Here is a 57,671-nt window from a genome sequence, read left to right as displayed (position 1 = left end):
TTCGCCGGTTCTGGTGTTAAAAATATAAACACGGGTTAAACGCTGCTTCGAATCCATATCAAAAACGATACCCTGTATCGGTTTATCCTGGGCCAGCAAACCGCAAAGCGGGAATGAAAGTAAAAGAAATATGTATATGATCTTTTTCAACCTGATAAAACTAAGAGTTTAGGAAATAAGAAATGTCAATTTTAACATTTTTAACTTATTTGGAAACGAGCAGTAATTGTCCGGGTATTAAATTTGAATTTTCCAGGCCATTCAAAACCTTCAAATCAGCTACACTGAGTGTAAATTGTTTGGAAACAGATGTCAGGGTATCTCCTGAGCGCACTTCATAAATTTTCATGACCACTGGGCTTTTAATAGTCTCTTGTTTCTTCTCTGTGGGGATATTAATAGCGATCTCCTTCATCACCTTATCTTCTCTGATTGTTTTTTCTCTCTCGTTTTCCATCCGGTCAAAGCGGCTTAAGTCATACCGTTCAACCAGGCTGATCAATAGTTCGGCATATCGTGGATTAGTGGCATACCCCGCAGTTTTTAGTCCGTTTGCCCATCCGCGATAGTCATTTTTATCAAGTTCGAACAATGGGGCATATCGTTTTCTTTTTAGAAATTCAGTATGATCCCGGAATGATTCTTCAGGTGATCTGTAAACCCTGAAGCAATCATCTTTATTATCATCATCCTGAAATATTGTTTTTCCTTTCCATTCTGTAGTACATTTTATTCCGAAGTGATTATTGGCCTCCTTTGCAAGCCTGCTATTGCCGTTTGCTGATTCCAGAATTCCTTGAGCCAATGTGATACTTGCCGGAATGCCCGAACCATTCATTTCGCTGATGGCAATGTTCTTAAAGCGTTCGATATAACTTAAAGCAGGACTTTTAATTGCGGAAGAACTTGCGGTTATAACTTTTTCAGTGGTTTTAGGCGGATCTGCCGGCTTTCTAACCTGCGTTTGTGGTGCGGAATTTTCTTTTTTTAGCAGACTGCATGAACTCGTTAAAATGCTGAAAGTGATCAGTAGTAGTAAAGATTGTTTCATGTAAGGAATTTCATTTTTGAAAAAGGTGATCATTTGGGAATGAATGCATGATTTTATTATCCGGGATCAATATATTTAAAATTAAATTTATTTCTTTCTGATTAAAAACAGTCCATCCCTTACAGGCAGGATCAGTTTTTCAACTCTTTGGTCTGCACTAACCATCTCATTAAATTTATTGATGAAGGATGTCTTTTGGTCTGAAACTCCCTGGTCTAATACTTTTCCGCTCCAGAGCACATTATCTACCAGGATGAGTCCGCCTGAACGTACCTTATCAATGATCATGTTATAATAAGTTGCATTATTTTTTTTGTCGGCATCAATAAAAACAAGGTCAAAAGTTTCATTCAGAGATGGGATGATCTCTTTAGCATCACCAATCTGGTATATTATTTTTGAATCAAGGTCTGATCTCTTAAAGTTTGATCTGACCATATCCTCTAACTCCATATTGATGTCTATGGTATAGATGCGGCCATTTTCTCTAAGCCCTTCTGCCAGGCAAAGGGTAGCATAACCTGTGAAGGTGCCTATTTCAAGTATTCTTTCAGGGCTGATCATTTTACTGATCATGCTTAACAATCTCCCCTGATAATGCCCGGAAAGCATTCGGGGCATAGAAACCTTGAGGTATGTTTCGCGGTTTATATGCTTGAGCAGGTCATTTTCAGGCTCGCAGGAATTTTCCAGATAGTTTGTTAGTTCTTCACTTAATAGCTCCATGGCTTAAAGATAGGTATTTTGAGTTTTTGCCCCTTTTTAAAGTCCCATGCTTTTTTTCTCCAGATAGGTCTGCAGGATGATCGTCGCAGAAATGGTATCCAACCGCTCTTTATTTTGCCGGTCTGTTTTTTTGAAACCGCTTTGAGCAACAACTGCTGATGCCATTTTGGAAGTAAATCGTTCATCGATGCGCTCGACGGGTATCTCCGGAAAATTCTTGTTCAGAGTAGTGATAAAACCTTTAATATGCGGTGCTGATTGCGACGGACTGCCATTCATCTGTTTGGGTTCACCGACTACAAAAAGTTCAACCTGTTCTTTTACAAGGTATTTTTTGAGGTACTCAATAATATCTTTAGGATGAATGGTATCCAGGCCGGTGGCTATGATCTGCAGGGGATCAGTAACAGCAATTCCAATGCGTTTAGTACCATAATCGAAAGCAAGAACTCGCATAGGCTGGTTAATGTTGAGCAGAAGCAAATATAGGATTAAGCGATATTAAATGAGCATTTGTTTATTCCAACGCGAACATCTCGCATAGTGCCAGGGTGTTTTTTACATCTTCAATAGTTGTTCTTGGATTGATCAGGCACATTCTCAACACCACCTGACCCTGTAAAATAGTGGTCACGAGCAGAGCCTCTCCGGATGCCATCATTTTTGCAGATATTTTTTGATTGATTTCGTCAAGCTTCTTTTCAGATAACTTTTCTTCTACAGTATTATACCTGAAATTAATTATTGCAAGCGTTGCAGGTGAGATAACCTCCCATTTATTGCTTTGCCTTAATTCTGCTTCTACTTCCTCGGCGAGTTCAATGCTATAATCGATTGCTTTTCTGAACGCTTGCAGGCCGAAGGTTTTAATGGACATATAGAACTTCAACGCTCTGAAATGTCTTGTTAGCTCAATGCCGTGATCGTAAAAATTTATTTCCGATTGGTTACCCTCAATATCCCGCAGGTAGACCGGTTTTTCAGTGAAAGTACCGCTCAGCCATTTATGATTTTGTACCAAAAGGCATCCAATTTCATAGGGCTGGAAGAGCCATTTGTGTGGATCAACGGTTAGTGAATCTGCTTTTTCGATTCCCTTAAGCAATTTTTTACCATTTTTTGATAGAATCGCCGCTGCTCCATATGCACCATCCACATGCAGCCAGATGTTTTCTTTCTTACAGATCCTGGACAGCTCTTCCAAAGGATCAACAGTGCCTGTATTGGTTGTTCCTGATGAAGCGATCATACAAAAGGGCTGAAATCCTTCGATCTTATCTTTTGCTATCGCATTTTTAAGTTTATTGATCGAAAACTTGAATTCCATATCGGTTGGAATGATCCTGACCTGTTCCTTTTTAAAGCCAAGTATATTGATAGCTTTTATGTTGGATGAATGCGCCTGATCGGATAAATAAATGATCGCTTTTGAAAAGTCATCACCGCATTTCACTTTCCGTGCAGTAGCCAGGGCTGTTAGATTTGCCATGGATCCTCCGCTGGTAAAGATCCCTCCACCTTTTTTTACTTGGAAATTAAAAAGTTTCAGCATCCAGTTCAGCGTATTGATCTCAACACCCGCTGCTGCCGGAGAACCTACCCATCCGCCTGCGAAAATGTTAAAACCTGTAGCCAGTGTATCAGACATCACACTTATATAATTGCTGGGGCCTGGTACAAATGCATAAGATTTTGGATGGGTCATGATATTACTGTTGGTCATGACATTTTCCAGAACAAACTTCAAAACATCATCAGCAGCCATTGGGTTTTCGGGCGCCTCTTCACAAAAAAGGGCATCAATTTCCTTTCTGCTGGCAATAGCTACCGGAAGTTTTTGATCCTGTGTTTCAAAATGATCAACAATCGCATCAACAACCTTGTAGCCAAAGTCTTGCATTTCTTTCCTGGAAAGATCTAATCTTACAGTTTTATCAGTTTTCAATGGAATTTAATAATTGGTTGAGGCAAAACTAAGTTTTTTTTGAACCTGAATGGCAAAATTTGCCGGGACTTCAACGATTAACCACCAGTTTGGGTGTTAAGCATAACTTTTCCGCTAATCCATATCCTATAGAGTTAAACAAAATATTGGGGATTAGAAAGGATCCGGATCTTTTCATCATGAACCGGCTTCCTAAAGAACATCTGTTGAAAAACATTATTTTTCTTATTTTGCACCATGCTGTTTCGTGAAATTATTGGTCAGAAAGAAGTTAAGGAACAATTAATTCAATCGGTTAATGAAAACCGGGTAAGTCATGCGCAATTATTTCTGGGCCCGGATGGTTCCGGAAACTTTGCACTTGCATTGGCTTATGCACAATTTATTTCCTGTACCGACCGTCAGGAGGCAGACAGCTGCGGTAATTGTTCATCCTGCAGAAAGTATAATAAACTCATTCATCCCGATCTTCATTTTTCATATCCTTTTTTCAGAGGCGGAGATAAGGAGGATTCTCTGGCAGATCTGGAAGAATGGAGGGATCTTGTTTTGAGTAACCCTTATTTTGACCTTGATGAGTGGAGGCACCGGCTGGATGCTCAAAACAAGCAGCCGAATATCAATAAAGCAGAGTGTTTGAATATTCTGCATAGATTATCGCTTAAACCGTTCGAATCAGAGTATAAAACAATGATCGTTTGGCTACCTGAATACTTAAAGAATGAAGGAAACAGGTTGTTAAAAACACTGGAGGAACCCGCAGAAAAAACCCTGATCATTTTGGTTTCAAAAAGTCAGGATCAGATTTTAAACACGATCATTTCAAGAACACAGCTGGTTAAAATTCCGGCACTCAGCAAACAGGATATCGTAGAATATCTGGTCCAAAATAAGGATATTCCGGAGACGCAGGCCACCAGGATCGCCTATTTGAGTGAAGGAAATCTTCAAACCGCATTAAATTTTTTAAAAGAAGATGAAAGCGACGATTTTCGACTCTTTTCTTCATGGATGCGGATGACATTTGCGGATAAAGGAAGCCAGATCTTTTTATTTGTTGATGAAGCATCTAAACTTGGACGTGAAAATCAAAAGAACATGCTTCGATATGGAATACACCTGATAAGGGAGTGTATCATGATGATTTCAGGTGCAGAAGAATTAGTACATCTGCAGTCCTCAGAATTGGATTTTGTTAAAAATTTCAGCAAACACCTGGATCTTGCAAAAGCTGAGGCACTTGTAAATGAGTTGGAAAAGGCTCATTATCACATTGAACGTAATGCGAATCCTAAAATTTTATTTTTAGATGTATCTTTACAATTCGTTAAAATTTTAAAGTTTAATACGCTCCCTGCGGGGACTCAATATATATTGAATTAGATATGGGATGTGGAAGTTGTTCAACAGGTGGCTGTGCCCCTGCCGGATGCAAGAGTAATGGCTCTTGTCTTACCAATGGTTGCAGTAAATTAGATGTTTATGACTGGCTGTCACATATGGATATGCCCTCTAATTATAAACCATTTAATATCATCGAAATTAAATTTAAGGGCTCCAGAAAAGAGTTCTATCTCAATACAGAAAACCTTTATCTTGAGGCTGGTGAGCTTGTTGCTGTTGAAACTACAACAGGAGGCTATGATATTGGCCACGTTTCATTAACAGGCGAATTGGTTCGAATGCAGCTTAAGAAAAGACATGTTCGGACGGAAGATGTAGTTAAAAAGATCTATCGTAAAGCTACCCCAACTGATGTTGATAAATGGAAGGTTTCAAAAGATCTTGAATTTGAAACCATGCATAAATCCAGGGTTTTAGCTAAAGAGCTTGGCCTGGCAATGAAACTGAGCGATGTGGATTATCAGGGCGACAGGACAAAGGCTACATTTTATTATACTGCTGAGGGACGTGTTGATTTCAGAGAACTCATTAAAAAAATGGCTGAAACCTTCCGTATACGTATAGAAATGCGGCAGATCGGGATGCGGCAGGAAGCCAGTCGTTTAGGTGGTATTGGATCATGTGGCCGCGAACTTTGCTGTTCAACCTGGTTAACAGATTTTAAAACCGTTTCAACCTCTGCTGCCAGATACCAAAACCTTTCTTTGAATACCCTCAAGCTTGCAGGGCAATGCGGTAAATTAAAGTGCTGCCTCAACTATGAGCTCGATACCTATATGGATGCTCTGAAAGATATTCCGGATAATGTAGAGCGTCTGGAAACAATGACAGGCACAGTAAGACATCAGAAAACAGACATATTTAAAAAATTGATGTGGTTTAGTTATCCAAATGATGAAAATTGGATAGCACTGGATATATCAAGGGTTAAAGAAGTTCAGAAATTAAATAAGGAAGGGATTAAACCTGAATTCCTTAAAGAAGAAGTTCCTGAAGAGGATAAGCCGATTGTTGCTAAAGTATTTGACTATGAAAATGTTGTTGGTCAGGATAGTTTAACCCGCCTTGATAATAAGGGTGGAAGGAACAAGAAGAACAATCGCAAAAAAGGGAATAAACCTAAAGGACCAGCGAATCCACAGGCTGAGGCAGTTGCATCTCCCCAGCAGGTTAAACAAGTGGCCAGGCCAAATCCGTCACAGGTCAACAAGCCTGCTGAACCAGCAGCAGAACGTCCGGCCGGTACAAGCAAAAACAATAAGCGAAGAAAAAATAATAGAAATAATAATAACCGTGAGCGGCCTGCAGAATAGTAGAAAATGAAGCAGATTAAAATATTGTTTTTATATATGTCATTTCTGATGCTGGGACTTAGCTCCTGCCAGGACTCTGTAACTGTTGTAGATACCAATGTTGAACTTGACAAGCGTAACTGGAGTTATACTGAAAAGATAAGAATTCCTGTGAAGATCGAATCAACAGATATTCCTTATAATCTGTACCTGAATCTGCGGCATACAGCAGATTATAAGTATTCAAATATCTTTATTCTCATACATATCATTGGCCCGGATGGGAAGAAGTCTACAGAACGCAAAGAGTTCAAACTGGCATTGCCCGACGGAGAATGGCTTGGAAGCGGCTCAGGAAACACTTATAGTTATCAGATCAGCTTCAAAGAGAATTATAAATTTCCTGTAAAAGGCACCTATATATTTGAGCTTGAACAGAATATGAGAGATAATCCTCTGGATCATGTAAGCGATGCGGGAATTCGTGTTGTAAAAGCTTTGTAATTATGAATATTTTTAAGCGATTCCTTTTAAGCAGATATTTTATCTGGTTAACTATCTTCCTGATCGTTTTTTGTCTGTCTTCAGTGTTGTTGCTTGATTCGGGGCATCCTCTTTATGTGATTGCTTTTGTTTGCGCTCCGATTATATTTTTTCTTCAGCGTTACAGGAAAACCCTGAAAGAAAAGGCTGAATAGTTCAGGCATCTGCCAGGCCATGCTGGCGGGCAAACTTAAGCAAGCCGGCAACATTTTTTGAATTTAATTTTTTCATGATATTTCTCCTGTGAGTACTGACTGTAAACTCACTTATAAAAAGGCTATCACCAATTTCTTTACTTGTAAGTTCCTTAGCTATCATTTTTATGATTTCCACCTCACGCTTGGTAAGCTGGTATTTTTTCATAAAATCATCAATAAAATAAGGGCTGTTATCCTTTTCAGGGAGAACCCTATCCTCAAAATAAAATTCTCCCTGATTTACTTTGGCAATTGCATCTTTTAAAATAAATGAAGGACTGTTCTTAAGCAAATAACCATGAGCTCCAAGCTTTTTCACTTCTTCGATTAACTGAGGCTGATCATAATTTGTTAAAATAATGACCTTCAGATCCGGAAAATCTCTTCTTAAGATAGCAAGGGTTTTTATGCCATCAAGCTTTGGCATATTCAGGTCAAGTAATACTATGTCTGCCGGATTTAAGATCAAACTGTTGATTAACTGATTACCATTGTTAACCGGATTAAGGATCTCCAGATCTTTAACTTCAGACAGTATAGATATTAAACCCTCAATCAACAATTGATGATCATCGGCAATAATCAGCTTCGGCATTTTAGTTAGTTTTTATCGGTATTTCTATGTTGATCATAAGACCGCCCTCAGTCTTTTTTGAGATCTCAATTAAGCCTTGAAAATAATTAATTTTGGCTGTTATGTTTGCCAGTCCAATGCCATTTTTTATCCTGGTATTACCTTGCATTCCAATTCCATTATCTTCTACCATTATTGAAATTCTATCCTCGTCTTCAACTAACTGTAACAGGCAATGACTGGCTCCTGAATGTTTGATTATGTTGTTGAGTAATTCCTTTATTATTCTGTATATGTCATTTTGCATTGTCAAAAATGATTTTTCAGCGTTATCAAACCCTATCATGATATGTTCAACTCTTATTTTTTCAGCAGAATTAATGCCTTCTATCAGATCGGTTATTGCATTCTTAAACCCATATTTTTCTATAGCTAAAGGGGTAAGTGTGTGACTAATATTTCTAACTGTTTGAGATACAGAATCCAGAACTTTTCCAGCTTTTTTAAGTTTCAAAACAGATGTTTCACTATTGATATTGTCAAGGACTGATGACACCTGCAAGCTAGCCAGGGAAAGCAAAGAACTAATATCGTCATGCAGCTGATCAGCAATTTTCTTCCTCTCCAGCTCCTGAGTTTCAATTATACGGTCAGTTAGCTCTTTTTGTTTTTTATTTACTTCCAGTAATAGTATTTCCTTTTCATTTTTGTAGGCATTAAACCTGTTTGCGAGGCCGAAATTCAAAATGATCACTTCAATTACCAGTCCTGTTTGTATACCATAATTTGATAAATAATTAAGCTGAGGTCCGGAACCCCCACTATGAACTAATAATTCAGTGATGGAAAAGGTGATCAGTGCGGATATGGAAAATAAATAATACCATGCCTGGGGGTTTTTCTGACGAATTTTTTCTACCAGGCTCAGAGCAATTAATATCTGAGTACTGAGACCTGCCAGACTTAGAATTCCTAAAAATAGAAAACCATTGGTTTTTGCCTCAATGGGTAAGAAAATAAATAGAATTGCTATAAGGAGTAATCCAACTTTTGCAATCCAAATTGGTTTATAAAAACGACTTTCTTTACCCTGCCCAATAAAAACCTGCATGAACTGTAATAGCATTAAGGAGGAGAGTGAGGTGAAAATGGGCCTTGCCCGGCTTGCAAAATCGGGAAAATCAGGCCATAAGTATTGATAACCATAGCCTTTATCTGCAATGATCCATAAACTTCCGGTTATGATGTAAAGAACATAATAGAGATACAGCTTTTCTCTTACAGTGATATAAAGGAAACACCCAAAAACAATTACCAATACAATTATTCCCCACAATAATCCTGTAATCAGATTTTCATTCATGGTTTTCTGATAGAAGAGGACATTGGGAAGAATTTCAGCATGTAACTGAAGGGATTCACCATTTTTATCAACCCTCAGGAGGTATAAATCTCCCACTTTTCCTTCTAGGGGAAAATTGAACAGGTGGTGTATTATAGGTCTTTGTTTAAATGGAAAATAATCACCTGTGGTATATTTTAGTACAGAGCCCGAACTAGTTGAAATATAAAAATGGAGCCTGTTAATGTGGGCATTGCCAATAATAAGTTTTTGGTTGGAATCATTGGCATTTGCCCTGATTGCCAGCCAAAAAACAGACTTTGTAAATCCCGGGTTGAAATTCCTTTCAGGAAGCCTACTGAACTTTCCAGCCAAAAATAATTGCTGAACCTGTTTGGAATTTAAATTGCGGGCTTTGTCTTCAAGGATGTATATATCAGATGCAAGGGCGCTGTATGAAATAAAAAATATGAATATCAGAGATGCAAATTTTCTCATCCGTAAAATTTTATTAAATCCTTGTTGCTTAAATAATACTAAACATACTGAACCATTCTCTAATATCTGTTTTCTTTAACCGGGATAGTAAAAATTATTCCCAAAAACAGATTATAATAGATCGAGCAAACTTTCAAGCTTCATTCCCCGTGATCCTTTTAATAGAATGGTGGATTGTTTGATTGGTCGTTTATTAAGAGCTTCAGATGCTTCCGGGGTGTTCCTGTAAAATTCGGCATCTTCAATACCTTTCAGCCTGAAGAATTCCTCTCCAACAAATATTCTTCTTTCAGCTTTTGTATGTAATGCTTTTTCAAGGATTAAGCGATGTTCTTTTGCAGATTCCTCTCCAAGTTCAAACATATCCCCAAGAATCAGGACTTTAGATTTTGCCCCCGTATCTTCCAGATTTTCCAGTGCTACCATCATACTGCTAGGGTTAGCATTATAATAATCACAGATAATGGTGTTGTTTGGTGTTTCAAGTATCTGCGACCTGTTATTTACAGGTTTGTATGCATTGATTCCTTTATTGATCTTTTCAGGACTAAGATTAAAATAGCCGCCGATACAAATAGCCGCACTAATATTATCAAAATTATAGATGCCTGGTAAATTTGAAAAGGCCATTTGCTTAGGTTCTCCGGGAAGATTCCAATCGACGCTGAGGTATGGGGATGAGTTTTTTAGACGTACTGAAAGGAAGTTAGTACTTCCTTTTCCATACCCTACTGTATTTTTGAGGCCTCTTTCGTGAGCCATAGTGATAAGTGTCGGATTGTCATTATTGATAAATCCAATTCCGCCAGTTTTCGATAGAAATTCATAAAGTTCACCTTTACCAATCTTTACCCCTTCAACTCCGCCAAATCCCTCCAAATGTGCCTTTCCTACATTGGTGATCATTCCATGGCTTGGTTGAGCAATGCTGCATAAAAATGCAATTTCCCGCTGGTGATTGGCACCCATTTCAATAATTGCAATTTCGCAGTCAGAAGGTACAGATAGTATACTTAATGGTACTCCAATATGATTATTTAGGTTGCCCTCGGTTGCAAAGGTGTTGAATTGTTGTGAGAGAACAGATTTGACCAGTTCTTTGGTTGTGGTTTTTCCGTTTGTTCCCGTTATACCGATGACCGGGATCTTCAATTGTTTACGATGTAAGCGGGCCAGATTCTGTAGGGTTTCCAGAACATCATCTACAAGAATGAATCGATCATCTAATGCATATTCCGCATTATCAATAACAGAGAATGCTGCACCATTTTCAATAGCCTGTAGAGCAAATTTATTTCCATCAAAATTATCTCCTCTGAGTGCAAAAAACAGACTGGAATCTGTGATTTTCCTCGTGTCAGTACAGATTTGGGGATGTTTTAAGTAAATCTGGTATAATTGCTCCGTTGTCATGATATATAGCTTGATACAATATTAAGATTTTTGTTCATCAAGGCGAAGAATTTGGCAATTAGACTTTTTGATTCGTAGATTAGAAGCCGTATTGCTGTTTTTGAATTAGAATCCGGCAAATAGCCAATAAAACCTGTATAAATTTTCCTTGTAAAGCAGGTTTTCGGTTTTTCAATAATAAACTGAAAGCCTGATAAAAATTGAATTTATAGCCTGCGGGCAATATAATAAACCATTGTTTATATGAAAAAATACTGTTTTCTGCTCTTCTTATTGATCGCTGGAATTTTTAATGTTCATGCCCAAAAAGTACAATCGCCCTCAGAGTTTTTGGGATACAAACTCGGTGAGCAGTTTACCCCGCATCACCGGGTTGTTGACTATTATAAATATCTGGCCTCAGTTTCTAAGAACCTCCAGCTACAGGAATATGGGAAAACTAATGAAGGGCGTCCTCTGCTGCTCGCATTCATTGCGTCTGATAATAATATCAGCAGGCTTGACGAGATCAGAAAGAATAACCTGAGCCTTGCCGGGATAAATGAGCAAAATTCTGCGACTGCTCCAAAAGCTACTCAATCAGACCAACCTGTCGTTGTTTGGTTAAGTTACAATGTGCATGGAAATGAATCTGTTTCTACAGAAGCATCCCTCCAAACAGTTTATGAACTTTTAAACCCCTCAAATCAACAAACTAAAACGTGGTTGAAAAACACCCTCGTTGTTATTGATCCTTGTTTAAATCCTGATGGAAGGGAGCGCTATGTTAATTTTTATAATCCGACAAGAAATGCAGTTCCTGATGCTCTCCCTTTTTCACGTGAACATATGGAGCCCTGGCCGGGAGGAAGGTCAAACCATTATTATTTTGATCTAAACCGCGATTGGGCCTGGCAGTCTCAGATAGAGAGTCAGCAGCGCCTGGCAGTATTTAATAAATGGCTGCCGCAGGTTCATGTAGACTTTCATGAACAGGGAATTAATGAACCTTATTATTTCGCCCCTGCAGCCGAGCCATATCATCAGGATATCAGTAAATGGCAAAGGGAGTTCCAAACGATCATTGGTAAGAATAATGCACGTTATTTTGATGAAAAGGGTTGGATGTATTTTACGAAAGAGCGTTTTGATCTTCTATATCCATCCTATGGGGATACTTATCCAATTTACAATGGATCTGTAGGTATGACCTTTGAACAGGGTGGTTCAGGAAGAGCCGGATTGGCAATTATAAACGCAGAAGGTGATACGCTGACATTAAAGGATCGTATCGATCATCATTTTACGACCGGGCTCTCTACTGTTGAAGCATCTTCGAAAAATGCCGAAAGGGCATTGAATGAGTTCAGAAATTATTTTGCTATCAGTAAAACAAACCCTCCGGGGGAGTATAAATCTTATATTATCAGGGGAGATAATTCTGAAAAGCTCAAAAGCCTGGCTACTCTTTTGCGGCGTAATGGTATTGAATTTGGTTATGGTTCAGATAAAGGAGCACAGGGATTCAATTATTTCACAGGCAAGACCGAGAGTGTTAAGATTAGTAAAACTGATATGGTTATCAGTGCTCATCAACCAAAATCTGTCCTTCTTAAAGTATTGTTCGAACCTAAAACCTTTGTTTCTGATTCTGCGACCTATGATATCACTGCCTGGTCATTACCCTATGCTTATGGTCTTCAGGCATTTGCCAGTAAAGAGGCTTTAAGCCCTGTTTTGAATACTCTGAAAGAACAGAACTCAATTACTAATACCATATCAAATCCGGTAGCATACGTTGCCAACTGGAATTCTGTGGCGGATGTTAAGTTTCTTGCTGAATTATTAAGTAAAAATATTAAAGTTAGATATTCTGAAATTCCTTTCGAAAGCGGAGGAAATAGATTTAACGCCGGCTCTTTGATCATCGCACGTAATGGAAATACAACTCTCGATGGAGGATTTGAAAAGGCAGTCACAGATCTTGCCAACAGATCAGGAATTGCCTTACATCCAATGCCTTCAGCGTTTGTAGATAAAGGTGCAGATCTTGGTTCAGATAAGGTCAGGTATATCAGAAAGCCGAAGGTTGTTGTTGTTAGCGGGGAAGCCGCTTCCTCACTGGCATTCGGAGAGATCTGGCATTTTTTCGAGCAGCAAATAAACTATCCGGTTAGTGTGGTCCGTTCACAGGATCTTGGCCGCATCGACTGGACCAGCTTTGATGTACTTATTTTACCGAATGGTAATTATCCTGAAATAGGGAACGATAAAATGCTGCAATGGATACGAGGCGGCGGTAAGCTGATCGCTATGGATGGTGCGGTAGCTCAATTGGCAGGAATAAAAGGCTTTGATATTAAAAATAAGGAAGAAGCCAAGAAGGATGATAAAGAGATTGACCCATATAAAGTTCTTAAGACTTATGAGAACAGAGAAAGAGAAAGTGTTCAGACAAATATTCCTGGTGCGATTTACAAAGTGGATCTGGATAATACACACCCTCTTGGTTTTGGCTTTCCTGACTTTTATTATACCCTAAAGCTTGATGATAAAGTTTATCAATATCTGAGCGATGGCTGGAATGTTGGAGTAATAAAAAAGGATAATTATGTAACCGGCTTTGTAGGTGTGCAAGCCAAGAAAAAATTAACCGATAGCTTGATCTTTGGTGTTCAGGAATTAGGTAGTGGTTCGGTAGTATATTTAGCTGATGACCCGCTTTTTCGTAGTTTTTGGGAGAATGGTAAACTATTATTCAGTAATGCTGTATTTATGGTTGGACATTAATTTACAGAAGACCTGAAGCTCAGATCTTCTGTATGAATGATAGTGTTAATAGTTATCAGTAGGTTCAGCAATGTCTCTGTTTTTGTTATAAAGACTGTCATTTTTGCATTTTAATCCATTGGAGGTCATGATCCACTCTGAAAGGAAGTCTGGTTTTGCATTTTCTGGCTGGCATTCCCAAAGACTATAATCCTCCAGATATCGGTTCAAGGTTCCTTCAATGTAGACCTTTGTATTCTCAGGTATTTTCAGGGTAAGATGAACCCGTTGATCACGCCATAATTCTCCATTTTTTACATAGGTATTTCCATCTAACAGAATTAATGAGTCTGTTTGTATGAAACGATATTTTGCTTGTCTTGCATTTGCCAGTGCGGTTTCAAAGTCAGGTCCTTTAGCGCTGTACTCTTGTATCAATACCGGTATTAAAACGTCAGCTTTAACAATTTTCAGGCTTACATTCCTTGGCAAATTGAAATTACCTCGCCGGCTATTTATTATTATCCGTCCTTTAAAATCATTGGGATTGATATTGTAATCCAGGCTGTCCTCTTTAGTAAGGTATTGTGACGGGTTCATTTTCAGGAAGAAAACTCCTGATGGTTTTATGGAAGAAGTGATAGTGAATCTGGCTTCTTCATTGAATTCAGATCCTACTTTTGAGACATGATAAATACCTATTCCAAGTCCGCCAAGCCATAAAATGAGCATGCCAAAATATACTGTTTTTGATATTTCAACACGTGCAAAGATTACTTTTATGGCAAATACCACCAGCGCAGCCAATGGAATGAAGATCAGCACAAATGCACTTAAGGTGAGTATAGATTTATAGGCAGGATTGACAATGTTGAATGGGAAGGCATTTAATTCATTACTGTTCCAGTAGCCTAAAAATACGATAAGCCCTATTATCAGAGCAAAAAGTCCCATTACCCCGCTAAAGATTATCAGAGCGCCTATGATCTTAACGATGATCATTCCGGCATTTCCAATAAACTTACCTAATTGATCTATTGCCGGCTTAGCTTCGCGATGCGCATTTTTAAGTCCTGTTTTTAATCCATCAATTTCCTCATCAAAATTTTTCTTAAAATTCTGAATGTTAATAGGCTCGCCTTTCATGGCCATTTTATCTGTTCTTGTTACTGCTTTTGGTATTACCAGCCATAAAACAATATATATAGGTATACCGATGCCCATGAACAGTGTAATTATTGCAAGAAGCCTTATCCACTTTGGCTCAATTCCAAAATAATGGCCTATACCAGCGGATACTCCACTTATTACTCTGTCTTCAGTATCTCTGAATAATTTTTTTTCAGCTTTATAGGTGCTATCCATAAGCCTGACTGGTTGATCGTCATCAATATTGAAATCATTCACATTACCCATTCTATCGGTAACGAACATGACATCGGATAATATAATAACCTGCTTATGATCCTGTTCCAGTCTCTCACTGAACATTTCAGCCAATCGATTTTCTATGTCTGTAACGATCTCCTCGCTGTCAGGTGAATATGCGAAATGCCTTTTTACTGCGGTCATATAGGTTTTTAATACCTCATATGCATCTTCCTCAATATGGAAAACAATACCGTGGATATTTATGATAATAGTTTTATTCATAGCCTTCTTCTAAAAATTTTTATAATTTTTCATTAGTATGTTCGATATCTTTTCCTTCTATTGACACCTTAACTGCATAGGATAGTTCCTCCCATGTATTATCCAGACGTTTTAATACCTCAAGTCCTGCTGGTGAAAGAACATAATATTTTCTTGGAGGTCCGGAGGTCGACTCCTGCCAGTTATAGATTAATAGTCCATTGTTCTTCAATCTGGTTAGTAATGGGTATAAGGTGCCTTCTACAACAAGCATGCGGGCTTTTGTAAGTTCACTGATGATGTCTGAGGCATATATTTCCCCTCGGGAAATAATTGAAAGGATACAGTATTCCAGTATTCCTTTTCTCATTTGGGTTTGGGTGTTCTCAACTATCATATAACAAAGATATATGTTTCATTTAGTATTATGCAATACATAGTAGTATATAAAATATTAATGTATATATAATTGTTACAATTGGCTATTTTAATTATTGGGAGTAAAACGGGTCAATTTGTGCTTTTTAGATATCTGGGATCATTCAGCTAATTGTAAAGGTTTTATCCCAATCTGACCCTTTATGACACTAAATAGAATTTATATTATAGTAAATTATTAGTTTATTACTTATCATAAGTAGAAAATACAACGGAATCTAATCATTAATTAATTAATAATATTTTCTATTATTTACTTGATAATCAAGTAAATAATTTGGTATTTTTAATAAATAAACCCTTGTATTTTTATATAAAGTTTTGTTTACACCTCTTCAGGTGCCAATTTGCCTAAGCATTTGATTTAAACCGCAGAATTCAATTGATACTCATGAGAAATTTAACTATTAACCTTTCTGTATTTTTCTTTTTAATTTTTACAGCTAAGGTTATGGCACAGGAAACCTGCAAAGTTTTAATTCCTGAAATATCTGCAAGCTATGAAGGGCCATGTAAAAAGGGCAAAGCAGAAGGAAGTGGGAAAGCAATTGGTAAAGATCGCTATACAGGTTTCTTTAAAGATGGATTACCAAGTGGTAAGGGTATTTACAGCTGGGAGAATGGGGATACCTACGATGGTGATTGGTTGAAAGGAAAAATGGACGGTCAAGGCATTAAAATAGTTAAGCGCGCAGGAAAAACTGATAGTGTAGTAAACGGATTCTGGAAAAAGGATACTTATGTTGGTAAATATGAGAGGCCTTTTTTTATTCATAATCAAAGCAGCCAGATCAGTCGTATTGAGGTAAGAAAGTCGACAGAAGAAGACCTGAATTCTATTTCCGTTGATCTGGTAAATTCCAGCGGGAGCCTTCCTGCATTTGGTGCATCGTCATTAGGTCAGAAAACTATACTGACCGATGTTACTATTCTTTCAGGAACATTTGTTAAAAAAGTTAATTCCAACGACGGTACGAAGGTCGCTTCTTTGAAATTACTGGAGGTAGAATTTCCATTTAAAGCCAGATATAAGCTTGGTATTCACGAATTGACTGTTGAAATAATGGAGGCCGGAGATTGGGTTATTGAAGCTTTTCTAAATAATTAGGCCTTCTGCTGTTATATATTAGGTTAACTACCAGAGTCATTTATCCAATAACTTTTAATTTATGTGGTTTTTCCTGAATTAAATGAAGTGGCAACTGTTAAGATTTTTCATTTATTTTTTTTAATATTACCATATCAAATTCGTTACAATAAATAATTTCATTAACCAATTATTTCTCAATTAACCAATTTTAACCAATTTAAGTATGAAAAAACTTCTACAAAGTTTGCTATTACTGCTCTTTATTGCTTTTCAAGCTATAGGACAGGAACGCACTGTGACTGGGACGGTTACAGACAAATCGGACGGCTTACCATTGCCTGGGGTAAGTATTTTAGTAAAGGGCACTACAGTTGGAACACAAACCTCAGGTAATGGAACTTATTCTATTCGTGTACCGGAAGGCAAGAACCAACTTGAATTTGCATTTGTTGGCTATGTAAAGCAAACGGTCAACATCGGTGGGTCAAAGTCAATTAATATTTCAATGGTTTCTGATCAGCAACAGCTTGGTGAAGTAGTTGTTATGGGTTACGGAACACAATCTAAAAAAGATGTTACCGGGTCTGTTGTCAGTGTAAGTGGTGATAAGCTTAAAAACCAACCGATTCAGAGTTTTGAACAGGCATTGGCAGGTAAAGCAGCCGGTGTCAATATCGTTATGCCAAACGGAGTTTTGAATAATCCTCCGGTATTCCGTATACGTGGTTTTAACTCAATTTCTTTAAGTTCTTATCCTTTGATAGTTGTAGACGGAATTCCTGTGTATACAGGAGATCAATCTGGTAATAGTGCTGCTGGAAATGCTTTGGGAGATATCAACCCTTCCGACATTGAATCAATTGACATCCTGAAAGATGCTGCTGCTTCTGCTATCTATGGTTCAAGAGCTTCAAATGGGGTGGTTGTTATTACTACAAAAAAGGGTAAGCAGGGTTCAACTAAAGTTAACTATGAAGCCTGGGCCGGTTTTAATGAAGCCACTAATTTACCTGAATTGCTTGATGCTCAGGGTTACGTAACTATGAAAAATGAGGCTCTGGCTAATATTGGTACACCTGCCAGATTCTTTTTGCAAACCCTCGCAGATGGAAGTACAGTAAACACAGATTGGTATAAAGTAGCTTACCGTACTGGAGTGTCTCAAAATCACGCCTTGAATTTCTCCGGAGCAACAGATAAAACCTCTTATTATGTTTCTGTGGGTTTTAGTGATCAGGAAGGATTTATTAGAAACAATGATTTTCAACGTAAAATTGGAAGAGTTAATCTGGATCATAAACTGACCAACAGAATTAAAGTTGGTTCTAATTTTTCATTTACGAACACATATAATAAAGCACCAAACACTGGTTCATTACCAGGGCAGGCCTTTTCTACTGTAGGTTTAGGCCGTCTGGCAATTGTATTGCCTCCAAACGTGCCGGCATATAATCCAGATGGTACATATCATACGAATGGTGGAGCAATTGGTTTTGGTGCGAACAATTCGGCAGTAGCTTCGAATTATCCGAATGCACAAGTATTACTTAATGAGGATAAATTTACCTCTGAAAATAACCGGCTTATCGGTAATGTGTATGCATCACTTGATCTTTTAAAGGGAATGGTTCTGAAAACCAGCTATGGTATGGATAATTTGCTTACAGAGAATATTAGTTTTGCAAACAAGTATCAGGGCGATGGTTTCTCGCCAAATGGTAGTGCAACAAATACCTATTCAAGAAATAACAGATGGAACTGGGTTAATACGCTTAGTTACAGTACCACAATAGCATCTTCGCATAACATATCGGCTCTTGGTGGTTATGAAGAGCAAAGCTCAATTGGCTCAGCCTGGGGTGCTACAAGACAGAATGTTTCAGATCCCTTCATTGAAGTATACCAGGGAGGATTTGGTACAATACTTCCTGCCGGTAATGGACTTGGGATAAATGCATTCAGATCCGTTTTTGGAAGTGCGAACTATGATTTTAAAAAGAAGTACTTCCTCGCCGGTAGTTTCAGACGGGATGGTTATTCCGGTTTAGCTGCAGGACAGAAGTGGGGTAATTTTGGCGGTGCATCAGTTGGATGGGATATTTCTCAGGAGAATTTCTTCCAGACTTCAAAACTGGCGGATATTATGTCTCAGTTTAAATTAAGAGGTAGTTATGGTGTTGTTGGTAACATCAATATTGGTGATTTTCCGGCATTATCTCTATATGGAACCGGCCTTTATGGTGGTGTTCCAAGTCTTGGATATAGCCAGGCAGGTAACTCAGAGCTGAAATGGGAAACAAGTACTAAAACAGATATAGGTATTAATATGGCTTTCCTGAATGGACGTATCGAGATTGATGCGGATTATTTCTATAACGACATTGATAAGTTAGTTCAGGCTGCTCCTCAATCACCTTCAAAAGGTATTCCGGGAAATTCGATCACTACAAATATTGGAAGAATGTATAACAAGGGATGGGAATTCACAATCAACTCAACTAACATTGAAAAAGGTAATTTCCGTTGGTCATCGAACTTTAATATTTCATTCATTAAAAATGAAGTGACTTCCCTTGCCAACAACAATTCCGATCTTCCGGGTGTAACATCTCTTGAAACTGCAAACAGAACCAGAGTCGGTTATTCTTTAGGCCAGATCTTTGTGGTTGAAACAAAAGGTGTAGACCCTGCAACCGGAGAGCGTGTTTTTGTAAACAGAAACGGACAGAATGTTCGCTTTAGTTTCCAGAGGCCTGCGGCAAGTCGCTATTTATTTCTTGATGGAGCAAATGCCGGACAAGTTGCTCCTGCTATTGATGCAGTAGCAGATGCAAGGATCTGGGGTAACTCAATTCCTACTTTTTATGGTGGATTTGATAACAACTTTAAATACAAGGAATTTGACCTTAATTTGGGAATTACATACTCTGGTGGAAACTATATCTATTATGGTACTCAGGCAGGTCTGAGAGATCAGCGTTTCTGGAATAATGAAGCCGGAATGTTGAGAAGATGGACTGCTGCAGGTCAGGTAACTGATATACCTCGTGTAGTTTATGGAGATAATACCTCTAATGGATCTGCTGTTCCTATGTCGGCAAATGTTTACAAAGGCGACTTCCTGAAACTTAGAAACGTTTCTTTGGGATATACTTTACCTGCAAAATATCTTGGCAGAACCGGTATGTCTAACGTAAGGGTTTATGCTCAGGCTACTAACCTTTTAGTATTCACAAATTATGCCGGTGCTGATCCTGAAGTGTCTGTAAATGGAAACTCTAACCTGGCGCCAGGTGTAGACAGAAACTCTGTGCCATTGGGCAGAACAATTACATTCGGTTTAAATGTTGGATTTTAATTATTAATGAATTCGAAATGGAAAATATGAAAATAAATAAAGTTAAGGCACTTAGGTTTTTCTTTGTTGTCTTACTGTTAAGCACGGTCTCCGTATCGTGTAAGAAAGATTTTTTGGAAACCTTTCCTGAAACCAGTCTTTCTGATGCAACTGCATTTGCCACCCCTGATCGTATACTCGGACAGGTGAATGGGCTTTATGGTGGTTTAAAAAGTGGACAACATTTAGGCGGAAGGTTTTTAATTTATCAGGATATCAGAGGTGAAGACTTTATTGTCAATAAACCAAACGGAGTAACTGGTTTGGATACCTGGAGACATAACCTGAATTCTGCTACCAATGAGGTTGTAAACCTTTGGAATACAGCTTATTCTACGATCAATCAAGCCAATGTGTTTCTTAAAGGTATTGATGGAAGCGGAACTGTGGTAACTACTACCCTAGCAGATCAGTATCGTTCTGAAGCAAAATTTGTTAGGGCATTCTGTTATTTTAATCTTTTGCAATTATATGCCAAGCCATATACTATGGGTAATGGTTCCAATCCGGGATTACCATTGCGTATACAGGCTGAAACTACTTCGGCAAACAACGATCTAGCCAGAAGCACAGTTGCACAGGTTTATACACAAATTTTGAAAGATCTTGATGAAGCTGAAGCCGGCTTACCCGCTACTTATGCAAGTGCAGCTTTAAATAGCTCAAGGGCTCATAAAAATACAGCTATAGCTTTAAAGACCAGGGTTTACCTGGCAATGGGCAATTACCCTAAAGTGATTGAAGAGTCAAATAAGATAATTAGTGCAACAGCACCGTTTAAATCAGCCTCTGGTGTAACTTTGCAGTTAGAATCAAATATTGCAACCGTCTATGGGGGTACATATATCGGTTCTGAAGCTGTATTTTTCTTACCAATGACTGACCTGAGTAATCCGGGAACCCAGAATCAATTAGCACACTATTATACTGCACAGTCAGTTGGTGGATTTGAAGAGTTTTATCTGAATCCTGCTGGTATTTTTGCAAACCCGGTTTATGCCACTGGTTCAACAGATGCCCGTAAATCCTTTATTATTGCTAATGGAACTAAGAACTTTGTTTCTAAATTCAAAAAACCATCTCCGTATACTGATTATGTACCGGTAATTCGTTACGCAGAAGTATTGCTTAATGCGGCTGAGGCACATACAAGAGGAGGTAATCTGGTTCGCGGACTTGCTTTGTTATCGGAAGTAAGAAAAAGATCTGATGCGAACTATGTTTTCCCACTAGCTAATGTTGGTACACAACCTGATTTAATAAATACTATTTTAACGGAACGAAGAATAGAATTAATTTGTGAAGGATTCCGTTCATTCGATTTATTAAGATTAGGTGCAACAATTCCAGCAAAATCAGATGCTACAAACGTAGCTCAGGCGGTAGCACCTACATCTCCTGCTTATATTTGGCCAATCTCTGCACAAGAGCTTGCAAATAATAAACTGATGACTCCTAACTAAGGATTAACCTGAAATATTTATTAGTAAAGAACCGTCGGGATAGCCCGGCGGTTTTTTTATTGAAGCAATGCTATTTTAACTAATTCTATAGAATTAGTATTTACCATGATTTGCCTGTAAATGAGCCTGATATAGTATAAAATCACTAAATTTTATAGTGTTTTTATAAAAATATAAAAAATAAAACACTGATTTATAGGCTCTTATGTGCTTCACGCAAAAAAAACGTTAAATTAACTTTGTGGTAACAATTATGTTGCCCAACTTTGACATTAAAGTAACCAAAATTTATTCAATCCTCAATTTAAACAATTCAAAACTAATTAAGTATGAAAAAACTTCTACAAAGTTTGTTCCTGCTGTTATTTATAGCTTTTCAAGCTATAGCACAGGAACGTACTGTGACAGGAACAGTGACCGACAAAACAGACGGTTTACCATTACCTGGAGTCAGCGTTAAAGTAAAAGGTACGAACGTCGGAACCTCAACAGGTGGTGATGGTAGGTACAGTCTTCGTGTACCAGGTGGTAGCACCACATTGGTGTTAACCTATATCGGCTATTCCACTCAGGAAGCTGCAATAGGTTCAGGTAACACAGTTAACGTACAATTAACAACTGATGCAAAACAGTTATCAGAAGTAATTGTTACTGGTGTAGCCGGTGCAACAACAAAAGAAAAACTAACAGTATCAGTAACAAAGGTTAGCGAAGAAAGGCTAAACGCTGTAACAGGAACTTCATTAGCAGGTGCACTGTCAGGAAAAGTTGCTGGTATTAAGGCAAGTTCATCAAGTGGTACACCGGGTGCTTCAGTTGATATTCAGCTAAGAGCTGATAACAACCTGAATAACGTAGGGTCAGGACCACTGGTTTTGATTGATGGAGTTATCTTCACAGGATCTCTTGCAGATGTGAATGCGGATGACGTTTCATCAATGGAAGTAGTAAAAGGTGCGGCAGCATCAGCACTTTATGGATCAAGAGCTGGTAATGGTGTAATCGCTATCACTACAAAAAGAGGTAACAGTATTGGACTGAACACAGTGAAAGTAAATGTTCGTAATGAAGTAGGTATGCAGGAAATTGCAAATACTTTAGATCTATCAACTCACCATCCATTTGCTCTTGCTGCAGATTATCAGCAGTATGTTGGTACTTTCACTAAGTACCAGGGTGTTACCTATCCAGCAGGATATCGTGATGCAGGACATAGCCCATTAATTTCTGGTAATAGGGTTCCAAAAGCAGATCACTATATGGACAATCCTTATGGTATTACACGTAATCAGCAGAATGATTTCTTCAATAAAGGTATCAACTATGCCAATTTCGTGTCTATGACTTCAAGGACTGAGAAAACTGGTGTATATGCATCTTTTGAGAATAACTCACAGGAAGGTATCATTGAAATGACAGACGGTTACAAGAGACAAAACTTCCGTTTTAACGTAGATCAGCAAATTGCTCCATGGTTAAAGTTCAGTACTTCCAATTTATTGGTTAATACAAAAACTGAATATCCTGGATCAGGTGGTGGTATCTTCTTTAATATTGCATTAGCAGAGCCGGATATTAACCTTCACCAATTAAACCCTGATGGTCAGCCATACTACTTACGTATGAACCATTGGAGTGGTGAAACTACTAACCCTCTTTATACGCTTTACAAAACTGAAAGAAACAATAAGAGATTCAATTGGGTAGGTAACTTTGCATTAAATGCAAGAGTAACTTCATGGGCAAACTTTGATGTGAGTCATTCAATTGAAAGAAATAATTATCGCTATCGTAACTATAATCCAAAAGATTACTGGACTCCAACAGGTGGTACAGCAGCAACCAATGGTATGTCTTATACCAATGGAAACTTACAGGATTATTCTGAAGATGGAAACAGCCAAAACACTCAGGCCACTTTAAACATGGTTAAGGATTTTGGTGATCTTACCTTAAGAGGTAAACTTTCATACCTGTATGAAAACCGCAGATACGAAAACTATCAGGTTTTATCTTCTCAGTTTGGAGTTGCAGGTATTCCTACCTATGATAACTTCGCAACTATCAATGATGCAGGTTCATACAATGAAACAGAAAGAGCTCAAAACTATTTTGCAATCTTAGGTGTAGATTATAAAGACAAGTTTTTAGTAGATGCAATGTATCGTTATGATGGTTCATCACTTTTCGGTTCAAATGAAAGATGGAATCCTTATTACAGGGTTTCAGGTGCTTATCGTATTTCTGAGGATGTTAAGATTCCGGGAATTGATGAGTTAAAAGTTAGAGCTGCATACGGAACTGCTGGTATTCGTCCGGGATTTGCATGGCAATATGAAACCTTCACTTTAAATAATGGTTCAGCAGCTGCTGTTCAAAGAGGTAACAAGAACTTAAAACCATCCAAAACAGCTGAAACAGAAATTGGTTTGAACGTTGATTTCTTAAAGAAATTCTCTTTTGAAGCAGTTTACGCGCAGTCTGTAACAGATGATCAGTTCTTAAATGTTCCGCTTTTAGGTTTCCTTAATAATGGATTCACAAGCCAATTCCAAAATGCAGGTTCAGTAGAAAGTAAGACTTTAGAATTCAGTCTTTCTGCTAACTGGATGAAGAAAAAAGATTTTTCATGGAGCTCAAACCTGGTTTATTCCAGAATCAGACAAAAAATCACTGATCTTCCTGTTCCACCATACGTATTTGGTGACACTGATGGTGGTGGTCAGCAAATGTTCTTTATCAAATCAAATGAAACTTACGGAGCAATGTATGGTCATTCTTGGGTAAAGAGTCTTGATCAGATGAGCAAGCAACTTCCGGCAGGTAAAACCATCGCTGATTATGTTGTAAACTCACAAGGTTATGTAATTGCTGCTGGTACTCAGGGTATGATCACTGAAAAAGCGATCAAGCGTTTAGATGATAAAGGTGCAATCTTGTTTGATAAAATAGGTGATGGTAATGCTGATTTCAATATGGGCTTAGCCAATACCTTCAACTACAAGCGTGCAACTCTTTATTTCTTACTTGACCTTAAGAAAGGTGGAGATATTTACAATGCTAAAGGACAATGGTTAACCAGAGATCTAAGAAATCCTGAGATGGACATGAGCGGAGTAGCACAGGCTGATAAGAAGGCATACGATTACTTCCTTAATTTCTATGATGTAAATACTCCTAACGCATATTGGGTTGAAGATGGTACCTATCTTAAACTTAGAGAGGTAGCTTTAGGTTATACTTTCCCACTAAAAAGCTTAGACGTATTTGGCGGTGTTGTTAAAAGTATCACTGCAAAAGTTGTAGGTCGTAACCTGCTTAACTTTGATAACTACAGTGGATATGATGCTGAAGTTGGAAGTATCAGACAGCCGTATGATGGAACTTCAAAATATCCTAACTTTAGGAATTATGCGTTCTCACTTTCAATGGATTTTTAACTCTTAAGATTAATAAAGATAATTATGAAAAAAATAAAATTTATTTACGCAATCGCTCTGGCACTGTTTCTTGTGCAAGGGTGTAAGAAAGATCTCCTTACGGTAGAAAACGAAAATCAACCAGATTTTGATAAAGTTTTCTCTAATGGAGCAGCTCTTGAAAATCTTGCCAGTGGTCTGTACGTTACCATTTATAATGGTGAACATGCTGGTGGTAGTGCACAGCCTATGCTTGCTACTGCTTCTGACAATGTATCCTGTTCATGGGGTAACTTTGGAATGAGAGATATGTCATGGGAGCCTCGTAACAATGCATGGAACAATGCACCGACTTACGCTTATCAGGCAAGTACTCTTAATCTTTGGAATAACATGTATTCTTCTATTAACACAGCTTCCGATGTTATAAAAGCAATGGGAACAGGTGTTAATGTGGGTGCAAATGGTGCAGATAATGCAAGAACTAAAGCTTTCTGCAGGTTTGCTCAGGGTGTAGGTTATGCTAACCTTGCCCTTGTATTTGACAAAGCATTCATCGTTGATGAGAAAACTACTGTTGCAGAAGCTACCTTAGCTTCAGCATCAGCTTATTCTAAAGTAGTGGAATCTGCTTTGGCTTATCTTGATGAAGCGTCAGCTTTAGCTACAGCAAATACATTCACTATTCCTAAGTCATGGTTAGGTACTGACAAAGATTTATCAAGTGCTGACTTTAAGAAACTAGTAAATACTTATGCAGCTAGAACTTTGGCTTATTCTCCACGTAACAAAACCCAATTGGCTGCTGTTAACTGGGCAAAAGTGAAAACTTACGCTGATGCTGGTATTACTTCTGATTTTGTTGTAATGCAGGATGGTTATGCTAAGTGGTATGATGAAGCAGGTGATTACCTTGTTTATCAGGGATGGGGTGTTACTGACAATTATGTTGTTAACATGATGGATCCTTCAAAACCAAAGCACTGGACTGACATTTCTTCTTTCCCTTATCCAACAGCTTCAACCGATCCTGTTGATAAGCGTATATTCTCTGATTTTGAATACGTTTCATCTCAGTGGTTCCAGGCAGCAAGAGGTTACTATCATTATTCTCCATACAGAAACAAGAGATATGATGAAATGTATGTTGCAGCTGTTGGTCCAAAGCCACAGATCATGAAGGCAGAAAATGATATGCTTAAAGCTGAAGCAAGAGCTTATACTTCTGACTTAAGTGGAGCAGCAACAATTATCAATGCAAGTACACGTAAAACCCGTGGTCAGATGGCTGATGTAGCTGCAGTTTCTGCTGATGTTATAAAGGCTATACACCATGAGCGTCATGTTGAACTTTATACTACTGGTGTTGGACTTCAGTTTTTCGAAATGAGAAAGTTAGATCTTTTACAAAAAGGTACTCCTTTGCATTTCCCAATTCCAGGAAAAACCCAGCAAACTATGGGCTTAGTTGTTCCTTTCTATACTTTTGGAACTGTAGCTTTAGCTGATGGAATTAATACTTCTAACGCAGGTTGGAGATAATCTATCTCATTAATCTTATAAACAGAAAAAGCGGACATTGTCCGCTTTTTCTGTTTTAATAATCTTTAAGATCGGTTTGCTATTATTTTTTATCTACGCTAATAGTGCCCGGTCCTACAAAGGCAAGACCTAAGAATACAAACCCCATTTCTATCGCCTGGGATGCGGCCATAATATCTTCATTATTATTCAGGTGCATTGTTGCTGCAATAGCCATGGTGAATGTCAATAATAAACATACGGGTCTGAATGCTAGTCCAAGTAGAATCAGGAACCCTCCGAAAGTCTCGGTTGCTGCAGCAAGTAAGCCCCAAACAACCGGCAAAAAATCTATCCCGGCATATTTCATTGCTCCCCCTATGGCTTCCCATTTTTCTGGTCCTCCCAATAGTTTTGGATAACCATGGAGCATAAACATAATTCCTAAGCCAATTCGGGTAATTAATAATCCGGTATTCCGGTATTTTCCAAGTGATGCTAATAAAGCCATAATTAATTGTTTGTTTGATTCATTTTTATAATTTCAGGATTGAGATTCTGAATAGGTTAATCTGACATTTTCTTCCCCAACATCCATTTTAACTCTTCTTCCAAAGATCAGGGCGCGGTTATCAGTGATATGCCCGGCAGGAAAATTGAAACAAACAGGAAAATCAAATTCTTTCACATGCTCCATAATGATCTGCTCGGCGGTCTGTCCGAAAGGAATATCATTGTCTTTCATTTCTGTGAAAGAACCTACGATGAGTCCTTTGAGATCAGCCAACTTACCCGATCTTTTTAAATTCCACATCATCCGGTCCAAAGAATACAGATATTCTCCAACATCCTCAAGAAAGAGGATCTTACCCGTATAATCCTGTTCAGAAACAGAGCCAGCCATCATCATCATGAGAGTTAAGTTACCACCAATTAAGAGGCCATTGGCTTCTCCGGTTCTATTTTTGATCCCGCTTTTGTATTCGTATTCAAATGGTTCGTTAAACAGAGCTTTTCTTAAAGTTTCCAATGATACCTCTGAACCTTCAGGTATGGTCAGGGGCATTTGGCCATGGATACTTTCTGTTTTGTACAATGCCTGGATATGGCTGTGCAGCACTGTGATATCGCTAAAGCCAATGATCCATTTCGGGTGATTTCTGAAGCTTGAAAAATCCAGCCGATCAATTATCCGTATGGTTCCGTATCCTCCGCGTGCTGCGAAAACAGCTTTGATTTCAGTATCGTCCAGAAATCGCTGCATATCTGAAGCCCTGAGTTCATCGGTACCTGCAAACTGGTGCCAGGAGGCATTTACGGTTTCACCCAAAACAACATTGAGCCCCCAGGACTCCAGCAGCTTGACGGCATCTGAAATATCACGGGGTAGTTTCTTAGCCGGACATGTTATCGCTACTGTATCACCAGTTGTTAAATATGGCGGAGTTTTATAAGAATCAATTTGCTTATTTGTCAACTTATTGAATTTAATTAAAGAGCCAATCCTCAGTTTTTATTGAGATAATACCTGATTAAGCCCGGTTCATATAAAATATAAAATTACAATTTGCTTTAATATAAATTGGGCAGCTAAGCTATTAGCAAATTAGCACATTAGCCGTTATCTTTGCAAAAGAAAAAAATTAAGCTAATATTAAGATTTTGGGAAACGATAAATTTAAAAGATACACAGTTACTGCAGCACTTCCCTACACAAATGGTCCGGTACATATTGGGCATCTTGCAGGTGTTTATATTCCTGCCGATATCTATGTCAGATTTCTCAGATCAACTGGTAAGGACGTGATTTTCGTTTGTGGTTCTGATGAACATGGTGTTCCCATTACGCTTAAGGCCAGGAATGAAGGAATTAGCCCTCAGGAGGTAGTAGATAAGTACCATAAGATCATAGGTGACTCTTTTAAGGATTTTGGGATAGCCTTTAACATTTATCACAGGACTTCCTCACAAACCCACCATGATACAGCTTCTGATTTTTTTAGGACTCTTTATGATAAGGGTGTTTTCAGTGAAGAAGAAACTGAGCAATATTTTGATGAAAAAGCAGGGCAGTTTTTAGCTGACCGCTATATTATTGGGACCTGTCCTAAATGCGGGAATGAAGAAGCGTATGGAGATCAGTGTGAAAAATGCGGGTCTTCTTTAAGTCCTACAGAACTTATCAATCCGCGTTCCACTCTGTCAGGTGCAAAACCTGTGATGAAGAAAACTAAGAACTGGTTTCTTCCTTTAGATAAAATGCAGCCTCAAATAGAGGCGTATATTGATTTACATAAAGATTGGAAGCCAAATGTGTACGGTCAGTGTAAATCCTGGCTTAGCGGCGGTTTAAATCCGCGTGCAATGACACGTGATCTCGACTGGGGTGTTAAGGTTCCGGTTGAAGGTGCAGAAGGTAAAGTGCTTTACGTTTGGTTTGATGCTCCCATTGGTTATATATCCGGTACCAAGGATCTTTGTGATCCTGACTTAAGTGTTGAGAAAAAAGCTGATTATTATCTTAATGAAACCCTGAAACCGAAGGATAGCTGGGAAAAATACTGGTATTCAGAAGATACAAAACTTGTTCATTTCATAGGTAAGGATAATATTGTATTTCATTGTATCATATTCCCCGCCATGCTGATGGCCCATGGGCAGTACCAGCTTGCAGATAATGTACCGGCAAATGAATTTTTGAATCTTGAAGGTGATAAGATCTCAACTTCAAGAAATTGGGCAGTATGGCTGCATGAATATCTTGAGGATTTTCCGGATAAACAGGATGTTTTGCGTTACGTTCTTACTGCAACTGCACCTGAAACAAAAGATAATGATTTTACCTGGAAGGATTTTCAGGCAAGAAACAATAATGAGCTGGTTGCAATTTTTGGCAATTTCGTCAATAGGGTTCTGGTATTGTCGCATAAGTATTTTGGCGGACAAGTGGTGATGGGTTCCGGATTTTCGGATACTGATCTTAAGGTGATGGAAGAATTGAAGGACTATCCTTCAAAAATAGCTGCCTCTATTGAGCAATACCGTTTCAGAGAGGCTTTATCTGAATTTATGAATCTTGCTCGCCTTGGTAATAAATATCTTGCCGATGCTGAGCCATGGAAGCTGATCAAAACAGATGAAGAGCGGGTTAAAACTATATTGAACATTGGATTGCAGATAGCCTCCAACCTTGCAATTCTTGCACAGCCCTTCCTGCCTTTCAGTTCTCAGAAATTATTCAATATGCTGAACATGGAAGTTCAGGATTGGGATAAGGCCGGAACTTTGAACTTGCTACCTATTGGACACCAGCTTAACGAAGCGGCATTACTGTTTGAAAAGATCGAGGATTCTGCAATTGATGCGCAAATACAGAAATTAATGGATAGTAAGGTTGCAAACGAACAGGCTGCAATGAAATCTGAAGAGGCAAAACCCAATGTTAGCTTTGAGCAGTTTTCTTCAATGGATATTCGAATTGGGACTATCCTTGAGGCAGAAAAAGTTGCAAAAACCAAGAAACTACTAAAGTTAAAGATCGATACCGGATTGGATCAGCGCATTATAGTTTCAGGAATTGCAGAGTACTATGAACCTGAGCAGATCATTGGTAAGCAGGTCTCTGTGTTAATAAATCTGGAGCCAAGAGAGATTAAAGGAATTTTATCACAGGGAATGATACTTATGGCTGAAAGTTCGGATGGAAATCTTAGTTTTGTGGCGCCTGCAAATGTATTTCCTAATGGAAGTACTGTGAGGTAAAAGAATCTAATTGGTCCCGTAGTTCAACGGATAGAATAGAAGTTTCCTAAACTTTAGATGTGGGTTCGATTCCCGCCGGGACCACTACCTTAAATATGAATACTTGCTTAAGCGTATCAGTGCTTATTTCCATAGCCAGTATCTGACCAATTACCTACTCCAACCTTAATAAGGATAATTCAGTTTCTAAAATATTTTTTGATTGACACATAAGCTATCATAATTGTATTTATTCAATTTTAATTTGTAAGATTAAATCGGGCATTAAATGTTTTAATATTAGATTTGAGATATTGACTCTTTGTTTTTCATTTTATAGAAGAAACATTCATTTACAATGTTAAAATCAATATTTACTGTCGCTTTATGTTGTTTTTTAGCTTTTTCATCACTTGCAAATGATATTCAGAGCATTGGTATCTCCTATGTTCGCAATTATACTAAGTCTTCTTATCTGGCCGGAAACCAAAATTGGTCTGTAACTGCTGATGCAAACAGGGTTATTTATTTTGGGAATTCAGAAGGGTTATTGAGTTTCAATGGAAATGCCTGGCAATTATATAAGATACCTCATAGTCTTATCGTCCGGTCTGTTGCTGCAGATGGAAAAGGGAAAGTTTATACTGGAGGTTTCGGAGAACTGGGATATTGGCATTTTGACTCTAAGGCCATTCTTAAATATCAATCGCTTAACCATCTTATCCCCAAAAATTATCAATTTAATGATGAGATATGGAAAATATATATTGATGGAGAACGGGTAATTTTTCAATCATTTGGAGCGATTCTGATCTACCATAAAGGTAAAATTGAAGTCATTGATACGGGCCCGTTTTTATTCCTGATGAAAGTTAAGAATCGATTTTTTATTCAGGTTTTAAAGAAGGGGTTATTTGAACTTAAAGGTAGCAGACTTGAATTTGTAGCAGGCAGTGAGATACTTGGCAATATGGCTGTTTTATGCATGCTTCCTTTCAATACCAATAGTTTTGTAATTGGAACTTCAAATGATGGTTTATTTGTATTTGATGGTGCCGGGTTTAAGGCCTGGGATATTCCGGCCAGTCAATTCCTTAAAACCAATCAATTAAATAATGGTGTTGATCTGTATGGCAAATATTTTGCGTTTGGGACCATATTAAATGGGATCGTAATTATAGATAAAGATGGTAATGTAATTCAACAGATAAACAAGTCTGGCGGTCTTCAAAACAATACTGTATTAAGTTTATTTGTTGATCAGTCTAATAATTTATGGGCTGGTTTAGATAATGGTATAGACCGTATAGAGTTAAATTCTCCGCTTTCATTTTTTCTGGATAAGACCGTTGGGTTTGGAACCGTTTATTCAAGCATTATTTATAAGGATAAGATCTATCTCGGTACCAATCAGGGTTTATATTATAGCGCCTGGGATCCTATGAATAAAGTCCAATCATTTGATTTCAAATTAATTCCAAATTCGCAGGGTCAGGTATGGGATCTTTCATTAATTGATGGTGAACTTTTTTGCGGACACAATAACGGTACGTTTAAAATAAAAGGCGCAGCCCTGGAAAAGGTTTCTTCCATAAATGGTGGGTGGACTATAAAAAAAATGAGCTCAGTGCCTGATAAATTAATTCAGGGTACTTATAATGGTTTGGTCATTTATAATAAAGATGGTAGAGGAAAGTATAAATTCTCACATAAAGTAAATGGATTTTCTGCTCCCTCGCGCTATGTAGAGCAGGATGAAAAGGGGAATATTTGGTCATCTCATGCATACAAGGGTTTATTTAAGATGAATCTCAACGAGGAGCTGACAGATATAGAAGGGCCTATAAAGAATTATGATCAAACTCTGGGATTACCCTCAAGTTATGGGATCAATATTTTTAATCTGTTTGGCAAAATTGTATTCACATCAGATTCTGGATTTTATGTCTATGATCATATTATTGACAGGTTTAAGAAATATGATGAATTAAACAAAGGACTTGGATCATTTTCAACATCTAATAAAGTTATAAAGGCTGATGAGAAAAGCTATTGGTTTATAGAACGGGGAAAAGTTGCGCTGGTCGATTTTTCTGAATCGGGAAAGATTAAGGTCAACTCCAATTTGTTTAGTGTTCTAAATGGCCGGATGGTACAGAATTATGAAAATATTTCAAAAATAGACCATAATCTTTATTTGATCAGTGTTGATGATGGTTTTGTGCTTTACAATCAAAACTTAAAGGAGATAAAGCAAAGCATTCCGGATGTTATTATAGGCAAAGTTGAAAACATAACTGCTACAAATTTTACACTAACCGAGAGAGCATCATTAAGTAGCCCTATTAAAATAGACCATCAGGAAAATAGTATACGGATCTATTATAGTTTGCCTCTGTATCGTCAAAGTAAGATCATGTATCAGTATTATTTGGAAGGGTATTCAACCGGATGGTCTTCCTGGTCGGGGGTATCTCAAAAAGATTTCACCAACCTTCCCTTTGGTACCTATGAGTTTAAGGTGAGGGCTAAGGTAAATGATACGGAGATGTCTGAAATTGCTTCTTTTAAGTTCGAGATACTGCCTCCATTTTATGCGTCGGTTTGGGCAATGTTCTTTTATTCCATTTTAATTGTAATTTCTATCTACTTAATTAGAATATGGTATTTCCGAAAACTTAAAAAACATCAGGAAAAAATTCAAAATCGTGTTCAACAGGAACGTGATGAGCATTTAAAACAGGAAGCAATTATTAATGAGCAAAAGCTTATTAAACTCAAGAATGAAAAACTACAGACTGAGGTTGATAGTAAAAGCCGGGAGGTAACAAATTCAGCTATGAATATTGTTTATAAGAATGATTTGTTACAGAAAATAAAAGGTGAAATAGTTAATCTTAAAGATCCACAGGGAAAGGTACTGGCTGATGATCAATTAAAACGCCTGCAAAAAATTATTGATGAAGGAATGAATGACGATAGAGACTGGAATTTATTTGAAAGCAGTTTTAATGAAACTCACGAGAATTTTTTCAAAAAATTAAAGTCAGATCATCCGGATCTTGTCCCAAATGATTTGAAGCTTTGCGCCTATTTACGAATGAATATGAGTAGTAAGGAAATGGCATCCATGTTAAACATTAGTGTTCGTGGGGCTGAGATAAGACGATATCGCTTAAGGAAAAAACTAAGCCTTAGCCATGATAAGAATTTGGTGGAGTTTTTAATGGAGCTCTAGCACTACATCATCACCACACATTACCTGTTTTTGTAATACCTCATTTAATTTATTTTTAAATCTTACTGATGTACCCATAATTAGGCCGCTGAAATCTTTAAAGTGGTTTTTGAGTGTTTTATTAAACTTTTTTACAGGGTTTGAAGCGACTAAATTTCTTCAATGTGTAGTGATGTAGAGTTGTTTTATTTGGTAGAACGTAAAAACACCTCAATTTTGTTCTTCCTTAATCAATTAACTAAATACAAATTATGAAACGAAAATCTCTACTAGTATTTTTATTTCTTCTATCCTGTTTTAATGCTTTTGCTCAGAATATCAAGGTTTCCGGAAGGGTTACTGATGGTATAAGCAATGAAGCATTAATAGGTGTAACTGTAAAACATAAAGGTTCTACTATTGGAGCTCAAACAGATTTAAATGGTGATTTTTCTATCAGCGTTCCGTCCAATGCTACCTTAGTATTCACCTACCTGGGATTTACAGCTCAGGAAATCCTGGTAAACGGAAGAACTACTATTAATGTAAAACTTAGCCCTTCAACTAATGAATTAGATCAGGTTGTTGTTATAGGTTATGGATCTCAAAAGAAACGAGATTTAACAGGCTCAATTAGTTCTGTAAGAGGTGAAGACATTGAAAAGTCACCTAATACAAACCCGGTTTCCTCATTGCAGGGTAAGGTTGCTGGTTTAACAATCGTGAATAGCGGTACACCCGGTGCATCACCAACAGTTCGAATCAGAGGTATCAACAGTACTAACGCAGCAAGTCCTATTTATGTTGTTGATGGTGTTATCCAAACTAACATTGATTATGTGAATGCAGCGGATATTGAAAGTATGGAAGTATTAAAGGATCCATCTTCTACTGCTATCTTTGGAACACAAGGTGGTAATGGAGTAATCGTTGTTACAACCAAAAGAGCCGCAAAGGGCGAAACTCGTATAGCATTTCAAAGTTCTGTAGGTTTGCAAACTGTACCCAACCAAATTGATGTGGTAGATGCATCTGGTTTCAAAAACCTGTACGCGGCACAGTTAGCAAATATAAATGCAGCGCCATTTGATTTCACAAACTATACTGCAAATACCAACTGGCAGGATTTGATCTTCAAAACAGCCATGCAGAATAATAATAACCTGAGTGTTTCTAGTAGTGGTGAAAAGTCTACCACCATAGTTAATGTGGGATATAACAATCAGGAAGGTGTTTTAAGAAACAGCAGATTCCAGAGATATAATTTCAGATTGAATCAGGAATTAAAATTTAATGACAACCTGAAAGTTGGTGGTGATGTAAATGCCTACCACTATAATTCTGATCCCGCTGATGTTTCCTTAAACAATGCATTATGGTCAGCGCCAATTGTAGGTGTACAGGAAGATGCAAAGACCTATTATAGCATGCCATCATTTCAAAGGGCACAGGTGGGTAATCCAATTGCAAGTTTAAACAGGAATGATCAAACCTCCATCAACAAGGGTTACAGAGCAGTAGGTAATATATTTGCCGAACTTACCTTTTTGAAGAATTTCAAATTCAGATCTTCATTTTATACTGATATGAGCTGGAATGGTTCAAGAGGGTATAATCCACTGCCTTATACATTTATTAATTTAGGTGAAGGCTCTATCCCAACAACACGTACTTTTGATAATTCAATAAGGACTTCAGTTGATCAGAACCAATCAGAATTCCGTAAGTTTCAGCAGGATCAAACGCTGACCTATGAAAACACATTTAATACGGATCATAAGTTAACTGCACTAGCAGGTTTAACCTCTCTATATACTGCAAGCAATTCTTTATCTGGAAACAGAAGAGACACCACTTTAAACATCCCTAACGATCCTGATTTTTGGTATTTAAATATTACCAACATCGCTAATCCCGGAAATTATAACGGTAGTGGCAGTGAATCAGCTCAGCAATCTTATTTTGGAAGGGTAAACTATTCCTTTAAGAGTAAATATCTGGTTAATGCGTCTATCAGAAGAGATGGAATTTCAAAATTCGCACCGGAAAACAGGTGGGGAACATTTGGAAGTGTTGGATTAGGCTGGGTACTAAGTGAAGAGAGTTTCTTTAAAGACAATATTAAAGGAATTGACTTCGTGAAACTTAGAGGTTCATGGGGTACATTGGGTAATGCACAGGGATTTGGTGAAAATTTATATCGTCCGGGATTGACAATAACTGACGTTGGTGTATTTGGTAATAATGTTTACCCATCAGTTACTCCTTCATATGTACCGGATCCTAATTTACATTGGGAGGTTATACGTGGTTTAGATATTGGTATGGAGGTTCAGGGTTTCAATTCACGCTTGAGCGCTGACCTGACCTATTATAATCGTACTACAAAAGATATCTTAACAAGAGTACCATTGCCTGCAATCAGCAGTTATTTATTAACCAATTTAGGAACAATATCTAATAAGGGCCTTGAACTTAGCTTAGCCTGGAGAGATAAAATTGGAAATTTCTCCTATAGTATTGCACCTAACATCAGTCATAATAAAAATAATGTGGAGTCAATTGGAGATAATTTTAATTTCCAGATCACAGGTAACGGTGGTGTAAACAGAACCAGTTCTGGTGAGTCAATTGGTTATTTCTATGGATACAAGCAGGTAGGTGTTTATCAGTCAACAGCTGATCTGGATAAAATGCCGGCATTCGCAAACTCATTACCCGGTGATATAGCCTATGCTGATATCAATGGTGATGGTTTTATTACTGATGCTGATAGAACGAATTTAGGTTCTCCTTTTCCGGATTATAATTATGGACTTAATTTATCATTAGCCTATAAAAGTTTTGACATGATTGTCGAAGGTCAGGGTGTTGCAGGAAATCATGTGTACACTCAAAGACGTACATCGAACTTTGCAGTTCTTAATTATGAAAGTAATCGTTTAAATGCATTTACCAGGGCTGGAACAAGTAATATTGAACCAATTCTTGATAATACCCGTGGAAATAATTACTTAATGAGCAACTACTTTTTGGAACCAGGCGATTATTTCCGCTTACGTACCGTTCAGTTAGGTTATACATTTAATCAAGCCATATTGAAAAAAGCGGGTATGAAGTCGTTAAGAATGTATTTAAGTGGTCAAAACCTGAATACCTGGAGCAAAACAACTGGTTATACTCCTGAAGCTCCAATTAGCAATATTATCGGTGCTGGTGCAGATAATGGAATTTATCCAATTCCAAGTGTTTACACTTTTGGCTTGAACCTGACTTTTTAATTGTATCAATTTTAAAATTATAGCAATGAAAATATTAAAATACAAAACAAGCTATGCAATAGTCTTTTTGTTTGCATTGATAACGGTATTTGCCGGATGTAAAAAAGATTTCCTGGATAGACAATCACAAGGCGAGTATGATCAGGATAATTACCCTTATCCTGAAGGTTCAGGCCCTTATGATCAGTTCATTAATGGTGCCTATGCAGTTTTAAGGAGTTATAATGTGACGGTTATGCCATTTGTTACGGTTGCAAGTATCAGAAGTGATGATGCAGATAAGGGAAGTACGCCTGCAGATGGTGGTGATCAAATTCAAATGGACAACTTTAGTATTACAGCCAGTAATGGTGTAGCCAATGCATTTTGGATAGGTCATTATGATATGATCAACAAATGTAATTTTGTACTTGAAAGAGTAGCAAAAGATCCTAATCTTAACACACCTGAAGGATTAAAACTTGGTGCAAGAGCAGAGGCCAGGTTCTTAAGAGCCTATGCCTATTTTATGTTGGTTAGAAGTTATGGCGCTGTGCCATTAGTAGATACTGTTATCACTAAAACAGCTGCAGAAGCAAATATCCCTCAAAGTGCCGCACCACTTGTTTATCAGTTTATTGAAAGTGATCTGATTTTTGCCGCAGCAAATTTACCAGCAACTTACGATTCAAAATTTGTGGGTAGAGCAACCAGAGGTGCTGCACTTGGTCTGTTAGCAAAAGTATATTTATATCAAAGTAAATGGGCCAGTGCAATGAGTGCTGCAAATTTGGTTATGACATCCGGTCAATATGACCTTTCAACCGCCTATTCTAAAATATTTAACGAAGAAGGTGAAAACTCAAAGGAGTCTATCTTTGAAGTTCAGGCAACTGCAACAGCATCCAATCCTACCATTTATGGATCACAATATACTAGTGTTCAGGGTATTAGAGGAACTGGTCAATGGGATTTAGGCTGGGGCTTTAATGTTCCAAGCACCAGTTTAGAATCGGCTTTTGAAGCTAATGACCCAAGAAAAGCCCGTTCTATTTTATATGCGGGTGGTACATCTTTGTATGGCGAAGCAATTCCTGCCGGTTTACCAAATCCTCGTTATAATAATAAAGTGTATACCAATCCGGCCAGAAGATCACAGATCGGAAACCGATTTGGATGGTGGAACAATGTTCGTTTATTGAGATATGCAGACGTTGTTTTAATGTATGCTGAAGCTGCTAACGAATTGGGTGGAGCAGATAACACAACAAAAGCCTTAGCAGCCTTAAACAGTGTAAGAGTAAGAGCAAGAGAAGGCAATAACACCATTCTTCCTGCAATTACCACTACAGTTCAGGCAGATTTAAAAGAAGCGATCCGTCGTGAAAGAAGAGTAGAATTAGCTATGGAACATGAGCGGTTCTTTGATATTGTAAGATGGGGTATTGCAGCTGATGTTTTACAGGCTCAGGGAAAGAATTTCGTAAAGGGTAAACATGAATTATTGCCTATCCCACAAATTCAAATCGATTTAAGTAAGGGTGTATTAAAACAAAATAATTATTATTAATCCTTAAACACATGAAAAAGAATTTATTTAATATTCCCAGTCTGATCGTTTGTCTATTGACTGTTTCAGTTTTATCATCCTGCGAAAAAGACGGTAATCCAAATAATTTACCGGAAGTTTCTACAGCACAATATGAGGGCAAAATTGATGGATATTCCAGTACAGATGATGTATACCCTAAAAATTTGGTAGCCTACTGGTCATTTGAGGATAGCAAAAATGAAACTATCAGTAAAACTGCACCAACTTCTTCTTTAAACGATTCATATATAACTGGTGGTGTAAAAGGCAAGGCTCTGAAATTAACTGCAGGATTTGTTTATTATGCAACACAAATGGATGCGTTCAAATCTGAAGCATTAAAGAGTTTTACAATCAGTCAATGGATTCAGATCACCAATAATGGATCCAAGAAAACAATGACCTTTCAAATTGCCCGTCCGGGTTTATTTAACGGCAGCTTTGATCTTAGATTAAATACACAGTCTTATCCATCCACTACAACAGACATTTTAAAAGTAAATCCAAGATTCACCACAATTGGCGGGGGTAGTCAGGATAACCTGAATGCTACGCTTTCACCCAAAATTGGTGCTGCGGTATGGACTCATTTGGTTTTAACCTATGACGGAACTACCGGTGTGTTTAAAATGTGGGCAGATGGTGTAAATATTGGATCATATAACAATCGTGGTACTGGTAATAACCTGTTTAAATCTTATGAACCCGGTGAAATTATTATTGGTGGCTGTTATAATACCATTCCAGGTAAAACTGTGAGTACAGATGTTTCATTTGCAAATATGACAGGCTCAATTGACGAGATCAGAGTTTACAATACTGTGCTTCCTGATGCACATATTAAAGCTTTAAATAATCTGGGCAAAGCAGGTAAATAAATTTAGGAAGTGCTGGCATATTTATTAGCCAGCACTTCTTTTTCATTAAATTTCTGATGTATTTGGATTATCTTAAAAAAAGCTATTTATTTATTCTAGTACTACTTTTGCCTTGCTTAATAAGTTGCAATAAAGATAATACAACTATTATTTCTCCTAAAGACGCCGGAATTTCTTTCAGTGTAAACGGTAGTTATAATGGGTCCCTGAGCTATAAGGCATTGAATCCAACTCCTAAAGTTAAGATCATGTTTTCTGAAGCAATTGCAGGTGGAGAGGCAAATAAAATTACCTGGAAAACTGATGACGGAAATCTGGTGAATGTCACTTATTCTGTTTCGGATCAAAATAAGTCTGTTGAAATAGTTCCGGTAAATGATCTTTCATCTTTTTCAAACTTTAAGATCACTATTCCCGAGAACATTAAAACAGAATCCGGAGGTAGAATAATTAATCCATTAACGATCAATTTGCAAACAGGTTTGGATGGAAAAGATAAGTTTCCTGTTATTTCTGATAATGACCTTCTGACTCTTATCCAAAAGCAAACGTTTAAATATTTTTGGGATTTCGGCCACCCAAATAGTGGAATGGCGAGGGAAAGAAATACTTCAGGAGATATTGTCACTACAGGTGGTACCGGGTTTGGGGTTATGAGCATTGTAACTGCGGTAAGCAGGAATTTCATAACAAAGGAAGAAGGCTTAGCCCGGATTCAAAAGATCCTTACGTTTTTAAAAACTGCAGATAAGTTCCATGGTATTTTTCCACACTGGATCAATGGAAATACCGGAAAGGTTCAACCATTTAGTACGAAAGATAATGGTGGAGATCTTGTTGAAACTGCTTTCCTGATGGAGGGCTTACTTGTTGCAAGACAATATTTTAATGCAAATGATCCGGCTGAAATAAACCTTCGGTCAGACATCAACACTTTATTTAATGCTGTAGAATGGGATTGGTTTAGAAAAAATGGCGAGGAAAAATTATACTGGCATTGGAGTTCAAATTACACCTGGGATATTAATTTGCCAGTCAAAGGTTGGAATGAAGCCTTAATGGTATATGTTTTAGCAGCATCTTCTACTACCCACACTATACCTAAATCTGTTTATGATACCGGTTGGGCAGGAAACGGAAGTATAAAAAATGGCAATAGCTATTATGGTGTTCAATTACCTTTAGGATCTGCCAATGGCGGGCCTTTGTTCTTCGAGCATTACAGCTTTATGGCATTAAACCCGACTTTCTTAAGCGACTCTTATGCAAATTATGAAACCCAGGTTAAAGCGCACACAAAGATCAATTATAATTACTGTGTTGCTGATCCTTTGAAGTTTGGGTACTCTAAAGATTGCTGGGGTTTAACAGCAAGCGATAGTAATGGAGGCTATGGGGCTAGTTCTCCCAATAACGATAAAGGCTATATTGCACCTACAGCCGCTGTTGCTTCTTTGCCTTATGCACCTGAAGAATCTATGCAGGCCATTCGTTTCTTCTACTATAAATTAGGCGATAAAATATGGGGTGAATATGGTTTTAAAGACGCTTTTTCACTTCATGATCCTTGGTTCGCTCAATCTTATTTAGCGATTGACCAGGGCCCCCAAGTTGTCATGATAGAAAACTATCGAACCGGTTTAATCTGGAACTTATTTATGTCCTGCCCTGAAATAAAATCCGGATTAGTAAAACTGGGCTTTCAAAGTCCTAAAATTTAAACATGAAAAATAATTATAAACTATATATTCTTCTTTCTTTTTTCCTTTTATCCTGTGGGGTTAAAAATAATTTAGAAGTTACCGGAACCTTAACTGATGATCAACTTTTAGACACAGTTCAATACCATAGTTTTCAATATTTCTGGGATGGTGCCGAGCCAGTTTCAGGTGCCGCCAGAGAACGTTTCCATGAAGATAATATTTACCCTTCCAGTGACAGCAATATTGTAGCTACCGGAGCTGCAGGTTTTGGTTTAATGGGTATTATAAGTGGCATTGATAGAAAGTTTGTAAGCAGAAAGAAAGGTGTAGAAAGGTTAACAAAGATCCTGGTTTATTTGAAAAATGCAGAGCGCTTTCATGGTGCCTGGCCCCATTGGATGGTAGGTGAAACAGGTAAAGTGAAACCATTTTCTAAGTTTGACGACGGTGGTGATTTGGTGGAAACTTCTTTTGTTGCTCAGGGACTAATCTGTGTTAAACAATATTTCAAGAATGGAAACCCTGAGGAAAGAGAGCTTTCGGCATTAGCCGATGAATTATGGAAAGGAATTGATTTTGATTGGTATAGAAACGGAAAGAATGTCCTTTACTGGCATTGGAGTCCTCAAAACCAATGGAAAATGAATTTCCCTGTCAAAGGATTTAACGAATGTCTGATCATGTACGTGATGGGCGCTGCTTCTCCGACACATGGTATCGACAAGATCGTTTATGATGAAGGATGGGCAATGAGTGGTGAAATTAAATCTCCCCGTTCCTATAAAGATATTACCCTTCAATTTTTTCATCAGGGAAATGCGCCAAATGGAGGTCCTTTATTTTGGTCACATTATTCCTTCCTGGGTTTGAATCCAAATGGCTTAAAGGATGCCTATGGGGATTACGGACTTGAAGCTAAAAATCAAGCCCTGATCAATTATCAATGGTGTGTAGATAATCCCTTAAATCATAAGGGATACGGTGCAAATAGCTGGGGATTAACATCCAGTTATTCCATTCTTGGATATGCAGGTCATGCTCCGCAGAAAGGAAAAGATCTTGGTGTTATTGCGCCAACCGCTGCTATTTCGTCCATTGTTTATACCCCGGAACAGTCTTTGGCAGCTATGCGCCATTGGTATGAAAAAAAGAAAGATAAAGTTTGGGGTAAATACGGCTTTTATGATGCCTTTAGTGAAACGGCAAACTGGTATGTTCCCAGATATTTGGGTATTGACAAAGGTCCGGAGGTAGTGATGATAGAAAATTACAGATCCGGTTTATTATGGAAATTATTTATGCAGGATGAAGATGTGCAGGCAGGCCTAAAGAAATTAGGCTTCCAAAGTCCTTATCTGAAAAAGTGATGAAGCAGAAATTTTATTATCCGGATCAGTTTCTTCATATGAGGTCTTCATCAATCCGTGGTGAAGATTTTTAGAGCTTAAATAGCACATAAATCTTTTAGTTCAGTGTTAGATCAATTAATTAGCACTGAATTTCAAAATCTGCATTTTCAAAATTTGAGTAATTTTTTTTAGCCCATGCGAATACTTATATATCTTATTGTTTTCAGTACATTTTCTTCAGCTATAGCTATAGCACAACAAAAGGCTCCACTAAAAAAGCTTCATCCTGCTGTTAGTAGTGCAGATCCAAAAATGAATCAGTTCATTTCTAACCTAATGTCTAAAATGACAGTTGATGAAAAGATCGGACAGTTAAATTTATTGACAGGTGGTGAGATCATTACAGGTACTGCAGGCAATTCTGATTTAGAGAACAAAGTTAAACGGGGTGATGTTGGAGGCTTTTTTAGCTTAACTTCCCCGGCAAGGGTAAGAAAAGCTCAGGAAATGGCTGTTAATCATACCCGTTTAAAGATTCCATTAATTTTCGGTTTAGATGTTATTCATGGTTATAAAACCACATTCCCTATACCATTGGGTATGTCGGCAACATGGGACATGCCCTTAATTCAAAAAACAGCCCGGATCGCCGCAGAAGAAGCCTCGGCTGATGGAATTAACTGGACATTCTCACCTATGGTAGATATTTCCAGAGATCCCAGATGGGGTCGTTTTTCTGAAGGAAGCGGAGAAGATCCATTTTTAGGTTCAGAAATAGCTAAAGCAATGGTTATTGGATATCAGGGTGATGATCTGGCAAAAATAAACACCCTCATGGCCTGTGTGAAACATTTTGCACTTTATGGTGCCGGAGAAGCCGGCCGGGATTACAATACCGTAGACATGAGTAAAGTACGGATGTATAATGAATATTTGCCTCCTTATAAGGCAGCTATTGATGCGGGGGCAGGTAGTGTTATGACTTCTTTTAATGAAATTGATGGCATTCCTGCAACGGCAAATAAATGGCTTGTAACCGATCTTTTAAGAAATGACTGGAATTTTAAGGGTTTGGTTGTTACAGATTATACCGGGATCAATGAAATGGTGGATCATGGTTTTGGGGATCTTAACCAGGTTTCGGCCTTATCCTTAAAAGCGGGTGTAGATATGGATATGGTTGGCGAAGGATTTTTAATGACCCTTAAGAATTCATTGAATAAAGGTCTTGTTTCGATTGAGGATATTAATCGTGCCTGCCGCTTCATTTTAGAAGCTAAGTACAAACTTGGTTTATTTGAAGACCCATTCAAATATTGTAATGAAGAGCGCTCTAAAACTAAAATCTTCACTGCAGAAAACAGAAAGGTTGCACGTGAAGCTGCAACAAAAAGTTTTGTGCTTTTAAAGAACTCGAACAATCTCCTGCCATTGAAAAAGTCTGATAAAATAGCTTTAATTGGTCCCCTTGCCGATTCTAAAGTCAATATGCCGGGCACCTGGTCTGTTTCTACAGATCTGAGCCAGGCAATTTCTATCAGAAAAGGCTTAGAAGATGCTTTGGTTGATAAATCTAAACTGATTTACGCCCTGGGTTCGAATTTGTTAGAAGACCCTGAATATCAGGACCGTGCTACCATGTTTGGAAGGGTGATCCCAAGAGATAATCGGCCGGAAGCTATAATTATTAAAGAAGCAGTTGATGCGGCCATGAAGGCAGATGTTGTTGTTGCAGCCTTAGGCGAGAGCTCTGAAATGAGTGGCGAGAGCTCAAGTCGTACAGATATAAAGATCCCGGAAATTCAGCGCAGGCTTTTAGAAGCATTGCTTGCCACAGGTAAGCCTGTTGTTTTACTTGTTTTTAACGGTCGTCCGCTTGACCTTACCTGGGAAAGTAAGAATGTTCCTTCTATTTTGAATGTATGGTTTGGTGGATCAGAAACCGGACATGCCATTGCAGATGTATTATTTGGAGATGTAAATCCTTCCGGGAAATTATCAGCAACATTTCCTCAAAACATAGGCCAGATCCCGATTTTCTATAATCATAAAAATACCGGCAGACCGCTTGCTGATGGAGAATGGTTTAAAAAGTTTCGCTCAAATTACCTGGATGTAAGCAATGAACCATTATATCCCTTTGGATATGGATTAAGTTATACAAGTTTTGATATTTCTGCTCCGGTTTTGAGTTCTAAAATCATGAAAACTTCTGGTAATATTCAAATTTCGGTATCTGTAAAAAATACAGGATCAATGAATGGTGAAGAGGTGGTTCAGCTTTATATCCGTGATATGGTTGGTTCTATTACCCGTCCGGTTAGGGAATTGAAGGCCTTTCAAAAGATCAGTTTAAAGGCTGGTGAATCTAAACAGGTGATCTTTAATTTAACTGAAAACGATCTTAAATTTTATAATTCCAATCTGGATTTTGTTGCCGAGCCCGGCGACTTTAAAATTTTCGTAGGAAATAGTTCAGCACATGTTAAAGAAGCAGACTTCAAACTACTTTAATATTCTTCAGAATCTGATGACTCAAACTATTTTCAAACAGTAATTCATCGTTTTTTAATTAACCTGAGATCCGATCCCTGTCCTGTATGTGATTTTCCCACCTATCGCGCAGATAAGATCAGTGCTGCTCTTTTATTTAAGACGTACGCCTACTTTTATGCTTATTCAGCTGGTTTTACAATTTCTCAAAGGCTTTTTTTAATTACAAACTCCAATAATTAATTAAGTGGGGGAACGCATATTAGGGGCCTAATTACGACTGGTTGCCTTTTCAGGATGCCCTGCAAAAAATACGGTTGTAATAAGAGAATAATCAGCTTTTGTTATTTTCGATATGGCCAAAAAAACAGAATGTCGAAATTAAAATGCCCTTTCAGGTACATAAGATTATTGAACGCATTTATGAAAAGAGATAAGTAATAACACTTAAAAAAGGATCCGATATGCCAATAAAATATTACTTTGCCTAATGATTAGCCAATTGATAATCAATAAACTAAACCTTTATTATATTATAAATTAAAATCAATAAGATGGGAATATTGAAAAAGTCTTACACAGATGGGTTCTTTAATGTGAGCCCCGCACATGGTTTTCTTCCTTCAAGGATGCCTTTAGCCAAGTTACCTGATCATTACGCGGCACTGCAATATTTGTTGGATCAGATGCCTGTTCAGTTAGGAGAAGGAGAACATGGATACCTTCATAATTCGGGTGCAATTGTACAGGCTGTAGATAAGCTGCCTAATTTTCTGGATAGCGTTAAAAATGAAACGGATATATCTGTAATCCAGGCACTCTTTAGAGGATATTCCTTTCTTGCTTCAGCATACACTCTGGAGCCGTCATTTCATCATTTCCTTGAAACAGGACATTATGGTAAGGCAAGAAATATATTGCCTGCGCAGATTGCTCAGCCCTTTGTAGCAATTTCGGAAAAACTGGATGTATATCCCTGGCTGGATTATCACTATGCCTATTCTCTGGGAAATTTCAAGAAAAAGGATAGTAGTTTAGGTTTGGAATGGACTAATCTGGAAATGTGTGTGCGATTCTCAGGGCAGCCTGATGAAGCGGGGTTCATTATGCTGCATGTCGATATCAATCAGCATTCTCCGGATTTGGTAAGCTCCGTCATGAATACCCTTGAAGCTATTGAGAATAATGATCGGGAGCTGACAGTCAAATGGCTGAAACAAAACCATATGACAATGGTAGAGATGAATGAGCGGAGAAGGGAAATGTGGAAAGCATCCAGATGGCAGCATTATAATGATTTCAGAGTGTTTATCATGGGTGTAAAAGGCAATGAAGAGCTCTTTGGTGATGGGGTAATCTATCAGGGGGTATGGGACGAACCTAAGCAGTTCAGAGGACAGACCGGGGCACAGGATGACATTATTCCTATGGAGGATATTTTTGCAGGAGTTATCCGGTATTACCCTAAAAATGAGTTAACAAAATATTTGTTAGATCTAAGAACCTATAGACCAAAGTGTATTCAGGAGTTTTTTATAGATCTGGAAGAGGCGGTTAACCAGATCGGTGATCGGGGTATTGCAGGTTATCTGCTGGAGAAATTAAATGGGGACGGGCTGGTCTACCTCTTAGGGATCCTGGAAGAAATTTATCATTTCAGAAATGGTCATTGGCAATTTGTTCAAAAGTATATTATGGCTAATACTCCCTATGCAAAAGCTACCGGCGGTACTCCTATTACCAGTTGGCTTCCCAACCAATTAAAATCTGTTATGCGGCAAATGGAAGATGTTATTTCAATGATTGATACCATTGGCATCCAAACCTTATCCGATACAGCAAATATTGTACATGACATTCGTGAAAAACTTCCTCAAATGCATAAACTTTTGGATGAACAATTAGAACTGGTTTCAGGGAATCAATTTTCAGCAGATAAGGTGTTTGACCTTAATGAGAAATTTGGCTTGAAGGACACCGATAAAAAGATTTAAGCGGTTTGGTTTTTCATCAGGGGTTTGTCGTATGAAAAATAAATTAAACAACATGTTTTCATTAAGTAAAAAAGTAATTATAGTAAGTGGCGGCACCGGTATTTTGGGTGGAGCGTTTATAAAAGCCATTGCCAGTCAGGGCGGCAAAGTGGTTATTCTGGGCCGAAATGAGCTAACCGGAAACCGGAGAGCGGCGGAGATAAATAAGGAAGGTGCTGAAGCCATATTTATAGCTGCTGATGTTCTTGAAAAGGATCAGCTTGAAATGGCAAGAGATAAAGTTTTAAGCACCTTTGGCCGGATCGATGGCTTGGTGAATGGTGCGGGGGGCAATATCCCTGAAGCTGTTTTAGCTCCTGATAAAGATGTATTTGATCTTAATATTGAAGGTGTTAAAACAGCAATGAACCTGAATCTTTGGGGAACGGTACTTCCTGTTCAGGTATTCGGACCTGAGCTAGTTAAATCAGGTAGTGGAAGTATCGTTAATATCTCTTCAGTAAGTTCGGTGAGGGCTATCACCAGGGTTTTAGGCTATAGTATGGGAAAGGCAGCTATTGATTGTTATACCAAGTGGTTTGCTGTTGAAATGGCGAACCGTTACGGCGATAAGATCCGAATGAACTCCATCATGCCTGGTTTCTTTTTAACGGAACAAAACCGCACATTATTAACTCAGCCTGATGGAACATTAACAAGTCGCGGGCACTCCATCATCAGTCATACTCCTTTTAAAAGATTTGGAGATCCTGAAGAATTATGCGGTGCCCTGATTTGGCTGTTGAGTGATGACTCAAAATTTGTAACCGGAACAACTGTCGGGGTAGATGGCGGTTTTACCATCAATGGCGGGGTTTAATTTTCAAGGTCAATGGAACAAATTTTATACCCATCTTATTCTAATGTACGCTATCGCATGGAACAAACTATGCGCTGGTTCGGACCAAATGATTCAGTTTCTCTGGCTGATATTAAACAAGCCGGCTGTACGGGAGTAGTATCTGCATTGCATCATGTGCTTGTTGGGGAGGTGTGGACTGTGGAGGAAATTAATATCAGAAAGGAATTAATTGAGGCTGCAGGTATGGTATGGACGGTGGTGGAAAGCGTTCCGGTTCATGAGGCAATAAAAACCCGGACTGAAGGATTTGAGCAGTATATTTTAAATTATCAGCAGACTATTCGTAATCTTTCTGAATGCGGAATCAAAAATGTTACCTACAATTTTATGCCTGTTCTGGATTGGACCAGAACTGATTTGAACTTTCAGCTCGCTGATGGTTCTAAAACCATTCGCTTTGAAATGGCTGCCCTGACTGCCTTTGATATTTTTCTTTTAAAAAGAAAAAATGCAAGAAATGACTATGATAGCGTTACAAATAAAAGGGCTGAGAAATTAATGTCTTCCATGAATGAGTCTGAAGTCAACCTTTTGGTTCAAAATATGCTCAAAGGTTTACCTGGTAGTGATGAGGGTTTTACGATGGAACAATTTAAAAAAGCATTAGCCACCTATGATACCATCGACAGAGATCAATTACAGAAAAATCTCATTTATTTCTTAAAGAATATTGTTCCTGTGGCAGAAGATTCGGGTGTAGTCATGTCAATTCACCCCGATGATCCTCCGTTTGCAGTTTTAGGTTTGCCCAGAGTGGTGACCTGCGCAAAAGATATAGAGGATTTAATTGCAGCAGTGCCCTCCCTCCACAATGGACTTTGTTTTTGTACCGGTTCATTTGGTGTACTTGCCGGTAATGATCTGCCGGCAATGGTCCGGGATTTTGCCGAAAGAATTCATTTTATTCATTTAAGAAGCACACGAAGAAACGAAAAGGGTGATTTTTTTGAAGATAATCACCTTCAAGGGAATGTAGATATGTACGCAGTGATCAGAGAACTGGTAATTGTAATGCAGGGGAGAAAATGTTCCATTCCGGTCAGGCCAGATCATGGTCACCAAATTTTAGATGATCTGAAAAAGGTCACTTACCCAGGTTATCCTGCTATAGGAAGGCTTCGCGGACTTGCAGAGATACGCGGTCTTGAACTGGGGATATTGAGAAGTTTACAGGAAGAGAAACTATAAATATGGTCTTTTTAATGGAAATTGCTGTTTGCAAAGCTTTTTTTACATAAAAATTCAATAAAAATTCAAATGCCGGAAATTAATTCAGTTTTTTGGCTATTTTTCAATGATTATTTAATAGACACCTAAAATGAAATCGTCATGATTTTGCTCAAACCCGCAGGGGTATGATTATCAAATCATGATCGCCCTGCCTACCGGCAGGTTCATTACCCTTAAAAAAACAAAAAATAAACCGATGAAAAAAACATTACTGATTTTGATGCTTCTTGTCAGCCAACTCAGCTTTGCAAAGCCTAAAGACGACCGATATTTTGAATTAAGAGTTTACTATTGTAATCCCGGTAAACTGGATGCATTAGTTGACCGGTTTAGAGATCATGCAGTGCCATTGTTTAAAAAACATGGAATTGACGGACTTGGATATTGGATTCCGACCAAAAATCCGGATAACGCATTTTATTATTTAATGGCTTATCCAAGTAAAGAAGCCAGAGATGCATCATGGAAGGAATTTGGGAATGATCCGCAATGGCAGGAAGCTGCAAAAAAATCGGAAGCAAACGGAAAGCTTATTGCAAAATCTAACATCTATTTCCTGAAAGCAACTGATTTCACACCTAAAATTAAAGCATCAAAGGGAGGCGAAATGCGCACTTTTGAAATGCGCATCTATACTGCAATGCCTGGAAAACTTCAAGATCTTGAAACCCGTTTCAGAGATCATACCATGAAGATCTTCAAGAATAATGGAATGCAGAACATCGCATATTTTACAACCCTTGAAAAGGATGCTTCGGTACAACCAAAACTACTTTATTTCCTGGCCTACAAGAATGAGGCTGCTGGACGATTGTCATGGGAGAATTTTCGTAAAGATCCGGATTGGATAAAGGCAAGCACTGCATCTGAAGTGAATGGTAAACTTGTAGAAAAAGTGGAATCTGTATACATGCAACCAACAGCCTTTTCTAAGTTAAAGTAATGCTTCGCTGAATTTCAAAATTCATATAAAACAAGGGCTCTAAATTTTTAGGGCCCTTCTTTTTTCCTGTTAAGGCTTTTCTGCTTTCCCGATTAAATCGCTGTTAATGCAATGCTGCTTTTTGGTTCAAAATCTAATAGGATAAAACCATTTCCGGATTGAATGATCTTTACTTTTCCGCTGATCTTTTGATCAAATTTACCGAAGGGAGATTTTACTTTCAGGCTTCCGCCTTTCTCTGAATGGATATTTAAGGATTCAACTTTCCCATTTTCTTTTTTAGCACTTACAAGGAATGCGCCTTCAGCTCTCATGGTATTGAATGAAACTGTACTCCAATCAGCGGGGATTGCAGGGAATATCTCAAGAAAACCAGCATGAGACTGGATCAGCATTTCCTGTAATCCTGCTGCGAATGCAAAATTTCCTTCCAGAGTGAATGGTCTGTAAACAAAGTCGGAGTAACCGGATTTGGTTTGATCTCCATTTAAATGAAAGCTATTCGTAGAGCAAAATGCTGTTGAGAAAATGCTTAGTGCCTTTGCAGCGCCTTCTCCGTCTTTTGCTCTTGCTTTCAAATTTCCAAGCCATGCATAGGAGTATCCGCACCACATTTTTGGTCCTACGGAATCCAATAGTTTAATACTGGAACGGATAATATTTTTTGATTCATCAGAGTCTTCCCACTTGATCAGTCCCAGGGGATGGATAGCCATCGTATTGGAAAAATGACGGTGAGATTCGGCATAGGGATAGTCGGGAGCGACCATCAACTCCTTATTTTTTGAGATGGCGAGATCGGGCAGTTGCTCATAAATTTTTTTCCAATGACTGGCTTCCTCCGTCAGGTTTAATTCCTGAGCCAGCTCTGCGGCTGTCTTGAAATTAAACTGCATCAGCGATAGGTCGTAATTAGTGGTTTTTGTGAACCAGGCGCTGATATCATTATCATTGATCTCAGGACTTGAGCTGATCACGAGTTTCCTTTTTCCAGTCTCACTATCCAATACTGAAATTTGCTCTAAAAACTGGGCTGTTGATTTTATCCAGGGATAGGCTTTGTTTTTTAAAAAAGCTCTGTCCATGCTGTAGCGCCATTGCAGATAATAATGTTGCGATATCCAGGCAGAAACAGTTGGAGAAAGTGAATACTGGATCCAGCCTCCCATTTCAGTTCCATCCAGAGTGGTTACTCCAGGCACCGCAATTCCTTCTTTCCTGAAAAATTGTTTTGTATAGCGTTTGTAGTTCTCTTTGTTGGTTTCAAAATGATCCAGATAAGCCATAGCCTCATCCAGGTGGTTTCCGCTATAGGATGGCCAGTAACTCAGCTGGGTGTTCAGGTCATGATGAAAATCTCCTTTCCACGGCGGTATCCTTCCATTATCAGCCGACCAGATAGCTTGTAATGAGATTGGGGGTGCATTTTGCCTGGCTGTAGATCCAAATTTATATTGCTCCATTTCCCATTGATGCTGAAGAGTAGGGTCAGGAACTTTTAAGTCAGATTTAGCCCAGAATTGTGACCACCATTCCAGATGACTTTTCCTGTTCTGGTCAAAACCTGTATTTAGCATTAGCTGCAGGGCTTTTAAGTCAAGATTACTTTTGAAAACATCCGGATTACTTCGTATGGTCCAGATACCTTCCACCGTGTTGGCATTCACCTTTTTCCAGGTAACGATTACCTCATATGAAAAATCTCCCCAGCCTTTTTGATGATAAGTGATGCTGTTATTTTTCTTGCTTACGCTACCTTGCTCATATCCCAGACGGCCAAGATCATCTCCACCAACAGGATCGCCACTTATCTTTACAGCAGCCTGATAGGAAGGCGGAATTAATTCGATATCGAAATTATCCGGCAGATTTTCAAACTTAAACCATCCAACAGGCTTTACAGCATGCACAAAGGAAGTTAAACGGGTGCCATTTTTCCAGCGGATCTCTGAGGTAGCTTCATCTAGATTTAATTTAGCATCTGCAAGGATAAGGTCTTTGGTGAATTTAAATTCCAGTGCTGCTCCCGGAATTTTGGTCGGTGCCGGCTCCCTGTCATAGGGATGATCAAAATATTCCTGAACCGGTTTATAGTTATTGTTCAATCTTTGTTCTACGATCCATTGGTAGCTAAATTCCTTTCGATGAAGGCCTTTCATTGGTCGGCTATCCCAGAGGTCCGCGCGGTCTAAGGCAAAACGAACAATTTTGTTCTTTTCCCAAACCAAAGAACCTATCATTCCATTTCCCAGTGGCATAGCTTCATCCCATTGCTTAGGTAATGGATTAAATTGGTGGAGTCTGGGTTGTGCTGATAAACTTCCAAAATGATATAAACAAAGAACCAGTATTAAAATTCTTGTCGGATTGATTTTTGGATTCATGTGAATTTAACTCTGATTGAGGAAATACGATCGGAATAGGTTTAGCTAATAGTTGATAAGAGAACAATGATTTTTTAAAGTTCCCTTATTGGTGCTTACAATTGCCGGGATACGAAAGGATTTATATCCGTTCACCATGCTTTTATACATATAATTCAGATCCCGGGATTGTGTTTTTTGACTCAGCAAATGGATAAAAACAATCAACATAGGTGAAATTTTTTTCATTGATCCTGGTTTCATTTTCGGTAAACTCCTTCTAATTTAACTGAAACATTAAAATCAGTAAAATGTAAAATTTCATAATCTAGCGTATAATATTTGTTACAATATAAACGTTATCTTTGAAAAATTTCAAATATCAGAATGAAAAAGGTCTTTTTCATAACCTTAATGTCAGTCTATCTACTGGGAAATACAGACATTATCCAGTTGATCAGATTGCCTATGCTTTTCGTTCATTACCAGAATCATCTTCACGATAATGGCAAACTGAATTTGGTATATTTTATTACTTCACACTATGATGCAGCAGGCGACGGTATCGATTCTGATAATACAGAAGAAAATCAAATGCCATTTATGCAGATAAGCCATAATATTTCAAATATTGCTTCTTTAAGTTTAACAAAGCTAATTCTTGTACCACCAGTTTTGAATTCCATTAACACTAAATATGCTGAATATACACAGTCTTATACTCCAGAGGTGTATTCTCTATCCTTATTAAGACCCCCGATAAGCATTAGCTGATCTCTTTTTAAATCAAATCACAATTAACCTCTTAGAGGTTTTTAACTGTCTGTCGGCAATTATTTTTGCTGCAACTATACTTTTATGAACCTGCATGAGCCTGCCTGCGGTAGTCAGGCTTACCGCTCACATAATGAAAGTATACAAGCTCATGCAAGCTTCATAGCCTTAAAAAAACTATATTCTGATGAAAAAATTTAAAATATTCTCATTGCTATTTGTGGGGATCGTAATTGCTTATACGTCCTGTAAGCATGAGGTTCCAACGATTTCTGAGATTGATACCCTTCCACCCGCAATTACGGTTAATTGCAGTACTGACTCCGTATATTTTGTCAATACTATACAACCTCTTCTGATATCAGGTTGCGCCATGAGCCGATGCCACGATGCAATAAGCCATGAAGAAGGAATAAACCTATCCACATACAGTGGTGTAATGAGGGAGGTTGTTGCAGGCAATGCCACAAAAAGCGAATTGTATAAGTCGATGATTCGAACAGACGAGGATCGAATGCCTCCTCCACCTGCTGCAGCATTTACTGCTGATCAGTTAACCAAAGTCAGAACATGGATCAATCAGGGTGCAAAAAACAATGGCTGCAGTAGTTGCGACTCTACTGATATTAAATTCAGTACAGCTGTAAAAGTTATTATCCAGAATAAGTGCCAGGGCTGTCATAATCCAGCTTCTTTAGGTGGAGGCGTTGATCTTTCAACTTATACGGCTATCAAGGCCTCTGCCGCAAGCGGAAAATTATATGGATCTGTTTCATGGGCAAGCGGATTTTCAAAAATGCCCCAAACAGTAAAATTGCCGGATTGCGAAATCACTCAAATAAAAAAATGGATCGATGCGGGTTCCTTAAATAATTAATATATGAAGACAAAGAACATATTGACCAGCATATCGATCATTCTCTTTTTCTTTAGCTCCTGCTATTATGATAAGGAGGACCAACTGTATCCATCATCAGGAATTTGTGATTCAACGGCACCAGCAACCTATGCTTCTACTATGGTTCCGCTCTTTCAACAGTATTGCTATAGTTGTCATGGAGGAACAGCCTCATCCGGCGGGGGAATTTTAATGGGGACCTATGCCACTGATAAGGCGATGGCCTTAAATGGATCATTGTATGGGTCCATTGCTCATGCTTCAGGCTATTCGCCGATGCCAAAAGGTTTAAATAAAATGACTGATTGCCAGATTTCCAAAGTTAAAAAGTGGATCGATGGCGGAAGCCTTAATAATTAATCATAACACTATGAAAATCAATAAAATAGTACTGATCGTGTTTGTTCTAGCTGTTGCTATCGCAGGGTACTTTTATGTAACATCCGAAATCAACAGAAAAAGTCCATCAATGGCAAATAGCCCCGAAGATTTTGTGAGCAATACCACCGATCTTTTAGATGAATATCAAACCAATCCGGCAGAGGCTGATAAAAAGTATCTGGGAAAGATCATTTTGCTTTCCGGGAATATCAAATCTCTTGAAACCAGCGAAAAAGGGTTTCACACCATTGTTCTGGGGGATAGTTCTTCCATGTCATCAGTCAGATGCAGTATGGATAACAGTATTGCCCTCGATGTTGGTGTGCTCCCGATCGGGACAGCCATTGTTTTGAGGGGTGAGTGTACCGGGTTTAATCCCGATGATCTGGGATTGGGTGCTGATGTAGTCCTCAACCGGGGTGTATTAATTAAAACAAAAAGGAAATAAAACCATCATGATTTTACTATAACCTGATAGGGTATGATTATCAAATCATGATCACCCTGCCGTCAGGTTTATCACTATTAAAAAAAAAGAGATGAAAAAATTAATTCTAGCTACGATAGCGCTATTTCTTGTTGCAACAGGTTTTGCTCAGGATAAATATTTTACAAAAAATGGTACAATAACATTTGACGCTACAACTTCTGCTTCTCCCGAAAAGGTGACCGCAGTAAATAAGTCTGTAGCCTGTGTACTGGACAGTAAGACAGGAAATATTCAGTTTTCTGTTTTGATGAAAGGTTTTGAATTTGAGCAGGCACTAATGCGGGAACATTTTCATGAAAATTATCTGGAGAGCGAAAAGTTTCCAAAGGCCATATTCAAGGGGCAAATAAGTAATCCATCTATGGTAAATTATTCTAAAAATGGAACTTATGAAGTAAATGTAAAAGGTCAGATGCTTATGCATGGTGAGGCTAAAGAGCTTGAAACAAAGGGGAAACTTATTGTAAACAATGGCAAGGTTTCTCTTTCTGCTAATTTCTCTGTTGTTCTTACTGATTACAAAGTGATTGTGCCCCGATTGGTTAGCGATAAAGTCGCAAAAACTGCAAATATTAAGGTGGATTGCATGTTGCAGATACTAAGCATTTAATAGTTTATTCAAATGAATCTTAAATTTTTTATGAAAAAATTCAGCAGTATAATATACGTATTCATTTTGTTTATGATCTCCTGGAATACTGCCAGTGCTCAGGATGAAGACCTTTTGAAGTTATTGGGCGAGGAAAAGCCTAAAAGAGAGATTACAAAAAATGCATTTAAATCTACCAGAGTTATCAATAGCCAGTCGATGGAATTTCTTTCACCGGGCACGATGGACTTTATTATCCTCCACCGTTTTGGTCAGATTAGTGAAGGCATGGGTAATTTTTTCGGCTTGGATCAGGCGAGTATGAGAATGGCACTCGATTTCGGAATAATGCAAAACCTGATGGTAGGTGTTGGGAGAAGTACCTATAAGAAAGAGCTTGATGCTTTTATTAAATATGCACCGATCAGGCAATCAACAGGGTTAAACAATTTTCCAGCAACAATAGCTATTTCTGCAGGTACAACCCTGAATACTCTTCCATGGTCAGATCCATCCAGAAAAAATTATTTTACATCCAGACTTGCTTATTATACTCAGGTTATCATTGGCAGGAAATTTAATGAAAATTTCAGCCTTCAACTGAGTCCGACTATGGTTCATAATAATCTTGTGGCTCTGCAAACTATGCCAAATGATGTTTTTGCATCAAGTTTGGGTGGAAGAGTTAAGGTATCTAAACGAATGGCGTTAACTTTTGACTACACCTATATAATTCATGGGGTTGATAAGAGTATGTATAAAGATCCATTATCCGTTGGTCTGGATATTGAAACTGGTGGCCACGTTTTTCAATTACATTTTTCTAACTCTACCGGTATGAATGAAAGAGCATTTATTACCGAAACTACTGGTAGCTGGGATAAGGCAGAGATCAGATTTGGCTTTAACTTATCGAGGATGTTCCAGATAAAAAAACAAAAGGAAGTTTCTAAAGAATAATATACCTGTTCTAATTAGAATAATAATGTATTTAATAATTAAGCCACAATTAAAATAATTAATTGTGGCTTAATTATATCTCAAGAGTACTTATTTATTAACGGCATTCTTCTCAATATAGTCACTTAAGGTAGAAACCGGGTTCCCGATATAATGGTAGGCTTCTGCCCATTCAAGTCCATATTTTTTACCAATTTCCTTGTCTGAAGGTGTTCCCCTCTGCGCTTGTGAATCTTTATCCAAAACAAAGTGCTTCACATAATTGAAGTCTGCCGACTCATCTGTATCTCCAAGTATTGGTAATTTTTTACCCTTGTCTGCCAGACTCTTTTTAATTCTGGAGCCTGCATTTCCCCCAGGACCTTGAGTAGTAATAACCACATTACTCTGAACTTTTGTATCGATATGTTTGCTTATATCTACAATCCTGTTCACCAATTGCGGTCCTCTGGCAAAATAATAACGTTCTTTAACAGAATAAGGCTTTACAACATCCAGTTGTTCAGGATAATCGACACTGCCCGACATCCATCTTGCAGCTTCAACGGCCTGAGCGGTTACATAATGATCCGGATTTTCTTCATAGTGTCCCCATGGGTCATAACTGAAAATGGTATCAACTTTCAGTAATCTGAACAGGAATATCAATCGTCCCTTTATTTCCTGGGTATTGTATTCATCCATCCGGTGATTTCGGTATCCCAAATTATATACTTTTTTTAGTCCCAATACTTTGGCAACTTTATCATTGTCTTTCTCATTATTCGAAACCCTGTCGCCATCAGTTCCCCCACCCGCTGCATCGTCATTTGTAACTCTGATAAGATAACCTGTATAACCCTCACTGATCAGTTTTGCAATTGCTCCACCTGCAAATAAGGTTGCGTCATCGACATGCGGCTGAATAACTGCCAATACCTTTCCTTCATGCGGCCGACCCTCTACGCTTCTTTCAATAAAAATATCATCAGCTGTTGCAGCTTCATTATTAATGTTTTCTGTTTTTTCTGAAGCCTGAGCTTCGTTACTTAATAGAGTTGCATAGGCAGCGGGGATAATTGCTCCTGCAGCTATTCCCTTTGTGATAAATTTTCTTCTTTCCATATCAGGTTGATTTATTAATTCTAATCATTAGTGTCCATTAAAAAATAAAAATTGTTCTTTGAAATCATTGATAGTCTATTAGTTACGGAGTGATTAAGTGCGTGACGATTTGAATTGAT

41 protein-coding genes and 1 tRNA gene (1 of these 42 running past the window's edge) are annotated in these 57,671 nt (G+C 38.1%); 28 read left to right on the top strand and 14 right to left on the bottom strand.

The annotated features are described in order from the left end of the window. From BLR27_RS13535 to BLR27_RS13515, 5 genes are all read right to left on the bottom strand, one after another. Positions 1–150, bottom strand: partial view of a hypothetical protein gene (locus BLR27_RS13535; RefSeq protein WP_090705716.1) — the start only. The gene continues 603 nt to the left of window position 1, outside the view; 150 of the gene's 753 nt are visible here — the first part of the coding sequence; its start codon is at positions 148–150; its stop codon lies off the left edge, out of view. 55 nt (positions 151–205) lie between these two features. Next, positions 206–1,051, bottom strand: a complete 846-nt coding sequence (locus BLR27_RS13530) for a glucosaminidase domain-containing protein (protein WP_090705736.1) — start codon at positions 1,049–1,051, stop codon at positions 206–208. Between the two features lie 87 nt (positions 1,052–1,138). After that, complete coding sequence (locus BLR27_RS13525) at positions 1,139–1,777, bottom strand: O-methyltransferase (protein WP_090705714.1); 639 nt, start codon at positions 1,775–1,777, stop codon at positions 1,139–1,141. A 36-nt stretch (positions 1,778–1,813) separates the two neighbouring features. After that, a complete protein-coding gene (gene ruvX, locus BLR27_RS13520) occupies positions 1,814–2,233 on the bottom strand; it encodes a Holliday junction resolvase RuvX (RefSeq protein ID WP_090705713.1) in 420 nt (139 codons plus the stop codon). A 61-nt stretch (positions 2,234–2,294) separates the two neighbouring features. Continuing rightward, positions 2,295–3,722, bottom strand: coding sequence for a pyridoxal phosphate-dependent decarboxylase family protein (locus BLR27_RS13515; protein WP_221406343.1), 1,428 nt, complete (start codon positions 3,720–3,722; stop codon positions 2,295–2,297). 237 nt (positions 3,723–3,959) lie between these two features. Between BLR27_RS13515 and BLR27_RS13510 the strand changes: the two genes are divergently transcribed. From BLR27_RS13510 to BLR27_RS13500, 3 genes are read left to right on the top strand one after another with little or no spacing between them, the layout of a single operon-like run. Beyond that, positions 3,960–5,105, top strand: a complete 1,146-nt coding sequence (locus tag BLR27_RS13510; protein ID WP_090705711.1) for a DNA polymerase III subunit — start codon at positions 3,960–3,962, stop codon at positions 5,103–5,105. A 2-nt stretch (positions 5,106–5,107) separates the two neighbouring features. Next, entirely contained in the window at positions 5,108–6,439 is a 1,332-nt protein-coding gene (locus BLR27_RS13505) for a PSP1 domain-containing protein (protein WP_090705710.1), read from the top strand. Positions 6,440–6,445: 6 nt separating this feature from the next. Further along, positions 6,446–6,922, top strand: coding sequence for a gliding motility lipoprotein GldH (locus BLR27_RS13500; protein ID WP_090705708.1), 477 nt, complete (start codon positions 6,446–6,448; stop codon positions 6,920–6,922). A gap of 195 nt (positions 6,923–7,117) precedes the next feature. Here BLR27_RS13500 and BLR27_RS13490 read toward each other — a convergent pair whose 3' ends face one another. From BLR27_RS13490 to BLR27_RS13480, 3 genes are all read right to left on the bottom strand, one after another. Further along, positions 7,118–7,753: a response regulator gene (locus BLR27_RS13490; RefSeq protein WP_090705705.1), complete on the bottom strand. Its 636-nt coding sequence runs from the start codon at positions 7,751–7,753 to the stop codon at positions 7,118–7,120. Between the two features lies 1 nt (position 7,754). Further along, positions 7,755–9,572: a sensor histidine kinase gene (locus BLR27_RS13485; RefSeq protein WP_090705703.1), complete on the bottom strand. Its 1,818-nt coding sequence runs from the start codon at positions 9,570–9,572 to the stop codon at positions 7,755–7,757. Positions 9,573–9,683: 111 nt separating this feature from the next. Continuing rightward, entirely contained in the window at positions 9,684–10,985 is a 1,302-nt protein-coding gene (locus BLR27_RS13480) for a UDP-N-acetylmuramoyl-tripeptide--D-alanyl-D-alanine ligase (protein ID WP_090705701.1), read from the bottom strand. A 243-nt stretch (positions 10,986–11,228) separates the two neighbouring features. Here BLR27_RS13480 and BLR27_RS13475 point away from each other — a divergent pair, with 243 nt between their 5' ends. Continuing rightward, positions 11,229–13,754, top strand: coding sequence for a M14 metallopeptidase family protein (locus tag BLR27_RS13475; protein WP_090705698.1), 2,526 nt, complete (start codon positions 11,229–11,231; stop codon positions 13,752–13,754). A gap of 45 nt (positions 13,755–13,799) precedes the next feature. Here the strand turns inward: BLR27_RS13475 and BLR27_RS13470 are convergent, their stop codons facing one another. Together BLR27_RS13470 and BLR27_RS13465 are read right to left on the bottom strand one after the other, a co-directional pair. Continuing rightward, complete coding sequence (locus BLR27_RS13470) at positions 13,800–15,386, bottom strand: PspC domain-containing protein (protein WP_090705696.1); 1,587 nt, start codon at positions 15,384–15,386, stop codon at positions 13,800–13,802. Between the two features lie 19 nt (positions 15,387–15,405). Next, positions 15,406–15,762, bottom strand: coding sequence for a PadR family transcriptional regulator (locus BLR27_RS13465; protein ID WP_090705694.1), 357 nt, complete (start codon positions 15,760–15,762; stop codon positions 15,406–15,408). 432 nt (positions 15,763–16,194) lie between these two features. Between BLR27_RS13465 and BLR27_RS13460 the strand changes: the two genes are divergently transcribed. The 5 genes from BLR27_RS13460 to BLR27_RS13440 all read left to right on the top strand — a co-directional run bounded on the left by BLR27_RS13460 (position 16,195) and on the right by BLR27_RS13440 (position 26,714). Further along, a complete protein-coding gene (locus tag BLR27_RS13460; RefSeq protein ID WP_090705692.1) occupies positions 16,195–16,911 on the top strand; it encodes an MORN repeat-containing protein in 717 nt (238 codons plus the stop codon). Between the two features lie 205 nt (positions 16,912–17,116). Then, positions 17,117–20,251 (top strand): SusC/RagA family TonB-linked outer membrane protein, encoded by a 3,135-nt coding sequence (locus BLR27_RS13455; protein WP_090705690.1) that lies wholly within the window; start codon positions 17,117–17,119, stop codon positions 20,249–20,251. A 26-nt stretch (positions 20,252–20,277) separates the two neighbouring features. Further along, positions 20,278–21,753, top strand: coding sequence for a RagB/SusD family nutrient uptake outer membrane protein (locus tag BLR27_RS13450; RefSeq protein ID WP_090705733.1), 1,476 nt, complete (start codon positions 20,278–20,280; stop codon positions 21,751–21,753). Positions 21,754–22,082: 329 nt separating this feature from the next. Beyond that, positions 22,083–25,193, top strand: a complete 3,111-nt coding sequence (locus BLR27_RS13445; RefSeq protein WP_090705688.1) for a SusC/RagA family TonB-linked outer membrane protein — start codon at positions 22,083–22,085, stop codon at positions 25,191–25,193. Between the two features lie 24 nt (positions 25,194–25,217). Then, entirely contained in the window at positions 25,218–26,714 is a 1,497-nt protein-coding gene (locus tag BLR27_RS13440; RefSeq protein ID WP_090705686.1) for a RagB/SusD family nutrient uptake outer membrane protein, read from the top strand. An 82-nt stretch (positions 26,715–26,796) separates the two neighbouring features. On the opposite strand, the gene BLR27_RS13435 is transcribed toward BLR27_RS13440, so the two are convergent. Both BLR27_RS13435 and BLR27_RS13430 read right to left on the bottom strand, forming a co-directional pair. Continuing rightward, on the bottom strand, positions 26,797–27,204 hold the full coding sequence (locus BLR27_RS13435; RefSeq protein ID WP_090705684.1) for a DoxX family protein: 408 nt from the start codon (positions 27,202–27,204) through the stop codon (positions 26,797–26,799). A 33-nt stretch (positions 27,205–27,237) separates the two neighbouring features. Further along, positions 27,238–28,170, bottom strand: a complete 933-nt coding sequence (locus tag BLR27_RS13430; protein WP_245704518.1) for a S66 peptidase family protein — start codon at positions 28,168–28,170, stop codon at positions 27,238–27,240. 185 nt (positions 28,171–28,355) lie between these two features. Here BLR27_RS13430 and metG point away from each other — a divergent pair, with 185 nt between their 5' ends. From metG to BLR27_RS13365, 13 genes are all read left to right on the top strand, one after another. Then, positions 28,356–30,455 carry a methionine--tRNA ligase gene (gene metG / locus BLR27_RS13425; RefSeq protein ID WP_090705683.1) on the top strand — a complete coding sequence of 700 codons (2,100 nt, stop codon included), beginning with the start codon at positions 28,356–28,358 and terminating at the stop codon, positions 30,453–30,455. Between the two features lie 12 nt (positions 30,456–30,467). Then, positions 30,468–30,539 (top strand) — tRNA-Arg (locus tag BLR27_RS13420). Positions 30,540–30,792: 253 nt separating this feature from the next. After that, positions 30,793–33,672, top strand: a complete 2,880-nt coding sequence (locus BLR27_RS13415) for a ligand-binding sensor domain-containing protein (protein WP_090705681.1) — start codon at positions 30,793–30,795, stop codon at positions 33,670–33,672. 251 nt (positions 33,673–33,923) lie between these two features. Then, positions 33,924–36,932 (top strand): SusC/RagA family TonB-linked outer membrane protein, encoded by a 3,009-nt coding sequence (locus BLR27_RS13410; RefSeq protein ID WP_090705680.1) that lies wholly within the window; start codon positions 33,924–33,926, stop codon positions 36,930–36,932. Between the two features lie 25 nt (positions 36,933–36,957). Beyond that, the gene (locus BLR27_RS13405) at positions 36,958–38,481 is read left to right on the top strand and encodes a RagB/SusD family nutrient uptake outer membrane protein (protein ID WP_090705678.1); all 1,524 of its coding nucleotides are present in this window, start codon (positions 36,958–36,960) and stop codon (positions 38,479–38,481) included. A gap of 11 nt (positions 38,482–38,492) precedes the next feature. Further along, positions 38,493–39,380 (top strand): LamG-like jellyroll fold domain-containing protein, encoded by an 888-nt coding sequence (locus BLR27_RS13400; protein WP_090705677.1) that lies wholly within the window; start codon positions 38,493–38,495, stop codon positions 39,378–39,380. A gap of 62 nt (positions 39,381–39,442) precedes the next feature. Next, positions 39,443–41,101 carry a glucoamylase family protein gene (locus BLR27_RS13395; RefSeq protein WP_245704517.1) on the top strand — a complete coding sequence of 553 codons (1,659 nt, stop codon included), beginning with the start codon at positions 39,443–39,445 and terminating at the stop codon, positions 41,099–41,101. A gap of 2 nt (positions 41,102–41,103) precedes the next feature. Further along, positions 41,104–42,450: a glucoamylase family protein gene (locus BLR27_RS13390; protein ID WP_090705673.1), complete on the top strand. Its 1,347-nt coding sequence runs from the start codon at positions 41,104–41,106 to the stop codon at positions 42,448–42,450. A 177-nt stretch (positions 42,451–42,627) separates the two neighbouring features. Beyond that, positions 42,628–44,946, top strand: a complete 2,319-nt coding sequence (gene bglX / locus BLR27_RS13385; protein WP_090705672.1) for a beta-glucosidase BglX — start codon at positions 42,628–42,630, stop codon at positions 44,944–44,946. Between the two features lie 533 nt (positions 44,947–45,479). Next, complete coding sequence (locus tag BLR27_RS13380) at positions 45,480–46,919, top strand: PrnB family protein (RefSeq protein ID WP_090705670.1); 1,440 nt, start codon at positions 45,480–45,482, stop codon at positions 46,917–46,919. Positions 46,920–46,950: 31 nt separating this feature from the next. Continuing rightward, positions 46,951–47,778 (top strand): SDR family oxidoreductase, encoded by an 828-nt coding sequence (locus tag BLR27_RS13375; RefSeq protein WP_090705668.1) that lies wholly within the window; start codon positions 46,951–46,953, stop codon positions 47,776–47,778. Between the two features lie 12 nt (positions 47,779–47,790). Then, positions 47,791–49,008, top strand: a complete 1,218-nt coding sequence (gene uxuA, locus BLR27_RS13370; protein WP_245704516.1) for a mannonate dehydratase — start codon at positions 47,791–47,793, stop codon at positions 49,006–49,008. Positions 49,009–49,246: 238 nt separating this feature from the next. Then, on the top strand, positions 49,247–49,993 hold the full coding sequence (locus BLR27_RS13365) for an NIPSNAP family protein (protein WP_090705728.1): 747 nt from the start codon (positions 49,247–49,249) through the stop codon (positions 49,991–49,993). Positions 49,994–50,085: 92 nt separating this feature from the next. Here the strand turns inward: BLR27_RS13365 and BLR27_RS13360 are convergent, their stop codons facing one another. Further along, positions 50,086–52,377: a glycosyl hydrolase family 95 catalytic domain-containing protein gene (locus BLR27_RS13360; protein WP_090705666.1), complete on the bottom strand. Its 2,292-nt coding sequence runs from the start codon at positions 52,375–52,377 to the stop codon at positions 50,086–50,088. A 366-nt stretch (positions 52,378–52,743) separates the two neighbouring features. On the opposite strand from BLR27_RS13360, the gene BLR27_RS13350 reads away from it, so the two are divergent. From BLR27_RS13350 to BLR27_RS13325, 6 genes are all read left to right on the top strand, one after another. Continuing rightward, on the top strand, positions 52,744–53,130 hold the full coding sequence (locus tag BLR27_RS13350; protein ID WP_090705663.1) for a hypothetical protein: 387 nt from the start codon (positions 52,744–52,746) through the stop codon (positions 53,128–53,130). Between the two features lie 187 nt (positions 53,131–53,317). Further along, entirely contained in the window at positions 53,318–54,007 is a 690-nt protein-coding gene (locus BLR27_RS13345; protein WP_090705661.1) for a c-type cytochrome domain-containing protein, read from the top strand. A 3-nt stretch (positions 54,008–54,010) separates the two neighbouring features. Further along, positions 54,011–54,388 (top strand): c-type cytochrome, encoded by a 378-nt coding sequence (locus BLR27_RS13340; protein ID WP_090705659.1) that lies wholly within the window; start codon positions 54,011–54,013, stop codon positions 54,386–54,388. 10 nt (positions 54,389–54,398) lie between these two features. Further along, positions 54,399–54,857 (top strand): OB-fold protein, encoded by a 459-nt coding sequence (locus BLR27_RS13335; protein ID WP_176767706.1) that lies wholly within the window; start codon positions 54,399–54,401, stop codon positions 54,855–54,857. Positions 54,858–54,948: 91 nt separating this feature from the next. After that, positions 54,949–55,509, top strand: coding sequence for a YceI family protein (locus BLR27_RS13330; protein ID WP_090705656.1), 561 nt, complete (start codon positions 54,949–54,951; stop codon positions 55,507–55,509). A 30-nt stretch (positions 55,510–55,539) separates the two neighbouring features. Next, positions 55,540–56,448, top strand: coding sequence for a DUF5777 family beta-barrel protein (locus tag BLR27_RS13325; RefSeq protein ID WP_090705727.1), 909 nt, complete (start codon positions 55,540–55,542; stop codon positions 56,446–56,448). A 90-nt stretch (positions 56,449–56,538) separates the two neighbouring features. On the opposite strand, the gene BLR27_RS13320 is transcribed toward BLR27_RS13325, so the two are convergent. Then, positions 56,539–57,552, bottom strand: a complete 1,014-nt coding sequence (locus BLR27_RS13320; RefSeq protein ID WP_090705654.1) for a PIG-L deacetylase family protein — start codon at positions 57,550–57,552, stop codon at positions 56,539–56,541. Between the last annotated feature and the right edge of the window lie 119 nt (positions 57,553–57,671).

The organism is Daejeonella rubra, assembly GCF_900103545.1.
Classification (GTDB): Bacteria; Bacteroidota; Bacteroidia; order Sphingobacteriales; family Sphingobacteriaceae; genus Daejeonella; species Daejeonella rubra.
This window is presented reverse-complemented; position numbering and strand designations above follow the sequence as displayed.

Excerpts from the sequence above, each read along its gene's own strand:
- BLR27_RS13505 (WP_090705710.1), top strand. The coding sequence starts at position 5,108 with ATGGGATGTGGAAGTTGTTCAACAGGTGGCTGTGCCCCTGCCGGATGC.
- BLR27_RS13470 (WP_090705696.1), bottom strand. The coding sequence starts at position 15,386 with ATGAATAAAACTATTATCATAAATATCCACGGTATTGTTTTCCATATT.
- BLR27_RS13510 (WP_090705711.1), top strand. The coding sequence starts at position 3,960 with ATGCTGTTTCGTGAAATTATTGGTCAGAAAGAAGTTAAGGAACAATTA.
- BLR27_RS13460 (WP_090705692.1), top strand. The coding sequence starts at position 16,195 with ATGAGAAATTTAACTATTAACCTTTCTGTATTTTTCTTTTTAATTTTT.
- BLR27_RS13340 (WP_090705659.1), top strand. The coding sequence starts at position 54,011 with ATGAAGACAAAGAACATATTGACCAGCATATCGATCATTCTCTTTTTC.
- BLR27_RS13525 (WP_090705714.1), bottom strand. The coding sequence starts at position 1,777 with ATGGAGCTATTAAGTGAAGAACTAACAAACTATCTGGAAAATTCCTGC.
- BLR27_RS13410 (WP_090705680.1), top strand. The coding sequence starts at position 33,924 with ATGAAACGAAAATCTCTACTAGTATTTTTATTTCTTCTATCCTGTTTT.
- BLR27_RS13375 (WP_090705668.1), top strand. The coding sequence starts at position 46,951 with ATGAAAAATAAATTAAACAACATGTTTTCATTAAGTAAAAAAGTAATT.
- BLR27_RS13435 (WP_090705684.1), bottom strand. The coding sequence starts at position 27,204 with ATGGCTTTATTAGCATCACTTGGAAAATACCGGAATACCGGATTATTA.
- BLR27_RS13475 (WP_090705698.1), top strand. The coding sequence starts at position 11,229 with ATGAAAAAATACTGTTTTCTGCTCTTCTTATTGATCGCTGGAATTTTT.
- BLR27_RS13450 (WP_090705733.1), top strand. The coding sequence starts at position 20,278 with ATGAAAATAAATAAAGTTAAGGCACTTAGGTTTTTCTTTGTTGTCTTA.
- BLR27_RS13490 (WP_090705705.1), bottom strand. The coding sequence starts at position 7,753 with ATGCCGAAGCTGATTATTGCCGATGATCATCAATTGTTGATTGAGGGT.
- BLR27_RS13350 (WP_090705663.1), top strand. The coding sequence starts at position 52,744 with ATGAAAAAGGTCTTTTTCATAACCTTAATGTCAGTCTATCTACTGGGA.
- BLR27_RS13335 (WP_176767706.1), top strand. The coding sequence starts at position 54,399 with ATGAAAATCAATAAAATAGTACTGATCGTGTTTGTTCTAGCTGTTGCT.
- bglX (WP_090705672.1), top strand. The coding sequence starts at position 42,628 with ATGCGAATACTTATATATCTTATTGTTTTCAGTACATTTTCTTCAGCT.
- BLR27_RS13480 (WP_090705701.1), bottom strand. The coding sequence starts at position 10,985 with ATGACAACGGAGCAATTATACCAGATTTACTTAAAACATCCCCAAATC.
- BLR27_RS13320 (WP_090705654.1), bottom strand. The coding sequence starts at position 57,552 with ATGGAAAGAAGAAAATTTATCACAAAGGGAATAGCTGCAGGAGCAATT.
- BLR27_RS13345 (WP_090705661.1), top strand. The coding sequence starts at position 53,318 with ATGAAAAAATTTAAAATATTCTCATTGCTATTTGTGGGGATCGTAATT.
- BLR27_RS13380 (WP_090705670.1), top strand. The coding sequence starts at position 45,480 with ATGGGAATATTGAAAAAGTCTTACACAGATGGGTTCTTTAATGTGAGC.
- BLR27_RS13400 (WP_090705677.1), top strand. The coding sequence starts at position 38,493 with ATGAAAAAGAATTTATTTAATATTCCCAGTCTGATCGTTTGTCTATTG.
- BLR27_RS13500 (WP_090705708.1), top strand. The coding sequence starts at position 6,446 with ATGAAGCAGATTAAAATATTGTTTTTATATATGTCATTTCTGATGCTG.
- BLR27_RS13360 (WP_090705666.1), bottom strand. The coding sequence starts at position 52,377 with ATGAATCCAAAAATCAATCCGACAAGAATTTTAATACTGGTTCTTTGT.
- BLR27_RS13365 (WP_090705728.1), top strand. The coding sequence starts at position 49,247 with ATGAAAAAAACATTACTGATTTTGATGCTTCTTGTCAGCCAACTCAGC.
- BLR27_RS13415 (WP_090705681.1), top strand. The coding sequence starts at position 30,793 with ATGTTAAAATCAATATTTACTGTCGCTTTATGTTGTTTTTTAGCTTTT.
- BLR27_RS13390 (WP_090705673.1), top strand. The coding sequence starts at position 41,104 with ATGAAAAATAATTATAAACTATATATTCTTCTTTCTTTTTTCCTTTTA.
- BLR27_RS13445 (WP_090705688.1), top strand. The coding sequence starts at position 22,083 with ATGAAAAAACTTCTACAAAGTTTGTTCCTGCTGTTATTTATAGCTTTT.
- BLR27_RS13485 (WP_090705703.1), bottom strand. The coding sequence starts at position 9,572 with ATGAGAAAATTTGCATCTCTGATATTCATATTTTTTATTTCATACAGC.
- BLR27_RS13530 (WP_090705736.1), bottom strand. The coding sequence starts at position 1,051 with ATGAAACAATCTTTACTACTACTGATCACTTTCAGCATTTTAACGAGT.
- BLR27_RS13440 (WP_090705686.1), top strand. The coding sequence starts at position 25,218 with ATGAAAAAAATAAAATTTATTTACGCAATCGCTCTGGCACTGTTTCTT.
- ruvX (WP_090705713.1), bottom strand. The coding sequence starts at position 2,233 with ATGCGAGTTCTTGCTTTCGATTATGGTACTAAACGCATTGGAATTGCT.
- BLR27_RS13325 (WP_090705727.1), top strand. The coding sequence starts at position 55,540 with ATGAAAAAATTCAGCAGTATAATATACGTATTCATTTTGTTTATGATC.
- BLR27_RS13455 (WP_090705690.1), top strand. The coding sequence starts at position 17,117 with ATGAAAAAACTTCTACAAAGTTTGCTATTACTGCTCTTTATTGCTTTT.
- BLR27_RS13405 (WP_090705678.1), top strand. The coding sequence starts at position 36,958 with ATGAAAATATTAAAATACAAAACAAGCTATGCAATAGTCTTTTTGTTT.
- BLR27_RS13465 (WP_090705694.1), bottom strand. The coding sequence starts at position 15,762 with ATGATAGTTGAGAACACCCAAACCCAAATGAGAAAAGGAATACTGGAA.
- BLR27_RS13330 (WP_090705656.1), top strand. The coding sequence starts at position 54,949 with ATGAAAAAATTAATTCTAGCTACGATAGCGCTATTTCTTGTTGCAACA.
- uxuA (WP_245704516.1), top strand. The coding sequence starts at position 47,791 with ATGGAACAAATTTTATACCCATCTTATTCTAATGTACGCTATCGCATG.